The following is a 57671-nucleotide window of genomic DNA, read 5'->3' as shown; positions in this document are numbered from 1 at the left end:
CTTTGTCGGAGCGCTCCAATCATCCGCCGGCCAGCTTACCACGATTGTTCCCACTCAACACAAAATACAAAAACACCGCCCATCCCGACGATTCAGTTAAATTTTTCGTCGCATATTGTATTTCATTATAACAATGAGCAATTATGCGCGCCGCTCGGAAACGTAGCCATATCGAATCGCACAGGGATGATTGCAATGAACGAAAGGACGTTGGGTAGAGGGGCGGGAGCCTCGAACCTTCTGTTCGGGGGGTACACCGTATTGGTTGCCCTGCTTGGAGTGACACTGGCCTATAAAGGCGGCGCCCTGGCGAGCGCTGGCGGATCACCCTATTACGCCATGATGGGCACCGCCCTGTTGTTATCGGCCATCCTCATCGGCCTGAAAAAATCCCTCGGCCTCTACCTGTATGGCGCAGCTGCCCTGGCCACCTACGCCTGGGCGATCTGGGAGTCCGGGTACAACGGCTGGGCCTTCATTCCACGCCTGGCCTGGCTGGCCGTTCTCAGCATTCCGTTCCTGGCGTTCTGGCCCGTGGTGCGGCGTGACTTTGCCAACGTCAGCAGAAGCCGTTACTTCACCATCATGGGCCTGCTGCCGATCCTCATGGGCGGCACGATCCTGGTGCCGCTGTTCTTCCCGAACACTGTTCACCTTGCCGACTCGACGCTCGCCACGACGCCCCCCGGACAATCCTTCAGTCGCAGTACGGTGACCTCACCGGACGGCAATATTGCCGCGTCACACGACGAGACCAACTGGACCGCCTACGCAGGCTCCAACCTGGGCAACCACTATTCCGCCGCATCGCAAATCACCCCCTCGAATGTGTCGGGCCTGGTGAAGGCCTGGGAGTACCACCACGGCGACGTGAAGCAACCCGGCGAAAAGACCAAGTACCTGAACGAGGCCACGCCGATCAAGGTGGGCAACTCGCTCTACACCTGCACCCCGAAGCAAATCATCATTTCCCTGGATGCCACCACCGGGAAGGAGAACTGGCGGTTCGACTCCAAAGTCGACCCGGACTACTTCGCCAATGGCGGTGCCTACTGCCGTGGCGTCTCCTATTTCGAAGTGCCCAATGCCAGCGGCCTGTGCGCCTCGCGCATCATCTGGGGCACCAACGATATTCGCCTGGGCGCGGTAGACGCCTTGACGGGCCAGGCGTGCCCCGACTTCGGCAACGCTGGTTTTGCGGATTTGAAAGACGGCCTGGGTACCTTCAGGAAAGGCTCGACGGGCATCACCTCCGCCCCCATCGTCATTCGCGGAGTGGTGATCACCGGCGGCCGAGTCCTTGACTCGGATGTACGCCCTGCCCCCTCGGGCGTGGTACGCGGCTACGACGCTGTCACCGGCAAACAGAAATGGGCCTGGGACCTGGGTCGCCCGGACACCAATGCTCCCGCTCGCGACGACGAGACCTACACCCTCAGCACACCCAACTCCTGGGCACCGCTTTCCGCCGACGATGAACTCGGGTTGGTGTATATCACCACCGGCAACGCAGCCGGCGACTTCTATGGCGGTACTCGCACCGAACAAGAGGACAAGTTCAGCTCCTCCCTGGTCGCGCTGGATGCGGCCACTGGCAAGGTCAAATGGCATTTCCAGACCGTTCACCACGATCTGTGGGACTACGACCTGAGCCCACAACCCAGTCTGATTGACTTCCCTACCGCCACGGGACCACGCCCGGCCGTCATTCAAGCCACCAAATCCGGCCAGTTGTTCGTGCTTGACCGCGCCACCGGCGAACCGCTGGTGGATGTCGTGCAATCTCCCGTGCCCCAGGGAACCGCGCCCGGAGACTACACCGCGGCCACCCAGCCACTTTCGCCCGATATGCCGAGCACCATGGGGCGCCCATCGAAAACCCCGGAAGTACTGACCGAGACCGATGCCTGGGGGCTGACGCCTTTCGATCAGATGCAATGTCGCCTCGAGTTTCGCCAGGCACGCTACGAAGGGATCTTCACCCCGCCGGTCGTGGGCCAGCAAAGCCTGATTTTCCCCGGCCATCACGGCGGTTTGAACTGGGGAGGCGTGATGGTCGACCTCAAGCGCGGCCTGCTGATCATCAACAACCAGCGGCTCCCTTATATGCAGGGGCTGGTTCCCCGCGAACAACTCGACGCCATCAATGCCAAGTCGTTCCAGGAATCGCCGGGCAACAGCCAAGGCTTCCGCGTCCAGGCCGGGCTGCCTTACGGCGCCATCAAGGATCCATGGATGTCCTCCCTTGACCAGCCGTGCATCGCGCCACCCTGGGGCTTCATTGCCGGTATCGACCTGCGCACGCGCGATGTCGTCTGGAGCCGCCCGTTCGGTACGGGGTATGACAGCGGGCCTTGGGGAATCGCCTCGCGGATGCGCTTCGAAATCGGTACGCCGAGCGACGCGACGGGCGTGACGACAGCCGGAGGCGTGACGTTTATCGGTGCCGCCATCGATCGTTTCATGCGGGCTTATAACAGTGAAAGTGGAGAACTGCTGTGGGAGGAACGCCTCCCCGCAGGCAATCAGGCTTCACCCTTGACCTACATGAGCCAAGGCCGACAGTACGTCGTGGCCGTGGTCGGCGGTCATGACCGGATTCCAACCAAGCTGGGTGACAGCATCATCGCCTGGGCCCTGCCCGAGAAGTGAATCGCGTTTTGCCTGAGATGGCTCGCCATGACAGTGTCGGACAGGGATGTAAAACATATGAATGTTCTACCTCCTGCGCCCGACGAGGACTTTAGTCATAGCATGGAGCCTCTCAGTTTATTAAAGAGCGATAGCCTCTAGCACACACTTGTCGTTTCGCCGACAACATGGCCCCGCCATGTGACTCGGCAGACCGTGTCCGGGTGAAAGAGCTGAATATTGATATAAGGGAGGTTTCACCCGCAAGGGAAGTTGATCAACACAACACACCATCAATTTTATATTGATGACAATCTGACTTTCCGAGATGAACAGAGTGATTGGGCTACGGCCTGTCACACCAACCCCATAGTCACATATCAGCCAGACTTTACGCCCCGTTTGAACAGGGGCGGAAACCTTGTCGCGTTGAAAAAGTATCCGGCTGGCAACAAAGCAACATCCACAGCGCAAAAACTCGCCGTGGCCTGGAACCTGAAACAAACGAACGGACTACGCATTTCCGATCATTTCATTAGCTGCAAATAAGTAATGGCTGAGTTCGCCTTGAAGCGCCTGATTACTCCAGAGCGTTCCTAGGCGCTTGCCTGGGGATAAGTAACTCCGTGAAAAGCCAACGTATCGTGATGCGCGTTTTAACCTTAATAAAACTGGACAGGAACTAATAATGCTCGAACTCTCTGATGGCTTATATCTGCTGGTGGGCGTCAGTTTTATCACTTCATTCATGACGGCAGCCATTGGTGTTGGCGGCGGGATTGGATTGCTTGCGGTAATGCCTCAATTCATCCCCATCTCTGCGGTTGTACCGGTTCACGGTTTGATTCAAATGGTGAGCAATGGCAGCAGATTCGCCTTTGATTACAAGAGTGCAAAAATAGAAATCCTGCCTAGGTATGTTATCGGCTGTCTTATCGGAGCATTCATAGGCTATTTTTTCATCGGGAAATTCCCCGAACAATATCTGTCACTGATCCTCGGTTTTTTTATTCTGGCAATCACCTGGACCAAGATCGTCGCACGCCTGGGATTTGTATTTAAAAACTTTGCGATAGTCGGCTTCTTTCAAACATTTCTTTCACTTTTCGTGGCTGTAACCGGTTTGATATCACAGCCCATCTTGATGAAGATGAATATTAATAAAAACGAAGTGATCGTAACCCACGCCATGCAAATGAGCGTGCTCCACGGGTTGAAGGTCGCGGCCTTTATTATTGCCGGTTTTGCGTTCATGGATTACGCAAACCTCATATTAATCATGATTACCGCATCCACACTCGGCTCATACCTCGGTGGGTTTCTCAGAGACCGTATATCGCAGCGTGTAGGCGCCATGCTGTTGAAAGCGGGGGTGACGTTTTTTGGCTTGAAAATGATCTTCGATCATTTTTTCAATGGCATGTAAAAGTTTTCCATCAAGACAAGGAGTGTGAAATGACTATAAGCAAGAAGTTTGATTTTTTTGACCACAAAGGAATCTCCCTTTTTCTTAAAGAACATGGATATTGCGTTATCAAGCCTCAAGACCACTCTCTGGAAGCCTTTAGAGAGACAGCCGGCAAGTTTGGACTGATTCAGTTCCATACGAAGTCCGATGAACATGGTGTGGTGGGCGGCGGCGAGCCAATAAACAAGGACTGGCAGAGTTTCAAGGATGATTACCATGGTGAACTGTCGAGCGATTTCTTCCCGCATACCGACGGGTCTTTTTTGAATGGGATGGCCTATGTAGATGGCACGGCAAAAAAAATCACGCCGCCCAAGTTTGTCATCCTCCAGTGTGTTTCGAAGCCCGAGTTTGGCGGAGACAACTTTCTGGTTGACGGGCAGAAAATCTACAATGACCTGCTTTTAAATCATGCTGACACATTGAAGATATTGATGACCAGCGGCAGTGTCACCTACTGCCGGGACGACTTGTTGTCCATAGACTGCGCGGTATTCGAAAAAATCAATGACGACACATTAAGAATCCGCTACAGGTATGACAGCACCGCCTTCATTCCTGAATGGGCCGACGCTGCTTTCAACTACATCCAGAACCACTACTCCAGCAACGAGAATTACATCACCCCTATCAGCCTTGAACCTGGGGATATTCTGGTCATGGATAACCTGAGGGTCCTGCACGCTCGTCATAAATTCATCGATGGCAACCAGAAAAGAAAAGTAAGACGGCTCTGGGTTGCTGATGACTCAAGCGCTACATTCAAGAACATATTGGATCAGTCACCGGTACGTAGAGCCATGCTGCCTTTTCAGAAATACAATATTGCCCAGCATGAAAATGCAGAGCATTCATTTATCGAATACACCTGCGGCATTCACTATCAATCGAACAAGCGCTTATCAAAAGCTCACGACGAACTTGATAGGCTTGTCGAGCAATACTGACCACTGACGTTACCTTGACAGTGCCCTGACTGATACTTTCAAGAGAACCTTCATCTTCCTTTTAGCGTGCCAAGCGGGTAGTGGTTTATGGTTTTCAGATAAGTTCTAACTGCCCCATGAACCTCCTATTCAAAGCACCTATCTGATCCCGGATGCTGTGCTCCCGATTCCCTCAGGAGCCAGCATCGCCGTGATGTGACCCACCGCCCAAGCCTTGGGCAGAGGCCCACCTCCTTGCCAGAGTCCTGCCGGTGATGAACCTAGACAGGACCTTCCCGCTGCCCCTTTTCTCGCATCAGGCTTTCGAGCAAGCAGGCGGTGCCCAGTCACCCATGTCGGGGTTGCTGCACACGTCATTGACCATGGTCTGGCCACGGGCAGCGATTTTCTGGCCTTCCTCACGCTTGGCCGTGGCTTGCTGCAAGGTGCGCTCGGTGGTGACGGCTTCTTTGGGCACATTCTTCTTCGTCGTCGGCTTGACGCTGGCCTTCTTGTTGGTCGCCTTCTTATCGGTGGCGGCCGGAGGCTTCACGGCGGCCACCTGGGCGACGTCCTGGCGTTGCACACCGACCGTCTGCAGGTCTTTCTCATAGGCCTGGGTGTAGACATCGATGCTCTCGCCCGCACGCCCGTCCACGGCGGCCATCAGCTCGTTGGTTTCCTTCAGGCCGCTGACGATCTCGGCCAGACGCAGGCGCCCTTCGCTGTCGCTGATCTTCTTCGTCTTGCGCGCATTGAGCAGTGAGGTGAACTCACGCTGGTAGCAGTTCTGCGCGGTACGGGTGTAGCTGATGCTGCGGTCGATTTCGCCGGTACTGTGGTCGATGTCGCTGGCGTAGGAAGCAATGCGCGCACGGTCGTCGCTGATCTGCTTCTGGCGTTCGCTGTAGTAGCCGGTCGCGCCGCCGACCAGGGCCCCGGCGGCGGCGCCTATCAGGGCATTGCGGCCGGCATCGCCGCTATTGCCGACCAGGGCCCCGGTCAGGCCGCCGAGCAGGCCACCGGCAATGGCGCCGGTGGCCACCGACTTGGTCATCGACTTGTCGGAACTGCGCAGCTGGCTGACCGGCTCATAGCATTGCGGGTAGTACTCGACCTTGGTCTGGGCCGCGACCTTCGAGCTTGGAGCCCCGAAGCCCGCGCATCCGCCCAGCAGCAGGGCGCAGCAGACCGCGGTAGGCAACGGCAGGGTACGAGCAAGGATCGAAGCGCAGTTCTTGAGTGAAGTATCCATGGTCATGTCTCTCCTTTTTGTGCGTATCAATTCCGTTTCGGCTTCTGCGCAGCGTGAGCGCTGTCCAACGTGAGCGAAGCCTGCCGACGCTACATCCAGCCTAGCTGGTCTTCGCCGCCACCGGCGACCGTTCCGACACCCTGCTCAGGGTCCAAGCAGCTCCTTCAGGATCGTCTCCGGATCGGCTCGGCGCTGCTGGCGAAACTGGCCCACGTGCCTGACGAAAAGCGTGGCCCGGGCGACCAGGCTTTTTCCCAGCACCGGCTTGTGATTGAGCTCTTCCCGGGTCCGCTGGAACTGCGCCTGGATCACCGCGTCGGTGTAGCGCGTTCCGTTCGCCAGGTTGTCGATGTAGATCGCCAGGGCACCCTCGAGCGCACTGCGTCCATTGGCGATAGCCGTTTCATAGAGCTTGGCGGTGGCTTCGTCCTGGGCGGCCCGCGCCTGATCGCGATCCTTCTTCAGGTTGGTCAGGCGAATGTTGTAGTTGTTGACGGTCTCGGCCACCAGGGCCGCCGACTGGATCAGGTTGCCGGCGGCCTCCTCGCGCTGCCGGGCGATCAGCGACACGTTGCGCTTGAGTTCTTCGTTCACCCGCGCCAGGCGGACCTGCAGGTTCGGGTCGGTGCTGCTGGCGATGAGACTGTCCAGTAATTGGGTCGGGTCTTCGGCAGCCTCGATTTCATCGGTCAGGCCTGCCAGGCGGCCCTCCTGCTGCCACTGCTCGAACAGTTCCTCGTAGCGGGAGCGCGGTGCCGACAACGCCCCCAGCGCCACCCGGAAACCGGTGGTGGCGTTGCGCTGTTCGCTGCCGTCGGCGGCAAACAGCGGATACTCCCGGCGCATGCCGGTGAACAGCGTCAGCTCGCCTTCCAGGTAGTTGCCGCCCTTGACCACGAAGCCGCCGTAACTGCCCTGGCGGCGGCCGGCGTGGACCAGTTGGAAGGACTCCTGGACCATCTCCGCGGCATTGCCGATCACGTCGAACAGTCCCAATGGATTGGGGTTTTTCAGCCCGATCGGCAACAGCCGCGCGCCCTGCCCCGTGCCCCCGGCGACCTGGCTGAACACTGCCCAGTCCCCTAGCGGGCCATCGCTGTCGCTGCCTTGCACCTTGCGCGGAAACAACCGCGCCTCCAACGCCTGGCGACTGACCGCCTGGCCACCGCGGGCGGCGAATTCCCACTCCACTTCGGTCGGCAGGCGGACGAAGCCCATGCCGCCGTCCTCGGCTGCTTTGCCACGGCCGCTGACCGGCAACCGGTCACGGTGGTATTTGAGCAACCAGGCGCTGTACACCGCGGCAAAGCGCTCGGCCTCGAGGCGCGACAGCTTGACCTTGGGCAAACGCGCAGACATGTCGTTCATGGGGGCGCAGGCCGGTGCCTCGCCCTGCCCCGCCAAGGCCGCCTCCTGGGCCATGACCAGGGCGTATTGGCGCTCGGTGACCTCGTATTTGCCGACGAAATAGAACATCGGCTTGAGCAGACTGTCGGCCCCGCTCTTGGGCAGGGCCGGGGCGATCCTGGCTTGCCAGTCGGCCGGCAGGTCGTCGAGGACGAACTGACCGTTGATGTAGTCGCGCCGGTAACCGGAGATGAAGGATTGCCGGTAGCCCGGATCGTCATCGCTGAAGGGGTAGCCGAGATTGACCTCACGGTCGTCCAGGGTGCCCTTGGCGAGGACATAGACGTAGCGGAACACCAGTTCACCGTCGCAGGGCAGCGGCAGGCTGAGGTCATCGGGCAGCGGTTTCGGATTATCCGCAGGGGCGCTCTCCGCCTGTACTGTGCCGGCCAGCGCCAGCATGACCAGAGCCCTCAGCCAGACCAGAACCCTCGGCCAGTTACACATCGCGCAATCCTTCCGATGCTTCGATCCGCGCCGCGCGCCAGCCACCGCAGGCCGCTGCCAGCAGGCAGCAGAGCAGCGTCAGCAGCAGGGCCAGCAGGTAGTGGACCGGCAGCAGCCGGCAGGCGTACTCCCCCGCCGCCGGTGCGAACAGCCGGTTCAGCCCGGTTTCGGCCATGCCGTACAAGCCCCAGGCCAGCAGCAGGCCGAACACCCCGGTGTACAGCGCCTGCAGTACGACGAAGGCGATCAGGGCGCCGGTCGAAAAACCCAGCAGGCGCAACACCGACAAGGCCCTGCGCTTGCGCTCGACGGCGGCCAGGGCGCTGGCGGTCATCGCCGCGAAGGCCCCGGCCAGGGCCAGGCTGGCGATGATCCAGAACACCAGGGTCAGGTTGTGGCTGAGGGAGCGCACCTGGGCGATGATGCCGGCCTGGGTCGCGACCTCAAGCCCGCGCTCGGCGAAATACCGGCGCAGGCGCTCCACGCCGTCCAGGTCCACGGCGTAGAGACGGAACCCCGGATACACCCGCGCCGGGTTCAGCTGTGGCTCATACCCAGGCCAGGCCTGGCCGTCGCGGTAGTCTTCGGCGGCCTCCAGCAGGGCCAGGGGCGCGAACAGCGCATCGCGCGGGAAGGCCGCGAGTGGCAAGACCCCCTGCACCCGCAGGCGGGTGCGCTGGTACTCCTGGCGCCCGGCTACCTGACGGCCGAACGCGGCGCTCAGCACGTCGCCGCCCTGGACCCCGAGTTTCTCCGCCGCCCGCTGGCTGAGCAGTACCTGGTCCGGCGCCTGGAGCAGCAGCGCGGGCGCCACCAGCGGGTCGCCCGCGGCGGTGGGGATCATCTCGACCGTCAAGGCCTGGCCAGCCGAGTCCGGGTAGAGGTCGGCAGTCGCGGCGATCTGTCGGGTACGCGGCACGACGAAGGCGACTTCGGGACGCGCGGCCAGTTCGGCGATGGCCTGGGCGCTGAAGCGCCCGCCGCCCATGGGCACCACTTCGCGCACGGCGGGGTCGCGCTCCAGGCGTTCGGTCAGGGTGGTGACCAGGCCGAACTTGAGGCCGAACAGCACCAGCAAGGGCGCGAGCACGGCGACCAGGGCCAGGACCGCGCAAGCCGACAAGCGCACCTCGGCGCGGTAGTCGTGCCAGGCCAGCAGGGCCATCAGGGCAAGCCGCATCAACCACCTCCCGCCAGCGTCGCGGTGACCCCGCCATCCGCGCCGCGCTGCACCTGCAAGGGATGCAACTGCAGCCCGGCGCGCCGGGCCAGCGCCTCGTCATGGGTGGCGACCAGGATGCACACGCCGCGCTCCTCGGCCTGGGCCACCAGCAGCTGCATGACCCGTTCGGCGTTCAGCGGGTCCAGCGAGGCGGTGGGCTCGTCCGCCAGCACGATGCTCGGTCCATGGGCCAGGGCCCGGGCGATGCTGACCCGCTGGCGCTGGCCCACGGAGAGTGCCGCCGGCAGCTTGTGCAGCTGGTCGGCGATTTCCAGCTGCTCGGCCAGGCGCCAGATCGTGGCATCGGCCGGCAGGCCGAGCAGCGCCCGCGACAACCCGATGTTGCGCTGCACGTCGAGAAACCCCAGCAACCCGCCCGTCTGCAGCACATAGCCCATGACCCGGCTGCGCAACCCGGCCAGCACATCCTGGCGGCCGCTGCGCCAGAGCCCGGCGACATCCAGCGTACGGTCGTCGGCGCGGCATTCGAAGACGCCGCCCGGGTCCGGCGACAGCACCAGGGCCAGCAGGTCCAGCAAGGTGCTCTTGCCGCTGCCGCTGGGGCCTACCAGGGCCAGGCGCTGACCCGGGCGCAGGTCGAGCTGGGGCACCACCAGGCTGTAGCGCTGTGGCCCCTCGCCGCGGGTCTTGCGGACATCCCTGAGCTTGAACATCAGGGCAGCGTCGCCAGGGGCACGCGGTACAGCGCATCGCCCGGTTGGGCCTCGCCGAAGCGGACCCAGTTGGCAATGTCGTTGTGGAAGGTCTCGTACAGGCGGATCTTCGACTCCAGTTCGTCGATGAAGTCCTGCTGCTCGGCCACGCTCAGGGACAGCCAGAGGTCCTGGGTCATGCTCAGCGATTTGCTGCGATACGGCAGGCCGTCCAGGTACTCGCCGAGGATGCCGCCTTCGACCAGGTTGCCGCCCTGCTTCAACCGCGTCGGGTCGCGGCTCATGTGGGCGCTGGCGCTGGCGATTTCCTGGAAGAAATCCTTGGGCGAGGTCTGGGTACGGCGGGCCGCATCGACGATCAGTTTCAGCGACTGCTGCAGGTCGTTGAGCTGCAGCTTGGTCAGCAGCACGCAGACCTGGAAGGCCGGCAGCGAGGGGTTGGTCAGGTCGTGGTCGGAGGTCCAGGCGGTGATCAGCTGCGGCGCACGGACCGCCGACTGGCGGCCGAGAAAGTCCATTTGCATGGCGTAGCCGATGGCCGTGGCCTTGCTCGCGACGCTCGCGGCCCCCTGTAGCGGCGGCAGGCTCGGCAGCTGGTTGTTGCGCGCCTGATGCACCTGTTCGGCGAATACCGAGCCGATCTCGGCGACCGTATCGCCGAAGCGACCGACATCGCCGCCCGCCACCGGAATGTACAGGTCGCCGATCTGCGGGTTGGCGTCGGCCGTCAGGCTGCGGTACTGCTGCTCGGCGAAGCCGTGGTTTTTCCGGCCGGCCTCGGTGCGCAAGTGCAGCGCATAGATCTTGACCTGTTTGCTGAGGGCGGCTTCGCGCACCTCGGCTTCGTTCATCTGGGTGCGCCCCAGCGGATCGTTCTTGCGCAGGGCGCCTGCGTCGGTGACCAGCAGGATCAGCCGCCCGGCATAGGGGCTCCAGTCCGTACCCTCGACCGCCGCCATCACACCGGCGAAGGCATCCTCATTGAAGGCGTGGCTGGACACCTGGGCGGCCTTGACCTGGCCAGCCAGCTCGAGGAAGCGCTGTGGATCGCGACCCTCCTCCAGGCTCACCAGGGTTTGCGCCACATATTCCAGGCCCGGGGTCTTCTCGACATTGCTGCGAAACCCCACCAGGCCGAAGCTGACGCTGTCCAGGTCGCCACGGCTGGCGATCTGCTGGTGCAGTGCCTGCACGACCTTACGCACCCGGTCGATGTAGGGCTGCATCGACACCGAGGTGTCGACCACCAGCACTATCGCCGTGCGGAAGGCATCGCTGCCGGCCCTGGCCGCCCCCTCGGCCTTGCCCTGGGGCGTATTGCCGGGGTCGATGGAGGCCACGTTGAGCAGTTGCACCGGCTGGCCGTTGGCATCGAAGCTCTCTCGGGCCTGGAAAATCGGCAGCAGGTAGAACTGGTCCTGGGGGATGGCACTGGCCACAGGCTCCAGCGCGACGATCTGCGGGTCCACGCTGCCTTCGTTCTGCGCCTTGTGCAGGGCCGCGCGGGCCTGCGCCGTGTCAGCCAGGAACCGTTCGAGGCTGCTCTCCTCGCGCAGGAACATGACCGGCGAACGACCGGAGCGCTCGGTGAATTTCAGCACCAGGCTCTGTTTCCAGTCACTGACCTGCTCGGCCGGCAACCAGCCATCGCGCTGGCCATCGCTGGCGGCGCCGACCTCCAGCCAGCTGCCACCCGCCACCGCCTTGCGCTGATAGACATACAGCACCGAAAACGCCGGCAGCGCGGCACCGTCGGGCGCCGCCCCGGGCTGACCGGACACCTGCGCGCCGGGCTTGCTCAGCACGCGCTGGAACAGGGTTTTCTTGCCCGGCATCAGCAGCGGACGGTCGCCACCATCGGCGTTCGTCGCCAGCGGCGGTTGCGCTGCGCTGGCCGTCTTGGCGGGCGAGTCCTGCGCATCGCCAGCCGGCGTTTTTTTGGCTTCGACCTGGTCGTTTTGCGGTTCCACCGGCGGCGCCGGGCGCAGCCACCAGTAGCCCCCGCCAGCCAGGGCCAGTACCCCGGCCAAGACCACACCGAACAGTGCCCATAACGGTCTACGCGACCCGGCCGGCGGCTCTGCGCCGAGGCTTGCGGCCCGGGTGGCTGTGGCTGTGGCGGCTGGCTGGGGTGCGGGTTCAGGCGCGGGCTTTGGCGCAGCGAGCGGCGGCATGTCGAGGGAAACCGGCGCCAGCCCGCCCAGGTCGGTCGTCGCGGATTGCCCGGCGGCCGTCGCGGTGGCCGGCAACGGCAGTGGGCGCAACTGTGTCGCCTCGGCATCGGCCGGCCCGGCGGGCGGCAGATGGTCCAGCGCGGCGATCAGCGCATCGGCATCGGCAAAGCGCTCGGCCGGGTCCTTGGCCAGCAGCTTGCGCAGAATCCCCTGGTAACGGCCGTGGGCGATGGGCAGTTCGGGCAGCGGCTCGGTCAAGTGGGCCAGGGCCGTGGACAGCGAGTCGCTGCCGATATAGGGCAGCTTGCCGGTGAGTATCTCGTAGAGCACCACCCCCAGGGCGTAGAGGTCGGTGCGCCCGTCGATCTGCTGGCCGCGGGCCTGTTCGGGGCTCATGTAGCTGGGCGTGCCCACGGCGAAACCGGCCTGGGTGAACTGGGTGTGGTCCTCCAGGGACTTGGCGATGCCGAAGTCCGAGAGCACCGCCGAACCGTTGGCGCGAAACAGGATATTGGCCGGCTTGACGTCCCGGTGCACCAGGCCCTGGGCATGGGCATACCCCAGGGCCAGGGCGATCTGGCGCAGGTAGACCAGGCCCTGCTGCGGGCTGAGCCCCTCGGCAATCCGCTCCTTGAGCGTCCCGTTCGGCAGGTACTCCATGGCCATGTAGTAGAAGTGGCCGACATTGCCGATGTCGTAGATGGTCACTGTGTGCGGGTGGGAGAGCCGCGCCAGGGTCTTGCCCTCGCGCAGGAAGCGCTCACAGAAGCTGCGGTCGGCGGCCAGCGCGGCGGCCATGACCTTGAGCGCCACCTTGCGCTCCAGCGAGCGCTGGGTCGCCAGGTAGACCGTGGCCATGGCGCCCTCGCCCAGCTCGCGCTCGATCGCATAGCCGGGAATGTCCATGTCCAGACTCGAGCGTTCTTCAGCTGATGCGTTTTCAGTGGGCATTGACGACTACCGCCGTGATGTTGTCGGGAGCGCCCCGGGTCAGCCCCAGGTGCACCAGGCTGCGGACCACCTCATAGGGGCTCGCATTGCCCAGCACATCGCGCAGTTCATGGTCCTCGACGGTCTTGGTCAGCCCGTCGCTGCACAGCAGGAAGCTGTCGCCGGGACGCACATCCAGGTCCACCGCCGAGAGTTCCAGCCGGTCCTGGGTGCCCACGGCGCGGGTGACGATGTTGGACATGGGGTGCTCGCGCGCCTCGTCCTCGCTGAGCAGCCTGCTGTCCAGCAACTCCTGGACATAACTGTGGTCATGGCTGATGACCTCCAGCTGGCCCTCGCGCAGGCGATACAGGCGGCTGTCGCCGGCCCACAGGCAGGTGGCCTTGTCACCTCGGGCGGCCAGCAGCACCAGGGTGCTGCCCATGATGCCGACGCCGCGCTGGGCGGTTTCCTGGCGAACCGCCGCGTTGGCCTGCTCCAGCCCCGCCCGCAATGCCTGGACATAGGCCGGCAAGGCGGGCTCGGGCGGGATGGCGCGCAGCGTGTCGACGATCAGGCTGCTGACGAAATCGCCCGCCGCATACCCGCCCATGCCGTCGGCCACCGCCCAGAGGCCGGCTTGCACGGCATCCAGACAGGCATCCTCGTTGACCTGACGCACCATGCCGACATGGCTGTGGCTGGCGGATTCGTAACGCGTTACGGCTGACGACATGCCCTGGCTCCCGAAATGTCCCTAATTCCCAAAATCAGCTCTTAAAATCAGCTCCCGAAATCGAACTGCACGGTTTGCGCAAGCGACGCGCAGCCGCCCTCGCCCAGCAGAAAACCGCTGAAATCCTGCGCCGCCGGCAACCCCTGGCAACGCAGCAGCCCAGCGGCGACCCGTCCGGAGCCCTTGCCCCACCAGAGGCTCGCGCCCTCGCAGGCGTGCTGCAGCAGCACCGCCCCGCGCGCCGCCGCAGTCGTGGCGGCGAAGCGCATCTGCCCCTCCAGCGCCGGCATGCACAGCACCTGCACGCTACAGACCGGGCTACCGAGGGCCGGCACCGCGGCCTCGAAGGCCTCGACATCGGCCTCGGGCTCCAGGGTCGAGAGCAACAGGGCCTCGGCGGCCTCGAACCAGTCATCCGGGCCGGCCACCAGCGCGCCCAGGTCGGTCTCGGCCTCCAGCTGCAACGCGATGGTCAGCGGGAAGTAGCGCCCGACCCGGTCGACGCTGGGCATCATCACCCCCACCACCGCCTCATTGCCGAGCAGGCCCGGCGCCACGGCAAAGCGCCACAGCGGGCTGACCAGGTAGGCATCCAGCCAGGCCGCCCCCAGCGCCGCCTGGCTGGTGGCCATGCCGGCGGAGAGCCAGGCATCCCAGCGCTCGATAAAGCTCGGCGACAGGCCGCGGTGGATGAAGTCCCCGCGGCCGGCCAGCTTGCCATAGAAACCGGGGCTGCTCACAAGCGCTCCGGCAGGCTGAAGCCGGACAACAGCCGGCCCTTGAACGGGTTGAACGCGCTGCTGGCGCGCAGCTCGCAGGAGATGCTGGAGCTGTCGACGCGCATGCGCAGGGTGAAGCGGTCCGGGGCGTTGCCCTGGGTCAGGTCGGACTGTTCCAGCAGGCGAAACCAGGCCCAGGGCCCTTCCAGGGTCAGCCCCGAACGACCGGCGCTGGTGGGCGGCGTGACGGACAGGCGCACCACCCCCAGGCTGTTGGGGCTGGGCCATTGCATCGCCATCGGCCGGCTGGGGCCATGGTCGTAGCTGAGCTGCTGGCCGTCCAGGTCGAGCAGGAACTGGCTGATGGAGGCGTCCATGGCCACGGGCTTGAGTTCGAAGCGAACCGTCGGCCGGGTGCCTCCGGCGCGGAAGTAGGCATCGCGAATGGCCGCGGCGCGTTGGAAGGTTTGCAGCACGCCCGGGCCTATGCCGAGCTTTTCCGCTGCGCCCGGCTGCCAGCGCCAGCTGCTGGTCGAGGTGTTGACGTAGGGTTGCAGGTACTTGCGAAAGTAGTTGTCCATCACCCCGCCCACGCCGAAGAAGTTGCCGAAGTCCTCCAGGGTGGCCTCCCGCGAACTGGAGTTGACCATGGGGTAACGGCCAGCCAGGGACTGGCGGTAGACATTCACCACCTCACTGACCCAGGCCGCGTTCAGCTGGGTGCGGATGCCGCCCATCATGCTGCTGGTGGTGGCGTTGACCACCGAGTTGACCAGCTTCTGCACCAGTGGCGGCTGACGCTCGGCGCCGAGCTTGACCCGCGATGCCGTGGCCACCGCCTGGTTCTTCGCCTCGCCCAGCAGGGCCTCGCCGCTGGCGCCGCTCATGGCGCTGACCTGCACATAGAGCTCGTTGAGCTGGGCCAGCAGATCGTCGATCGGCGCGGGCCCCTCCCCGCTGGTGGCCAGCAGGCTATTGAGTTCGGCGAAACGCGCGGTAATAGGATCGACCTGCGAGGCTGCCGACGAATCTTCCTGGGCCGATTGGCCGACCAGCGAGCCGAGCTGCTGCTTGAGTTTGTCCACGGTGCCGTCGGCGGCCTTGAGCTTCTCGGCCAGCAGGCGATCCTCTTGTTGCAGGTTGGTTTCCTTGGCCACTGCGGCGAGCAGTTTCTTCAGTGGCGAGTTTGGCCCGGAGAGCACCCGCAGCACATCGGCAGCCTGGGCGATGCTGTTGACCGAGACGAAGTCGAGATCGCCGAGCAGTGTTTCCCATTGGTTGAGGAAATCCTGGAAGTACAGGGCCCGCACCTCCAGGGCCAGGCTGGCGACATCCTGGTTGTCGTTCAGCGGCCGGCCGAGTACCCATTGCTCCTCGGCCAGGGCGCCGGACTGGCTGAGACTGGCGACCATGAACGCCTGGCGGTAGCCGCGGTAGGTATAGAAACCGGATAACGCATCGCTCAACGGCTTGCCGCTCTTGCGCGTGAACACCAGGGCGGCGTCGCGCCCGGCCGCTTCGCTGAGGCGAAAATCCGCTACGCCCTCGGGCAGCTTCTGGCGTTTCACCCGGCTGTAGACCCGCTGCGCCACGGACATCTGTTGCAACTGCCGACGCAGGTCGGCCAGCAGTTCCTCATCCAGCCTCGCCGGTGGTGGCTTGTGGGCGAACAGCGCATTGAGATGCTCGGCCAGGGCCAGCCGCTGTTCCGGGGCCAGGTCGCGCGGCAGGCTGCGGTCCCAGTCGAGGTTGATCCAGGTCTTGATGGCATCGGCGTCATAGTGCTCGGCGCTGGCCAGCATCAGGTAGACCTTGAGGCCTTCGTAGAGAAACTCGGTGTTGCCGCCGCTGCGCAACTGTTCCTCGATGCGCGTCAGCAGTCGTGGCGCGAGCACCGCGATCAGCAGCTTGCGGTACACGCTGGTGGCTTCGGCGCCGAGCATGTCGCCCTGGAACAGGCCGTAGCCTTCGGCCCAGGACAGCGAATTGTCGGCGACATGGCGAACGGCGTTGAGCAGCGGCAGCACGGCCAATACCTCGCGCTGCGCCGGGCTGAGCGATTCGACCTGCCCCTTGAGCGGCGCCAGGCGCGCGTCCACCTCGGCGATATAGGCCTGATTGGCGCGGTAGCTGGCGACCCAGATGGCCGTCACCGCAAGCAAGACCACGGCACTGGCGGCGAGTACGCCACGATTGATCCAGCGATGCCGGCGCTCGACCTTGGGGTTGCTGCCGACCAGGCCGCGCTCGCCAAAGGCGACATCGCGGAACAAGCGGGTGATGAAGTAACTGCGACCGGTGCCGGTCTGGCGCGCCAGGTGCTGGCGATCCAGGTTCATGCTTTGCGCCATGCTGCCGATCAGACGGTCGATGGGGCTGCCTTCCTGGGTGCCGCTGGTGAAGTAAAGCCCGCGCAACAGCGCACGTTCTTCATAGGGATTGGGCTTGAATACCCCCTCGAGGAAGGACGACAGGTTGTGCCGCAACGCCGCGAACTGCTGGATGAAGCCGTAGATCAGATCGCGTCGGTTGGGGTCGCGCTCCTGTTGCAGGCGTTCCACCAAACGCTCGGTAAGACGCGCCTCGAGGGCGGTGAATTCCTCGTCGAAACGGGCCAGCGGGCCTTGGGGGCTCTTGCCATCGTCCAGGGCAAAGGTGACGCCCCAGACCTGCGCGCGCTCTTCCTTGCTCAGCGCGTCGAAGAACTCCATGAACCCCGGCACCAGGTCGAACTTGGTGAGCATCACGTAGATCGGGAAGCGCACACCGAGCTGGCTATACAACTCCTGCACCCGCGTGCGGATGGCCCGGGCATGGGCGCTGCGCTCGGCCTCGCTGCCCAATAGCAGGTCGGACAGGCTGATGGCGACGAAGACGCCATCGATCGGCCGACGCTTGCGCTGGTTCTTCAACAGGTCGAGAAAGCCCAGCCAGGCCGCCTTGTCCACCGCCGCATGGCTGTCCTGGGTGGTGTAGCGCCCGGCGGTGTCCAGCAGCACCGCTTCGTCGGTGAACCACCAGTCGCAGTTGCGCGTACCGCCGACGCCGCGGATCGCCCCGCTCCCCATCTGTTCGGCCAGCGGAAAGTGCATCCCGGAATTGACCAGCGCGGTGGTCTTGCCCGAGCCCGGCGGGCCGATGATCACGTACCAGGGCAGCTCGTAAAGGTTGCGCCGCTCGTTACCGCCGAGCTTGCTGCGCTTGAGCAATAGCAGCGCTTCGTCCATGCGTTGCTTGAGGGCCGCCAGCTCTTCGGCGGTGGCGACGCTGGCCGCATCCGGCGCTACCGCCGCCAGGCCCTGCATGACCTTGGCGGCGTTGCGCCGGGCCTGGACGATGCGCAATACGCGCACACCGATCCAGGCCAGGAACAACAGGCCGATCAGCGCCCAGCGTACGGCCGCCGGGGCCAAGGGTTCATAGGTGGCGACGATGATCAGCGGACCGAGGAACCAGATCACCAGGCTCAGGGCGAGCAGGCCGAGCAGCGGCACCACCCAGCGCACCAGGAAATTGATAAAGGCCTTCACTGGTTGCCCTCCGCTAGCACGGTAATCTCTACGCGCCTGTTCCTGGCGCGTCCGGCGGCGCTGTCATTGGAAGCAACAGGTTCCGCGTCGCTGCGCCCTTCGGCGGTGAAGCGCTGGGGTTGCCCGCTGCGGGCGGCGAGGATCTCCATCACTTGCTGCGCCCGATCCTGCGACAGCTTCCAGTTCGAGGGGTAGCGCAAGGTGGCGATCGGTCGGTTATCGCTGTGCCCGGTGACCTGCACCGTGCCCTTGACCTGGCGCAGGGCATCGGCGACCCGCAGCAGCAAGGGCTGCAACTGTTCGGAAATGCTCGCGCTGCCCGAGGCGAACAACTCGTCGCCACGAATGGTCACCACCGAGCGATCCAGCGCATCCTCCACGGCGACGCGCTGGGCCTTGATGTCCTCGGCGAGGAAGCGCGCCAGGCGTGGGCGTTCGATCAACCTGGGCTGCTGCGCTGGACGGTCGATGGTTTGCACCGGGATCTCGCCCAGGGCGTGGATATTGCGAAACACCGGCTCGGCGTCGGCCGCCAGCTTCAGGCGCAAGCCGAACAGCAGCAGCAACAGCACGGCCAGGCAAATGGCCACGCCAACCCAGGGCGGCAGGAATTGCGACAAGCGATCGCGCACCACGCTGAGCCCCCGCCAATGCGGCGACAGCTCGCGCTCGAATTCGCCGCGCACGCTGCGAATGGTCGCGCTGGTGCGTTCGCGCAAGGCCTCCAGCTGGCTGCGGCCGTCATTCATGACCCGGTAGCGGCCCTCGAAGCCCAGGCAGATACAGAGGTACAGCAGCTCGAGAATGTGCAGGCGCTGCTGTGGGTTCTGCAGACAGTGCTCGAGCAGCTGGAAGACTTTTTCGCCGCCCCAGGCTTCGTTGTGCAGGGTGATCAGCAGGCTCTGCTTGCCCCAGTCGCTGGTACTGCCCCAGGGCGTACTGAGTACCGCCTCGTCCAGCGCGGTACAGAGCACATAACGGCTGAGCATCACCTCATCCTGGGCGACGCCGGCGGCGCGCGCCTGCTCCTCGAACTGGCGCAGGTAGGCCAGCAACTGGGCGCGCAGGCTGGCCGGTTGCGGGTGAGCGAGGGTGCTGCGCAAGCGGGTCAGCAACGCCAGTATCGGGCCGGCCGCCCGCTCCAGCGGGTTGAGGCCCTGGGCCAGGCTGCTCGCCACCGGCGCGCCCGGCATCGCAATGTGCGAATCGGCGGCGCTGGCGCCATCCTTCCTTGGGGCAGAGGCATCGACGGAGCGCCCGCCGGGCCGCGGCATGATCAGGGTATGGTCGTTGCCGCCCGGCGAGGCGCCGCCTGAAGTGCCGCCTACGCCAGAGCTGCCGAAGGGATCATCGATCGGGTGCATGACGAATTATCCTCGGATGGCCCAGAAGGCCAGGTTCAGGCCCGGGAACTGGCCGGCAATGTGAAAGGCGAATCCCCCTGAGTTGGCCAACTGTTTCCAGTGCTCGCTGCCACGGTCCAGTTCGAAATAGCTCGAGCCGGCGTGATAGGGAATCTGCCGCGGCGCCACGGGCATGGACAGCAAGGCGATGCCCGGCAACTGCAGGTTGACCAGGTCGCGGATGTGCTCCACCGAGCCGATCTTGGCCTGCTGGGGGAAATGCGTGCGCAGGGTTTCGGCCGGTACCTCGGCCCGCACCACCAGGACGAAGCTGGCCATTTCCAGCAAGCTCTTGTCGGCCAGCATCGCCACATGCACGCCGTAGGATTTCTCGACGATGGGAATCGGCGTGGCGCGGGTATCGATGACCATCGACAAGGCTTGCCGCAGATCGTGCATCACCGGGGCGAAACTGCTCGCCAGGTCGTCGTGGGCATAGGCCGGGTAGTCGCTGGGGCGACGCCCGGCGGCGGAAAAGGTGGCGAACTCCCCCGCCAGGCAGACCGCCTCGCGATAGAAGTCCTGCGGGTGCAAGGGGCTCAACCGGGCCAGGTGGCTGAGCAGGGGCTCGGCGCGATTGACCAGTTGCAGCAGCAGAAAGTCGGCGATCTCCGAGGCACCGCCGGCCCCCGAGGCCACCACCCTTCCTGCCAGGGCCTCGCCGCGCTGGTGCAACAGCCCTTGCAGCTCGCTGCGAAAGGCCGCCAGCACGCCGGAGGCGGCCACATCGAGCAGCGGCGCAATATAGTCGTCGTCCAGCTGCACGGCATTGTCCGCGCGTTTTTCCAGGACCCGGATCAAACCGAGGCAGGCATATTCGCCGAGGCCGTCGCGCTCGGTCAGCAGGCGCAGGGCTTTGCCGCCGATCGCCAGCGACGCGCGGCTCTCGAAGGCGGCGTTGTCATCGCGTACTTCCCGCACCTGGCTGATATAGCGCGCACCGCCCGGTGCCTCGCCCTCCCCCACGGTGTCGCGGCTGCCGGCACGCTTGAGCGGCAAGCCCAGGAAGACCTGCGCATCGCGCAGGTTGTCGTTCACGTTCAGTGGCGGCGGCGGCAGATCGTCGCCGGGAATGTCGAAAGGCGTGCCATCGGGTAGCACCCCGCGCGCGCTGACAATCGCCACCTTGCCCTGGCTGAGCAGGGACTCGTCGATGCGCAGCTCGGAGAACCCCCAGCCCCCCGCGCTCAACGGGCGGCAACGGCCATCGATCAGGGCTTCCATGTAGCGATCATGCTGCTGGAGATGCTGCGGCCGCAGAAACATTCCTTCGGACCACACCACACGGTTATTCCAGGACATGGGCTGGCTTCCTCGACAGGACTAATTCGCAGGTTTCGTGGCTGCCGCGCTGATCGCCCTGGCCTTCAGGGAAACCGTCAATGGCGTGGTTTCATTGCTCGGGATACTGACCATCTGGCGCCACACGGCGCTGTCCAGTTCACGGTAGGACACCACCAGGCCGAGCAAACGGCTCTGCTCGTCGAGCGTGCGCTCCAGGGTCAGCCGTTGACCCGGCTGGATGAGCAATTCGTCCTGCGCCACCAGGTCCGCGGACAAGGTCGCGCCGGTGGCATTCACCAGGGAGAAATAGTCGGCGCGACTGAAAGCTCCGCCGCTCTTCAACTCGTACAAACGCACCCGCACCGGCGTCGCCTGGCCGCCCGCCGAAAGATTCAGATCGGCAGCAGCCTGGATATGCATGACAACGACAGTAGGCGTAGGGGGCGGCGGCGGACTCGAAGCACAGGCAGCCAGCAGTACTGCTGTTGCGAACAACAAGAACTTTGGCATGTCGTCGTCCTCACTGACATTTATTATTCCAAATCGAAACTACCGATAGCCAAACAAGATCAACTCACTATTTAATAGCCATTAGCCTTTATCCAACTAACCGATGGCACTCAGCCTTTTCGCAACTTGGTATTTTGTTCTTCATAGGCTCGACTGAATTCACGCCCGAACAAATCCTCGAAATCATCTTCGGCCTCCCTGGAAATGCTCGCATAGAGTTCCGTGAACAACTCCCAGTATTGCGCTTGACGCCTACCGGGCAGCAAAGCGCCAATAGCCGAAGGTTGACTTAAACGCGCTTCTAGTACCGCGGGCTGAAAACGCTGGAGCAGGTGTTTGATCGAGGCTTGTACGCCCGCCATGACGGCCAGTTGATGCGCTTTCAGGTCGTCGAAGCTTTCCTTGATCGCCTGGTCGGCCGGCATGAAGGCCTGGTTGCCGGAACGCAGCAATAACAGCAGCGCCTCATCGACATTGGGGGCGAATTTGAGGGGGTTGTTCTCCACCGGGCGGATCATGGTCTGGGCCATGCGGAACTCACCCTTGAGGCTGGCACGGGCGCGCAGCACCTCGATCAACCCCTCGACCATATGCCGGTAGCTGCGGCCGATGGCCTCCATTTGCGCGCGGGTTTCGCCTCTGTCGATACGCAATTGCTCGAGCCCCGCGCCCCTGAGAAAGGCTTCCAGCACCTGTTCATTGTCGCCCCCGATTGCCGGCGCCGCAGGCGCAACCGCGGCCCGTTGCACGGCCGGTTCGGGTGCGCTGCTGGCAATATTTTCCGATACCGCTGGCAATGGTTGCGGCTGGGCTTGCGCAGGGGGCGGCGCCACCGGCGCCGGGCCCGCACCCAGCTCGGTGAAGGGGTCCCAATCCGCCGGAATCGCCGGTGCCGCGCCGGTTTCGCTGGCCGGGGGGGCGCTGGCGCGTTGTGGCTCGGGCGGGCGGAAATCATGGCGTTCGGGCGGCACGTGGTCGGCCAGGGCCGGAGGGGGGACAGCCGGGGACGCGAGAAAATCGAACAGGTCGGGCTTGGTGTCCAGGGGCGAACCGCCCGCGTGGATCTGCACTCTGCTGGGGGGCGCCGCCGCGGCGGGAATCTCGCCCGGCGCCTGGCGCTTGATCAGCGCATCGAAGCCGGTAAAGGGATCGCTCGTCCCGGGTGCGCCGCTGACGATCTGCGGGGCGCCGTTGATCTGCACCAGGATGTCGTACTCGCCGACGCGCAGCAGTTCGCCGTCGCGCAAGGGTTCGCTGTTGCCGCGGTGCATGCGCACGCCGGCATTCATCAGCTGTACGCCATTGGTACTGGTGTCGGTCAGGTAGTAGGTGCCGTCACGCAGTTGAATGACGCAGTGCTGGCCGGACACCAGGCGCTCCGGGTCTGGAAGTACCCAGTCGTTCTCGGGGTTGCGACCGATTTTCAGCTCACCGCGATCAAGCTCGAACTCCGCCCGTTGGCCGGGAGTCAGCTTGTGATAACTGGTGATTGTCAAACGCAGCGGCATTAGAACTCCTTGTACGGTATTGCTCAATAACAACAGCTCGGGCATGCCAGCGAGTGCAAAGCGAGTATAGCCCCCTAAAAGATTTCCGTGCCCTCAAAGTTCCTGCGCTTATATTCGCTTTTTTCAAATAAGCCCTATAACAAAAGAAACTAAAAGAACCACCACCCACCACCTATCTTCAAACATCACAAGGTTCCCCCCATTGGTCGGAGAGTTTCTTGACAACAATTGAACTGGGCTAAAACTTCAGTTCAATTATTGAATCCAGAAATGACCAAAAAGTGGGTCTGGATAGAACACGCATCTGCAGGAAAGGGATTTTGTCGTGCGCTCGCCCTGACCGGGCGCCGATTGCCGGGCCGATATGGAGATCACGTCCGTGATGGATGTACAGCGTTTGTTGGAAACCATTTCCCCTGACTCCCCCTGTGGCGGCGACCTCGAGTACGACGCCGCCTTTCTCGAGCTTGAACGCGCGGCGCAAGGCCAGCCCGAACGGCAGATGGGCGATGCCGTGCTACCCGCCACACCGCCGGAATGGCGCCAGGTCCGCGACCTCTGCGTCGAGCTGTTCACGCGCAGCAAAGACCTGCGCATCGCCAACTACTTCCTGCAAAGCGCCATTGCCCTGCAAGGCCTGCCCGGCCTGGTGCAAGGGTTACAGCTGATCCAGCAGTTGCTCGCGCAGTATTGGGACGACCTGCATCCCAAGCTGGATGCAGAAGATGGCAATGACCCCACTTTCCGGATCAACGCCCTCGCCGGCCTCAACGCCGAGCCGGTCATTCGCCTGCTCTGGGGCATGCCGCTGATCAGCTCGCGGGCCTTTGGCAACGTCGGCCTGCGGGCCGCGCTGAATGCCGCCGGCTTGCAGCGCTTCGCCAGTGAAAGCCTCAGCCCGGACCAGCTCGGCGCGGCCTTTCAGGACTGCGCGGGCGAACAGCTCGAGGCCTGCCGCGCCGCCCTGAACGATGCCCATGGCACGCTGTTGACCATAGAGCGCGAGGTCAACGAACGGGTCGGCTCCAACCACGGCGCGGACCTGGGCACGATCAAGCAACTGCTTCGGCATGCGGTGCAAATCATCGCCGAGCACGCCCCGCAGCCGGGCGTTTCCAGCGCTGTCGCGCAGGCCGGCGAGCCTGTCGATGCAGCCACGTCCACGGCCCCCAGCGCCGCCGCGCCGCGCATCGCGGGCGAGATCGGCAACCGTGACGATGTGCTGCGCAGCCTCGACCGCATCCTCGGTTACTACGTCAGGCACGAGCCCTCAAGCCCGGTGCCCGTGCTCTTGAGCCGCGCCAAGAGCCTGGTCAGCGCGGATTTCGCCACCATCGTGAGCAACCTGATTCCGGACGGTTTTTCCCAGTTCGAAAAATTGCGCGGGCCTGAAGGTGAACAGTCCGAGTGAAAACGCTTAACCGACGCCCATCCAACACAGCCGCCTAGGCAGCGCAGGAGGAAAAATGGCTAACACCAGCAGCCAGAAATTCATCGCCCGTAACCGTGCTCCCCGGGTGCAGATCGAGTACGACGTAGAGCTTTACGGTGCGGAGAAGAAGGTGCAATTGCCCTTCGTCATGGGGGTGATGGCCGACCTTGTCGGCAAGCCCGCCGAACCGCTGCCGGCAGTGGCCGACCGCAAGTTCCTGGAGATCGATGTCGACAACTTCGACTCGCGGCTCAAGGCGATGAAACCGCGGGTGGCGTTCAACGTGCCCAATGCCCTGACCGGCGAAGGCAACCTGAGCCTGGACATCACGTTCGAGAGCATGGACGACTTCAGCCCGGCCGCGGTGGCGCGCAAGGTCGATGCCCTCAACCAACTGCTCGAAGCCCGCACCCAGCTGGCCAATCTGCTGACCTACATGGACGGCAAGACCGGCGCCGAGGACATGATCATGAAGGCGATCAAGGACCCGGCGCTGTTGCAGGCATTGGCCAGCGCGCCGAAACCGACCGAACCCGAGCCGCAAGCCTGACAGAGGACGCAGACCATGGCCGAATTGATGAAAGACCCGCAGGCCCAGGCAGACGCCGCGATCGAACAACCGAGCGACTTCGCCGCCCTGCTCCTGCAAGAGTTCAAACCCAAGACCGAGCACGCCCGCGAGGCGGTGGAAAGCGCCGTGCGCACCCTGGCCGAACAGGCCCTGAGCAAGACCGAGCTGATCTCCAACGACGCGATCAAATCCATCGAATCGATCATCGCCGCAATCGACGCCAAGCTCACCGCGCAGGTCAACCTGATCATGCATCACGCCGACTTCCAGCAACTGGAAAGCGCCTGGCGCGGCCTGCACTACCTGGTCAACAACACGGAAACCGACGAGCAGCTGAAGATCCGCGTGATGAGCATCGCCAAGGGCGACCTGCACAAGACCCTGAAGAAGTTCAAGGGTACCGCCTGGGACCAGAGCCCGATCTTCAAGAAAATGTACGAAGAGGAATACGGCCAGTTCGGCGGCGAGCCGTTCGGCTGCCTGGTGGGCGATTACTACTTCGACCAGTCGTCGCCGGACGTCGAGCTGCTCGGCGAGCTGGCCAAGGTCTGCGCGGCGATGCATGCGCCGTTCATCAGCGCGGCCTCGCCGACGGTGATGGGCATGGGCTCCTGGCAGGAGCTGTCCAACCCGCGCGACCTGACCAAGATCTTCACCACGCCGGAATACGCGGCCTGGCGCTCGCTGCGCGATTCCGAGGATTCGCGCTACATCGGCCTGACCATGCCGCGTTTCCTCGCCCGCCTGCCCTACGGCGCCAAGACCGACCCGGTGGATGCCTTCGCCTTCGAGGAAGAAACCAACGGCGCCGACAGTTCCAAGTACACCTGGGCCAACTCGGCCTATGCGATGGCGGTGAACATCAACCGCTCGTTCAAGCTCTATGGCTGGTGCTCGCGGATTCGCGGCGTGGAGTCCGGCGGCGAGGTGCCGAACCTGCCGACGCACACCTTCCCGACCGACGACGGTGGCGTGGACATGAAGTGCCCGACCGAAATCGCCATCGCCGACCGGCGCGAGGCGGAGCTGGCGAAGAACGGTTTCATGCCGCTGCTGCACAAGAAGAACACCGACCTCGCCGCCTTCATCGGCGCGCAATCGCTGCAGAAGCCGGCCGAGTATGACGACCCCGACGCCACCGCCAACGCCAACCTGGCGGCACGCCTGCCCTACCTGTTCGCCACCTGCCGCTTCGCCCATTACCTGAAGTGCATCGTTCGCGACAAGATCGGCTCGTTCAAGGAAAAGGACGACATGCAGCGCTGGCTGCAGAACTGGATTCTCAATTACGTGGACGGCGACCCGGCCCACTCCACCGAAACCACCAAGGCCCAGCACCCCTTGGCCGCGGCGGAGGTGGTGGTCGAAGAGGTCGAGGGCAATCCCGGTTACTACAGCTCGAAGTTCTACCTGCGCCCGCATTACCAGCTCGAAGGGCTCACGGTATCGCTGCGGCTGGTATCCAAGCTTCCATCCGCCAAGGCGGTTTGATCCATCCCCGGTGGCACTCGCCGTGGTGGCGGGTGCACTGCAACACAGCGTGGCCAATCGCTGGAGCACAGTGGTGTAGACCACTCAAGGAGGCATGATGGCTGTTGATATGTTTATCAAGATCGGCGACGTCAAGGGCGAGTCCCAGGACAAGAACCACAAGGAGGAGATCGACGTGCTTTCCTGGAGCTGGGCCATGGCCCAGTCCGGCAACATGCATGTGGGCGGTGGCGGCGGTGCCGGCAAGGTCAATATCCACGACCTGACGTTGACCAAGTGGGTGGATAAATCCTCCCCCAACCTGATGATGGCCTGCTCCAGCGGCAAGCATTACGACGAGGCCAAGCTGACGGTGCGCAAGGCCGGCGGCGACGATCCGGTCGAGTACCTGACCATCACCCTCAAGGAGGTCCTGGTGTCCTCGATCGGCACCGGCGGCAGTGGCGGCGCGGATCGCCTGACCGAAAACATCGCGCTGAATTTCGGCCAGGTGCTGGTCGACTACCAACCGCAGAAGCAGGACGGTTCCAAGGACGGCGGCCCGGTCAAGTACGGCTGGAATATCCGCCAAAACGTCAAGGTGTGACGCCAGCCACCCTGCAGCCCTGCCGCAGGGTGCTCGGCTTGTACCAGGGGCCACGGCGCAACAGGAGGTTCGATGATGGCCAGACCCGCGTTCATCAATCTGTGGAACAACTACCCGACTGAAAGCCAGCCTTGCGATGGCGGTTGGGAAAATCAATGCGCGATCCGCATGAGCATTACGCTCAACGCCGAGCGAAGCATCCTCGTGGATGGCCACACCTATTCGGAACCGCGCTGCAGCCACGGCCACGCCCGCGGCGCCGAGTCGCTGGCGAACTGGCTGTGGCGCCAGCATCTGGGCCGGCCGAGCATCTTTACCGATGCGGCCAAGGCCAAGCTGCAGCTCAACGAGAAGAACGGGATCATTTTTTTCAAGGATTGCTTTACCCGCAGTGGCGAGAGTCGCGCGGCCGGCGACCATATCGACCTGTGGAGCCGCGGTTTCACCAAGACCTACGACGACCCGGCCAACCACTCCGCCCAGGTGTGGTTCTGGGAGCTGTCATGAGTCAGCGCCGGTTTCGCCTTATGGTCGCGGGCTTGGCGGGTCTGATTTTGCCCGCCTGCGCGCAGAATCCGGCCGACAGCGCCACCCAGGCGCGCTTCCTGGCCCGGGACCTGCTGCTGGAAGAGCGCAATGGCAACTGTCGCGTGCTGGTCCCGCAGCAACCCGGCATCGACCTGAGCCTGAAATGGCCTTGCCAGTTCCACCGTGACCCCAGCGGCACGCTGCGCACCAAGCAGGTGGGGACACGCCAGGTGATCTTGGTGGAAAGCAGCGAACAACTGCCCTCGCCCAGTCGGGATTGCCGCACCGAGATCCAAGCGCTACGCAGCGGCTCCGATCAGACTCTGGAAGCCTCGTCGGCGGTGAGCCGGGTGACGGCCTGCCCGCCTTTCCAGTGGGATGAGAAAATGTTTATCGGCCTGTTCGACCCCGACGCTTGACCGCACGCCAGGGCTCGGCTCGAAGCCTGCGAACAAGGAGATGGCAATGAACGCCGAACAGCCGATGGGTGCAGGTCAGTTGGGCGGCGCCTTGCGGGCCCTGCGGGATCAACTGCGCAGCCTCGGCTGCGCCGACAGGGATAACTGAAAATGGCCGAGCTGACCCTGCAAGAACGCCTGCAACCCTCGTTGCTCGATCGCCTGACCGACGATGATCCGCACAACCCGAAAGAAGCCGCCGAGCGCCGCGTCATGTCGCTGACCCAGCTCAAAGCGTGTGTGCTGCGCGATCTGGCCTGGCTGTTCAACACCTGCGTGCTGTTCGATCCGGAGCAGGCCGCGCAGATGCCGGCGGGCAACTCGGTGCTGAATTTCGGCCTGCCGCCCCTGGCCGGACATACCGCCTCGAGTGTCGATGTACAGGCCATCGAAGCCTTGTTCAGCGACACCATCGCCACCTTTGAGCCGCGTATCCTCAAAGGCTCGTTGAAGGTTCGCGCGCGACTCGACGGCAATGACATGAGTCACAACGCCCTGAGCTTCGAGATCGAGGGCGATCTGTGGGCCGAGCCGGTGCCCCTGCGCCTGCTGCTCAGCACCGCCCTCGACCTGGAAACCGGGCACGTCAAGGTGACGCCGGCCGAGCCCGCCAGGAGACGCCAATGAACCCGCGCATGCTCGAGTATTACAACCAGGAGCTGCAGCATATCCGCGAGAGCGCCGCCGAGTTCGCCCAGGAGTTCCCCAAGATCGCCAGCCGCCTGACCCTGTCCGGCATCGAATGCGCCGATCCCTATGTCGAGCGTCTGCTGGAGGGCTTCGCCTACCTGAGCGCGCGGGTCCACCTGAAGCTGGACGCCGAATACCCGACCTTCACCCACAATCTGCTGGAAATCGCCTACCCCCATTACCTGGCGCCAACGCCTTCGGTGGTGGTGGTCCAGCTGGTCGCCGACCCCAACGAGGGCTCACTGACCAGCGGCTTCAGGGTCGAACGCCAGGCCGCCCTGCGTGGCCAGCTGGGCCATGGCGAGCAGACCGCCTGCGAATACCGCAGCGCCCATGCGGTGACGCTGTGGCCATTGCAGGTCGGCCATGCCGAATACTTCGGCAACCCGGCGGCGACCCTCGGCCGCCTGGCCGCCAGCGAACCCAGGGCCAAGGCCGGGCTGCGCCTGCGCTTGCGCTGTGGTGCCGGGTTGCCGTTCAACGCCCTGGCGCTGGACAGCCTGCCGCTCTACCTCAATGGCGCCGACGAGCAACCTTTTCGTCTGTACGAGCAGTTGCTCGGCAATGCCTGTGCCGTGTTTATCAAGAGCGTCGACGGCGACTGGGCCGAGCGCTTGCCTGTGGAGAGCCTCAAACCCCGCGGCTTCGACGATCAGGACGCGGTGCTGCCGGTGGTGCCCCGGGCCTTCCAGGGGTATCGCCTGCTGCAGGAATATTTCGCCCTGCCCAACCGCTTCCTGTTCGTCGACTTCACCGGGCTGAGCGCCGGTGTGCAGCGCTGCGGCAGCCAGGAACTGGAGTTGGTGGTGCTGTTCGATCGCCTCGACAGCACCCTGGAAGGCACGGTGTCGGCGGCCCAGTTCGTGCCCTTCTGCACGCCGGCGGTGAACCTGTTTCCACGCCGCGCCGATCGCATTCACCTGAGCGAGCGGGTGCATGAGCACCAGGTGATCGCCGACCGCACCCGGCCACTGGATTTCGAGATCCATTCCCTGACCCAGGTCACCGGCCATGGCAGCGGCCCCGAGCAGCCGTTCCAGCCGTTCTATGCGATCCGCGACCCGCTGCGTTATGGCCGCGAGCAGGCCTACTACATCGTCCGCCGCGAGCCGCGTCGCCTGTCCAGCCAGCAACGGCGCCGCGGGCCCCGCTCGACCTATATCGGCAGCGAAACCTTCGTCTCGCTGGTGGATGTCAACCAGGCGCCCTATCGCCACGACTTGCGCCAGCTCGGCCTCAGCGCCCTGTGCACCAACCGCGACCTGCCGTTGCTGATGCCAGTGGGGACCGGCAAAAGCGATTTCACCCTGGAAGACAGCGCCCCGGTGCTGGCCGTGCGCTGCCTGGCCGGGCCAAGCCGGCCACGGCCGAGCCGCGCGCACGATGCCAGCGCCTGGCGGCTGATCAGCCAGCTATCGCTGAACTACCTGTCGCTGAGCGAACAGGGCCAGGGGGCCGCGGCGCTGCGCGAATTGCTGCGCCTGTACGGCGACCCCGGCGATTCGGCGCTGCAGTTGCAGATCGAAGGCCTGCGCCAGGTGCGCAGCACGCCCTGCACCCGCCGGTTGCCGATGCCGGGGCCGATCGTGTTTGGCCGTGGCCTGGAGATCAGCCTGGAGTTCGACGAAAACGCCTTCCGCGGCACCGGCGTGTACCTGCTGGGCGCGGTGTTCGAGCGTTTCCTGGCCCGTTACGTGTCGATCAACAGCTTCACCGAAACCGTGCTGCGCACCACCGAGCGCGGCGAAATCATGCGATGGCAGGCGCACCCCGGATGTCGACCGAACCTCTGAAACCGCTGCACAGCATCGATCGGATGGCCGACGAGCCCTGGGCCTACGACTTCTTCCAGGCGCTGCGGCGCATCGAGTGCGAGGCCAGCGACCGGCCGCGCATCGGCCATTCCCTGCGCTTGCACGACGACCCGCTGCGCCTGGGGCAGAGACCCGACTGCGGCTTTGCCCCCTCGACCCTGGCCAGTATCGAGGCCGACCCCGAGGGCGCCGCGCCGCGCATCGAGCAGTTCTTTTTCGGCCTGACCGGGCCCAACGGCCCGCTGCCGCTGCACCTGACCGAATACGCCCGCGATCGCCAGCGCAACAGCGGCGACGCCAGCTTCACGCGCTTTCTCGACGTGTTCAATCACCGCTTGCTGTGCCTGTTCTACCGCGCCTGGGCCGAGGCGCGGCCGACCGTCAGCCACGACCGCCCCGACCACGACTATTGGTCGATGCGCCTGGCCGCACTGTCCGGACGGGGCATGACCAGCCTGCTCGGCCAGGGCCCGATCGCCGACTCGGCGCGCTACCACTTCACCGGCCACCTGGCGGCACAGACCCGCTACCCGGACGGCTTGCGTGCGATCCTGGAAGACTATTTCGGCGTGCCGGTGAGCATCGAGGAATACGTCGGCCAGTGGCTGGAGTTGCCGCAGCGCAGCCAGCTGGGCGTGGCGCTGTGCTCGCTCGGCAGCGACCTGAGCCTGGGCACCCACGTCTGGGATCGCCAGCATAAATTCCGCATCCGCCTGGGGCCTTTGAGCCTTGCGCAATACCAACGCCTGCTGCCCGGCCAGGACAGCTTCGGCGAACTGGCCGCCTGGGTCGCCGAGTACCAGGGCGAGGAGCTGGATTGGGAAGTCAATCTGCTGCTACAGCGCGCGCAAGTGCCGCGCATCGATCTCGACGGCCAGACCCGCCTGGGCTTCGACACCTGGCTCGGCAGCCCGCCGACGGATGCCGACGACCTGCTGCTGGTCCGCGAATACGCCAGCCATACCACCCCCTCAAGGAGCCGCGATCATGAGTGAGATCAGCCGCGTCGCGCTGTTCGGCAAGTTGAACAGCCCGGCCTACAAGGCCATCGAAGCCGCCACCGTGTTCTGCAAGCTGCGCGGCAACCCCTATGTGGAACTGGTGCATTGGCTGCACCAGTTCCTGCAATTGCAGGACAGCGACCTGCACCGCCTGGTCCGCCAGTTCAATCTCGACCCGGCGCGCCTGTCCAGGGATATCACCGACGCCCTGGACCGCCTGCCGCGCGGTTCGACCTCGATCACCGACCTGTCCGGGCAGGTCGAGGAAGCTGTGGAGCGCGGCTGGGTCTATGGCAGTCTGCTGTTCGGCGAGAGCCAGGTACGCAGCGCCCACCTGATCGTCGGCATGCTCAAGACACCGAGCCTGCGCCACGCACTCGCGGCCCTCTCCCGCGAGTTCGACAAGATCAAGGTGGAGCACCTGATCGAGCGTTTCGACGAATACCTCGGCGACTCGCCGGAAAACGGCCTGGCCGCCAGCGACGGTTTCAACGCTGGCGCCACGCCGGGCGAAGCGAGCGGCGCCATGGCGCCCAGTGCGCTGGGCAAGCAGGAGGCGCTCAAGCGCTTTACCGTAGACCTCACCGAACAGGCCCGCAGCGGTAAGCTCGACCCCATAGTCGGGCGCGACGAGGAGATTCGCCAACTGGTCGACATCCTCATGCGCCGCCGGCAGAACAACCCCATCCTCACCGGCGAAGCCGGGGTCGGCAAGACCGCGGTGGTCGAGGGCTTCGCCCTGCGTATCGTCGCCGGCGACGTGCCGCCGAGCCTCAGGGACGTCGAACTGCGCAGCCTGGACGTCGGCCTGTTGCAGGCCGGCGCGAGCATGAAGGGCGAGTTCGAGCAACGCCTGCGCCAGGTCATCGAGGATGTGCAGGCCTCGCCCAAGCCGATCATCCTGTTTATCGACGAGGCCCATACCCTGGTCGGCGCCGGCGGCGCGGCCGGTACCGGCGATGCCGCCAACCTGCTCAAGCCGGCCTTGGCCCGTGGCACCCTGCGCACCGTGGCGGCAACCACCTGGGCCGAATACAAAAAGCACATCGAGAAGGACCCGGCCCTGACCCGGCGCTTCCAGGTGGTGCAGGTCGACGAGCCGTCCGAGGCCAAGGCGATCCTGATGATGCGCGGCGTCGCCTCGACCATGGAGCAGCACCACAAGGTGCAGATCCTCGACGAGGCGCTGGAGGCCTCGGTCAAGCTGTCGCACCGTTATATTCCGGCCCGGCAGCTGCCGGACAAGTCGGTGAGCCTGCTCGACACCGCCTGCGCGCGGGTCGCCATCAGCCTGCATGCGGTGCCGGCCGAAGTGGACGACAGCCGCCGACGCATCGAGGCGCTGAGCACCGAGCAGGCGATCATTGGCCGCGAGCAGGCCATCGGCATCGCCATCGGTACTCGCCAGCAGGAGGTCGAGGCGGCCCTCGGCGAGGAACGCCAACGCCTGGCGACCCTGGAGAGTCGCTGGAGCGAAGAGAAAGCCCTGGTCGATGAACTGCTGGCGACCCGCGCCACCCTGCGCGCCGCCGCCGAGCCGCTGGACGACACCAGCGACGAGGCCGGTGCGCCATCGCCGCGCCTGGATGAAGCCGAACGCACGGCATTGCGCGACAAGCTCGGCGAGCTGCAGAGCCGCCTCGCCACCTTGCAGGGCGAAAGCCCGTTGATTCTGCCCACCGTGGATTACCAGGCGGTGGCGGCGGTGGTCGCCGACTGGACCGGCATCCCGGTCGGGCGCATGGCGCGCAACGAAATCGACACCGTGCTCAGGCTCGACGAGCACATGAAAAAACGCATCATCGGCCAGGACCATGCCCTGGCGATGATCGCCAAGCGCATCCAGACCTCGCGCGCCGGGCTGGACAACCCAAGCAAACCGATTGGCGTATTCCTCCTCGCCGGCACCTCGGGCGTGGGCAAGACCGAGACCGCCCTGGCCCTGGCCGAAGCCCTGTACGGCGGCGAGCAGAACATCATCACCATCAACATGAGCGAGTTCCAGGAGGCGCACACCGTCTCCACCCTCAAGGGCGCCCCGCCCGGCTATGTCGGTTACGGCGAAGGCGGCGTGCTGACCGAGGCGGTGCGGCGCAAACCCTACAGCGTGGTGTTGCTGGACGAGGTGGAAAAAGCCCATCCGGACGTGCACGAAATCTTCTTCCAGGTGTTCGACAAGGGAGTGATGGAGGACGGCGAAGGCCGCCTGATCGATTTCAAGAACTGCCTGATCCTGCTCACCACCAACGCCGGCACCGAGATGATCGCCAGCCTGTGCCGCGACCCGCGACGGCTGCCCGATCCCGATGCCATCGCCAAGGCGCTGCGCGAGCCGTTGCTCCAGGTCTTCCCGCCGGCGCTGCTCGGGCGCCTGGTGACCGTCCCCTACTACCCGCTGAGCGACGAGATGCTCAAGGCCATCACCCGCCTGCAACTGGAGCGGATCAAGCAGCGCGTGGAAAGCGGACACAAGGTGCCCTTCGCCTACGACGACAGCGTGGTCGACCTGATCGTCTCGCGCTGCACCGAGATCGAGAGCGGCGGACGGATGATCGACGCCATCCTGACCAATACCCTGTTGCCGGACATGAGCCGGGAATTTCTCACCCGCATGCTCGAGGGCAAGCCGCTGGCGGGCGTGCGCATCAGCCAGCGGGACAATGCGCTGCACTACGCATTCGACCCGCATGACTGACGCCCCAACGCGAGCCAGAGGAAGCCGTTTATGGCAATCACGCAAAGCAATCGCCTGGTGCAGGTCGACAGCCCCCTCGGCGGCGAGGTCCTGCTGTTGCAGAGCATGGAAGGCAGCGAGGAGCTGGGGCGATTGTTCCATTACGAACTGGACCTCACGTCCGAAGACCGGGCGATCAAGTTCGACCAGCTGCTGGGCAAGCCGATGGGCCTGACCCTGGAGCTGCACGGCGGCGGCAAACGCTATTTCCACGGGATTGCCTGCGGCTGCCGGCAACTGACCGGCCACGGCCAGTTCGCCGGTTATCGGGTCAGCCTGCGGCCCTGGTTCTGGCTGCTCACACGCACCTCGGACTGCCGGATTTTCCAGAACAAGACGGTGCCGGACATCATCAAGCAGGTGTTCCGCGACCTCGGTTTCTCCGATTTCGAAGACAACCTGAGCGGCAGTTACCGCGAGTGGGAATACTGCGTGCAATACCGCGAAACCAGCTTCGACTTCATCAGCCGGCTGATGGAGCAGGAAGGCATCTACTACTACTTCCGCCATGAGAAAGCGCGGCATGTCCTGGTGCTGGCCGACGCCTACGGCGCACACTCGACGGTGGCAGACTACGCTTCGGTGCCCTTCTTCCCGCCCGATCAGCAGATGCGCGAGCGCGACCACTTCTACGACTGGCAACTGGCGCGGGAAGTCCAGCCGGGCTCGCTGGCGTTGAACGACTACGACTTCCAGCGCCCCGGCGCCAGCCTCGAAGTGCGCTCCAGCGTCTCGCGCAGCCACAGCAACGGCGACCATCCGCTCTACGACTACCCGGGCGAATACGTACAGAGCAAGGATGGCGAGCATTACGCACGCACCCGCATCCAGGCGATTCACAGCCAGTTCGAGCGCGTGCAGTTGCGCGGTCGGGCGCGTGGCCTGGGCTGCGGGCATCTGTTCAAGCTGACCGGCTACGACCGCGCCGACCAGAATCGCGAATACCTGGTGGTGGTCGCCCGCTATCAGATCCGCCAGGAGCTTTATGAAAGCGGGCAGCTGGACCTGGCCGAGCAGTTCATCAGCGAACTGGACTGCATGGATGCCGGCCAGGCCTTCCGCCCCCTGCCCCTGACGCCCCTGCCGATTGTCCGCGGGCCGCAGACCGCCAGGGTGGTAGGCCCCGCCGGCGAGGAGATCTGGACCGACCAGTATGGCCGGGTCAAGGTGCATTTCTATTGGGATCGCCACGACCAATCCAACGAAAACAGCTCCTGCTGGATGCGCGTGTCGCAGGCCTGGGCCGGCAAGAACTGGGGGTCGGTACAGATCCCGCGGATCGGCCAGGAAGTGATCGTCAGTTTCCTCGAAGGCGACCCGGATCGCCCGATCATCACCGGCCGCGTCTACAACGCCGAGCAGACCGTGCCCTACGAGCTGCCGGCCAATGCCACCCAGAGCGGGGTGAAAAGCCGCTCGAGCAAGGAAGGCTCGCCAGCCAACTTCAATGAAATCCGCATGGAGGACAAAAAGGGCGCGGAGCAGCTGTTCATCCATGCCGAGAAAAACCAGGACATCGAGGTCGAGAACGACGAGACCCACTGGGTCGGCCACGACCGCAGCAAGACCATCGACAACGACGAGACCGTGCACGTCAAACACGACCGCACCGAAACCGTCGACAACAACGAAACCATCACCATCGGCGTGGACCGCAAGGAAAAGGTCGGCAATAACGAGACCATCTCCATCGGTGTGAACCGTACCGAGGATGTCGGCAGCGACGAGAAAATCACCATCGGCGCCAACCGCACCGAGGACGTTGGCAACAACGAGACCATCACCATAGGCGCGGACCGCAGGGAAAAGGTCGGTGCCAACGAAACCATCACCATCGTCAGCAACCGCACCGAGGACGTGGGCGGCAACGAGACCATCGGCATCACCGGCAACCGCAACGAAACGGTCAAGGGCAACGAAGGTATCGAGATCAACGGCAACCAGAGTACCCAGATCGGCCAGAACGAATCCCGCGACGTTAACCAGAACCGCACCACCAACATCCAGCAGAACGACAGCCTGGACGTCGGCAAGAACTTCTCCCTCACCGCCGGCGACTCCATCACCCTGACCACGGGCGCGGCCAGCATCACCATGAAGAAGGACGGCACCATCATGATTCGCGGCAAGGACATCACCATCGACGGCTCCGGCGCCATCAACATCAAGGCCAACAGGAACGTTGTGGTCAAAGGCCAGAAGATCCTGCAGAACTAGGGCCTGTTTTTAACGCAGCATGGCCCGCGTAGCGCCGAAGGCGCCCAGCGCGCAGCCACTTTTCGTACAGAGCCAGCACAGTGGAGGTGTGTATATGACGATTCAGCACCCGCTACCCATACAGGCCCGCATCGACGCAGTGGTCATCGGCACCCTGCTCGAGCTGCCGCACGCCAGCGCGCCCAGGGTCGTTTACCCGGGTTGCCCGGATGCCAGCGGCGTCGTTGCCCGCTGCACCGCTCTGCTGGGGCCTGCGGATATCGGCGGCCAGGTTGCGCTGATGTTCGAAGGCGGCGACCCGGCTTGCCCCTTGGTGATCGGCCGCCTGCTCGGCGCGGACGCCCCGCCCGAGCCAGTCGCCAGCGTGCGGCTGGACGAGCATTGCCTGGAACTGAGCGCCGAACGCGAGATCGTGCTGCGTTGCGGCAAGGCCAGCATCACCCTGACCCGCGCGGGCAAAGTGATCATCCAGGGCGCCTACCTGTCCAGCCGCTCCAGCGGGGTCAACCGCATCAAGGGCGGTTCGGTGCAGATCAACTAGACAGGTATCCGGCCTATGGAACTGCTCAACGCCAGCAAACTGCTTGCGGCCTATACCCAGGGCCTGGCGCCCGATGGCCGCGAATCCCTGGTGGTGGTGGCCAAAGGCACGTTCAACCTGCCGCTGGACGGCCGCGCGGCCACCCTCGCCGAGACCCAGCAACCGCTGCTGATGGCCGACACCTTCCTCGGTGAGCCCGGCCTCAGCGCCCCGCTGCAGGAAATGGACTTCGCCCCGGTCAAGCCATGTTGCGATGTCCTGGTACGTGGCAAGGCCTACGCCCCAGGCGGAAAACCCGTGACGCAGCTGACCGCGGGCATTCGCGTCGGGCGGATGAGCAAGGCTTTTTCCGTCCTCGGTCCACGGCAATGGCAATCGGGGCTGTTGGGCGTTGCTCCCGGCTTGCCGCAGCCGTTTACCGAGCAGGACATCTCTTACGCCCGGGCGTTTGGCGGCAGCCATCCGATCGCCAACGACCCCCAATTGCGTCACTGCTACCTGGACAATCCGATCGGTTGCGGCTGGTACCCGCGCAGCGCCGACAGTGCCGACATCGTCGGTATGCCGATGCCGAGCACCGAGGAGTTGGGCAAACCGATCGACAGCCCCTCTGGCGACTTCCGCCCCATGGCCCTCGGCCCCATCGGCCGTGGCTGGCCACAACGCGCGCGCTTCGCCGGCACCTACGACGAGGCCTGGCTGGCCGACTGCTTTCCCTTTCTGCCGGCGGATTTCGACCAGCGCTACTTTCAGGCGGCCCCCGAGGATCAGCAGACCCCGTACCTGCGCGGTGGCGAGGATGTGCTGTTGCTCAACCTCACACCCCAGGAGCGCGCGGGCTTTCGCATTCCCGAAATGCAGGTGCCGGTGACCTTCTTTCTGAAAAAAGGCGGCCATGAAACCGTGCAGGCGGTGATCGACACCCTGCTGATCGACACCGACACGCAACGCGTCGAGATCACCTGGCGCACCAGCCGCCCGCTCAAGCGCAACCTGTTCGAGATCGCTCAGGTGCTGGTGGGCAGCATGTCCACGGGCTGGTGGCGCGCCCGCGAACTGGGCAAGGATTACTACCCGTCGCTGTCGGCCCTGGTGAAAGCCAAACGCACGCCCGAGGAGACGCCCTGATGGCCGCGCTCTGCATCGTCGGCTCCGGCATGGTCAGCGCCGTAGGCCTTAACGCCCCTGCGAGCTGCGCGGCGATCCGTTGCGCTATCGATAATTTCCAGGAGACCCGTTTCATTGACCAGGCAGGGGAATGGTTGGTCGGCGCGCCCGTGATCCTGCCTGAGCCGTCCTCCGGATATGCACAACTGGTGGGAATGGCCAGCATGGCCATCGCAGAGTGCCTGTCCGGTCTGTCCGACGAGGACGTCCACGACATACCGCTGCTGCTCGGCGTGGCCGAGAGCGACCGGCCAGGACGCCTGGAGCGCCTGGACGAGTCCTTGCTGCGGGCCATCGAGGAACGCCTCGGCCAGCGCTTTCACGAGCGCTCCTGCGTGATCCCGCGGGGCCGGGTGAGCGCTGCGGTGGCATTGATCAACGCACGTAAACTCATCGAGCAGGGATGTTCGAAGGTACTGATCGCAGGTGTCGATTCCTATCTCACCGGGGCGACGCTCGCGGCCTATCAGGAGCGAGACCGGCTACTCAGCAGTCATTGCGACAACGGCTTCATTCCTGGCGAAGGAGCTGCGGCGATACTGGTGACGGCCGTGCGGGCCAGCGAAGAGCCGCAACTGCTATGCCTTGGGCTAGGTTTCGGAAGGGAAAAAGCTACTGTCGAAAGCGAGGGGCTGCCATTTCGCGCGGACGGGCTCACGCAGGCGGTAAAAGCGGCGTTCGATGACTGCGGCTTCGGTTTCGAGCATGTCGACTATCGTCTCGCCGACCTGACGGGTGAGCAGTATTACTTCAAGGAAGCCGCGCTGGCCCTGAGCCGGACCCTGCGGGTACGCAAGGAGCGCGTCGAGCTCTGGAGCCCCGCGGACTGCATCGGCGAGTGCGGGGCAATGAGCGGACCCGCGCTGCTGTGCATTGCCCTGGCTGCCTCGCGCAAAGGCTACGGCCACAGCGCGCAGGTACTCTGTCATTCGAGCAATGATGGGGGCGAGCGGGCGGCGATGGTGCTCGGCTACCAGCGTGTGAGGGCGAACTAGATGGCCAATGAGGTCTACGCCAATGGTCGAGAACTTTCCTGCAAGTCGGCCTCGGGGAAATCGATAGCCTCGTTTCCCGACGTCTGCTTCACCCCGCCACAGGCACCGCCTACCCCCATGGGCGTACCGATCCCCTATCCGAATACCGGCATGTCGAAGGACACGACGCAGGGCAGTCGGACCATCAAGATCACCGGCAAGGAAGTGATGCTCAAGAATAAGAGCCATTTCAAGAAGAGCTATGGCGACGAGGCAGGTCGAGCGCCGAAGAAAGGCATTATCACCAGTACCAACACCGGGAAGGTCTATTTCATCTCCTGGTCGATGGACGTGAAGTTCGAAGGATTGAACGTCGTTCGCCATCTCGACCTGACCACCCACAACCACAATCCGTCTCCTGGCAACACGGCAACCTGGCCGCACACCTCGAAGATGAAGGCGGCCTTCAAGCCGGGCGGCAAGTGCGCCGGCATGGGACACCTGCGCCTGCAGCCCTATAGCAAGGCCTGTCCGAACACAGCGAGCGGAGCGGCGCAAACCGGCCACCATCTGATACCCGGCCGCTGCATGCGCGGCAAGGCCGGTTACAGTCACTCGAAAGCCCCGGTGATCTGCGTGTCGCGCGGCAACCAGCACCAGGGTTCGCACAAGCGCTGCCATGCGAAGTTCGATCCGGTCGAATTGGACCACTTCGACAAAGGCAAGCCGTTCAAATACGAAACCGCACGCAACACTGCGGCCGCCTCGGCAGGAGGCGCGCTGAGCCCCCCGCGCGACCTGACGAAAAAAGAGCAGGAGTGCGTTGCCTTCCAGCTCGACCAGTACTACAAGGCCAAGCCGAAGAAAGGACCTGGCTGCACCAACACTTTGAACCTCCGTGCCTCGGGCGCGGCGGGCAAAGTCATACCACCCGCACGTTCCGCACCAGCCCCCGCAGGACGCCCATAGGATCTGAACCATGGCAAAGAGCGAAACCGCCCTCTACTTCACCAACATTATCGCGATCGGACCGGAGCAGGCGCTGCTCGGCGGGCATCTCTATCTGGAGGGCGCGGAGCCCAGCGTAACCCGGGTGATGATGATCGACCAGGACGACTGGTTCCATGTCTACGACATTCCCGAGGTGGTCTACAGCGCTCTGCAGAGAGCACCGCTGCACGGGCAGCAGAAAGGTAACTACTGTTTCCTCGGGCGGGCCGGGCTACTCCGTGAACACCCCTCCGGGCAGTCCAGCACCGACACCACGCTGGACATCGACAATGTCTACCTGATGGACCTCTGCGAGGTGGATGGCGAACTGTATGCCTGCGGCACACAGAACCAGGTATTGAGGCAAAGCAAGGGCGTCTGGCAGCGCATCGACCAGGGGCTCTATGTTCCGTTGGTGGACGAGGTCACGGCCTGCCTGAACGGCATTGACGGGTTCTCGCGCGACGACGTCTATGCCGTCGGCGATGGCGGCGCCATCTGGCACTGGGACGGCAAAGGCTGGCAGGCATCGGTGGCACCCACCAACCTGCCGCTTTACTGCGTGCACTGCGCCGCCGATGGTGTGGTGTACATCGGCGGGTCCGGCGGGATCCTGCTACGAGGCAGCGCGCAGGCGGGATGGACAGATATCGGTGATCGCGACCTGTGCGCCGAAGTGCTGGAAAACATGGTTGAGTTCGCCGGCAAGCTCTACGTGACCGCAACCGACCAGTTGCTCGAGTACGACGGCATGCAGCTGCGCGAGACCAAGGTGCCGCTGAAGGGCAAAAAGGCCTACTACGCCATCGATGCCAAGCCCGATGTGCTGTGGGTGGCAGGCGACGAATGCGTGCTCAGTTTCGACGGCAGCACGTGGCGGCGCCATGTTTGCCCAGAAAACTGATCGATGACGAGCCTCAGTATCGTCATCGACCAGCATATTGAGGAGGCCACCTTTCTGGCCGGCCTGCGCGACCTTGCCGTGCACGCCCCCCACTACGACCTGGCGCACCTGCTCGATCTCGACAAGCGCATCGAAGCTCATCTGGATGCTTTGCAGATAGGCGGGCTAAAGAGCCTGGACCTGGTGCTCCAGCAGCTCAACCCCAACGCCCAGGGCGAGATATTCGCAGCCACGGTGCTGGCCTTCAAAGCCGCCAATACTTGCGCAATGGCCCAGTTGGCCGAACATCTGCGCGCCCACCCCGACGGTGCCCGTTATATGGGTGCCGCGCTGGGCTGGCTGGACTGGCCCCGAGTCGAACCCTGGGTGGAGAAGCTGCTCGGCTCGCCGGAAGCGTTGTTTCGCTGCATCGGCCTGGCCGCCTGCGGCATGCACCGGCGTGATCCGGGGGCAGTGTTGATTGCGGGGTTGGCGCATGCCGATGCGGCCGTTATCGCCCAGGCCGCGCGCATGGCGGGCGAGCTGCGCCGTCGTGACCTGATGCCGACTATCCGTGCCCACCGCCAGCATCAGGATGCAGCCCCACGCTTCTGGGCCAACTGGGCCACCGCGCAGATGGGCGATGAGGAAGCTTTGGAGCCGCTGCGCCAGTTCGCCGAGCAAGCGGGCGAATTCCAGTACCGCGCGCTCTGCGTATTGCTGGCCTGGCAACAGCGCGAGCGCAGCATCGCCTGGATCCGCCAGCTGATGCAGAACCCCGGGCAGCGGCGCATCGGCATCCAGGCCGTTGGGCTGCTGGGCGATCCGGTCAGCGTGCCCTGGCTGATCCAGCAGATGAGCGACCTGCCGCATGCCCGCGTCGCTGGCGAGGCCTTCAGCCTGATGACTGGCGCCGACCTGGCGCTGCTCGATCTGGAATTGCAGGACCTGCCGGATTTCGATGCCGGCCCGAACGACGACCCTGAGGATGCCAATGTCGCCCTGGACCCCGATGAGAACTTGCCCTGGCCCGACCCGCCGTTGATCGCAGCCTGGTGGCAAGCCCATGCAGGTGATTTCCAGGCGGGCGTGGGTTATGTGCTGGGGCTGCGACAGAGCGAAAGCAGTTATCGGCAAGCGCTTGTCCGGGGCCAGCAACGCCAGCGTATCGCCGCGGCCTGCGGCATCGCGCGCTTGCGGCCGACCGAAGTGCTTTTCCCCACCAGCGCACCCGCCTGGCGGCAAAAGGCATTATTGGGAGAGCCTGCGGGGTTCGGGCGGTGATGACGCGGACGTGCGGTGGTTACTGAAGACCACACCCTACGCGCCCAGTACCGTGCACAGCCAACAACTTCAGTCCCGCCCCAATAACGCGCACATAACAATGCAAGAGCCCGAATAGCAGGCATCGATTAGTTCTATTTTCTTGCAATTTCCTTATTGAGTTGTGCGGTTTGCTCCAGCACACGCATACAAGAACCTGCGCGTTTGTTCTTTTAGGGTTACCCCAAGCTACCTCACGGAGGGTGGTTATCTACTCTTCGCGCGGCGGCGGTGACTGTGCCCGCATGGTCTTGAAGCGGCATTTCTAATAGGAACCCCAAGGACGCACCTCATGAAAAACCACGTTACAGCGAAAGACGGAACACAGATTTTTTTTCGCGACTTCGGACAGGGTCGCCCTATTGTTTTCTCCCATGGCTGGCCTCTCAACAGCGACGCCTGGGACGGACAAATGCAATTTCTCGCGAATGCAGGTTTTCGCGTCATTGCTCATGATCGTCGCGGGCATGGTCGCTCGGATCAACCGGCTGGCGGTAACGACATGGACACTTTCGCAGACGACCTGGCAGTCGTCATTGAGACCCTCGACCTGGAGGATGTGGTCTTGGTCGGGCATTCCATGGGAGGAGGCGAAATAGTTCGATACGTGACCAGGCACGGGACTGATCGTATTGCCAAGCTGGTGCTCCTGGGTGCAATTACTCCGTTAATGGGCGCCACCGGCGGTAACACTGATGGAGTCTCGATCGACGTCGTTGACGGTGTACGCAAGGCAGTCCTCGAGAACCGCTCACAACTCTTCCTCGATTTTTCGAGCGCTTTCTTCGGTCTGGACCCGCAAAGCGCAGCAAAAAACGAAGGTTGGCGCATGGCTTTCTGGCAGCAAGGCATGTCAGGCGCGATACACAGCCAATACGCGTGCATCGAGCAGTTCTGGGCTTCGGATTTTCGCGAAGAAATGAAGTCCATCTTTATTCCGGTGCTTGTCATTCATGGCAGCGGTGACTTTATTGTCCCGCTTGAAACGACCGGAAAGCGCTCTGCCGAGATCCTTCCTAACGCGACTTTAAAAGTCTACGAGGGGGCTGCTCACGGCTTCCCTGTCACCCATCAGGCTCAGCTCAACGCCGACCTGATTGAATTTGCTCGCCACTGAGCGCGGGAATCAACGTGTGGAAGCTAGCGGTCGAGCCGCTAGCTATTCACTGCGTAATACCTCTCCCCCCCCGAATTGACTGACGCATCAACTCGATGTCGTGGCCCCAACCAGGCCCGAGGCATAGAGATAACCTGCATCAGTACAGCCGCTGCGATTGGCGCAGTTTCCTGGAGGCCAATACTCCGCTTGCCAACATGAGTTGCCTGGGTAACCGCCATGATTGGGCGCCACGTTTCATAACTCTTAAGGTTTGCTTAAGGACTTTAAATGTCACTGGCGGACAAACTTTCCTCAACGATCAGGAGAGTCGCCATGAACCCACAATCGATGAATTCAGACATTCCAGGCGCCCTTGCAAGACCGCTGGGAGCCCTGACCGGCTGGCAGGAGCGCCGCGCCAAGGAACTGATGATACGTGACATGGGCAATTGCATACGCATCAGCGAAGTTGCCGAGCATTGCAACCTATCGCGCAGCCATTTTTCCCGGGCATTCAAAAAAATTACCGGCCATTCACCGCAAGGCTGGTTGATGAGGATAAAAATCGAAAAAGCCAAAAGCCTGCTGATCACTGCGATGGCGATCACCGAAGTCGCCCATGAATGCGGTTTCAACGACCACTCGCATTTCACCCGCACCTTCAACCGCCTGGAAGGTGTAACACCCAGGGCCTGGCGAAGCGCCCTTGATCATGCCATCACGAACAACGGTTCCCTGATGCCTGAGATTGATCAGGACATATCCAACAGGATGATCCTCAACCGCGCCCCCCATAACCTGCAAAAGGCCCAGGCCCAGGAACTACACCCATGAACTGATCGAAATCGACAGCCCCACTCCTCCCCTTTGGCCGCTTACGCGGCCTTTTTTTATCCGACGCAGCCCGGCGCAAGCGGCAGACCGATACAGAATCTGGCGCCCTGTTCACTGTCCTGGAGGACTAGCGTCCCGCCGTGTGCAGCGATCACCGATCTACAGATGGCCAGCCCCATTCCCATGCCGTTGCCTTTGGTGGTGTAGAACGCATCAAAAATCCGCTCGCGCTCCTGGGGGCCGATTCCCGGGCCGTTGTCCTGCAGGCAGAGTTGAACCTGGTCGTCCTGGACGCCGGAACTGACGATGATGTGCCCATCCTGCAGCCCTGCTCCGGCGATGGCCTCCATTGCATTAGTGATCAGGTTGTACACCACCTGCTGGATCTGCACCGCATCCACCCACACGATGCATTTCGTATCGAGCCGGGATTCCAGACGTACGTTGCCGCTCGCCAGGTCGGTCGCGGTCAGGCACAAGACGTCACGGATCAAGTCTTCGATCGGCACCGGCAATCGCTGTAACGGTGCCTGTTTGGCAAGAGCGCGAAGCGCCTGGACAATGTTGGCCGCACGGGTGCTGTCTGAGCGAATGTCTTCCAACCCTTGAATCGCCTCTTCGAGATCGGGCTGATCTCGCTTGAGCCAGCTCAGGCTGGCCGAGGCGTTGGACAGGATCCCCAGCAGCGGCTGGCTGATTTCATGGGCAATCGAAGCTGAAAGTTCGCCCATGACCTTAAGGTGCGAGCTACGCGCAAGTTCCGCCCGCGAACTGCGCAAGTCCGCCTCCATCTGCGCGCGCAACTGGTTGTCCTCGACCAGCCTTGCATAGAGGCTGGCGGTCTGCAGTGACACGGCGGCCTGAGAAGCAAGAATCTCCAGCATGGTCAGGCGCTCGGCACTGAACAGCCTGGATACCAGGCTGTTTTCCAGATAAACCAGGCCGATCAACATGCCTTGTTTGAGCAACGGCAGACACAACATGGACCGCGTCTGGCGCTGTTGCAGATCGGCGCTATAGGCCTCGGGACAGTCGGCCCGGGCATCGTCAAGCACCAGGGGGGTGCGCGTGCGCATGGTAGCGTTGAGCACCGAGACAGGCGCGATCTGCTCGAGCGGCTGCCCGGCATCCAGGACAACCCGCACATTGCCAGCCTCGACAGAGGCAGTGGCTGCCAGTTGAAGTTCGGCGTCGTTGACGATCATCAGGACGCCATTATCGGCACCGGCCTGGATCATCAGGTGATTCATCAGGGTTTCAACCAGTCGCTCGAGCAATATCTCTTGCGAAAGCGCGCGGGCCACCTCGACCCCCGCTTCAAGATCGAGCCGAACCTGAGTCACAGGCCGGATCGGCTCAAACGACGGCTGCGTGCCCAGGGACGGATGCATGACCTCCAGCTGGCGCACCTTGCCGTCGGCGCCCCACAGACTGTAGCAATCGCGCGCCACGCGCAGGTGGTGATTGGCGCCAGATACCAGCCCATTGGGAATGCAGATATTGGCCAGTTGTTCATGGGCCAGTGCCTGCTCATGGATGAAACCGGCCGCAGCCGCCGCGATCTGCGACTGGTCGAAGCAGCGGATGGCCACCAGTTCCAGACCGCGCAAGCGGGCAATCACACCCTCGATCAGCAGCAATTTGCTGCGAAAGGTCGTCGGGTTGAGTGCGTCCCATTGCAGGAACCGCTGGCGTTGCCGCTCCAGCTTTTCCAGTTTATCGCTCAATTCACCGGGCGCCTGCTCACTGCCCAGTGCCAGCCCGTGGAACAGGTAGTAATCAGCGAGATTGATATGCGCCGGAATAGACCAGAGCAGCGCGGCAACCTCTTCGAAGCGTCGCAATGCGTAAGGGATATCGCCGAAGTAAAACGCGGACATGCCTGAATACAGCCACGAAAAGAACAGTGTCGGCTGCGACACACTGCTGCGATCGATAAGACCGAAACGGTCATGTTCCGTGCCGTCCAGCTCGGCAAGCGGCCGGTGCGCTCGCCCATTACGCAAATCGCTGGCGAACGATTGTTGCGCCAGCAGGATTCGCTCGATATCGATGTAATGAAACTGGCGCACCCATGCCAAACCATGCTCCAGCTCATTCAACACCCCTTGCAAGGGTTCGCCCATGAACAGCAGGTCGGAGCCGATGTGGTTGCAGGCATAGCAGGACATGCCCAGGTCGCCGCCGGCCTGGCCGCACTCGAATGCGGCCATAGCCCTCTGGCGGGCATAGGCCATCGGCCTGGTCCAGGGACTGACTTGGTCGAGCGCCACCAGGGTGCCGGTTCGACCCGCTTCATAGCCGTACTTGTCGATGAGTTCCAGGGCCACTTCGGCGAAGGCGTGACCATCCACATATTCGCCATAGCACTCGGCAATCATCACGCCGAACCAGGCAATCCCGTAGCTGCTGCTCGGCGTAACGCCATGCAGCAGCGTGAGTTCGACCATTTTTGCAAGATGCAGCAAGCGGATGTCATCGTCGACGAAGAATGAGGAAATCAGCGTACCGAGCAGTTCCATGGTCGCTTCGACAAGCGGGTTATCGGCCTTGGGCAGATGCACCAGGTCGGCGATGCGCCGTGGGCCGATCAGTGTGCGTACCTGAGCAAACGCTTGGGTCAATTGCTCCTGCGAGGGCCGGCGCTGCAGGGAAATGCCCAGCAGTGCCAGACCGGTCAGGGCTTCGGTTATCGCGCCTTCGTAATCGGAGTGCAGCGTGCGCAACGTGGCCCGTAACCGATAGGTTTTCGCACGGTCGAGCGCAGTCCTGGCGTGGACCAGACAATCGTCGAGGCGTCGTTGGGCGCCGGCCAGATCGGCCAGGAGCATGTCGCACTCGGCCGCCAGCCATCGGGTGGCGAACGCCTGGGTATAGAGGGCCGGGCTGCTGGCCTGGGCGAGCAGAGTTTCGGCCGTGTGCAAGTAGCCCGCGGCCTGCTCGACAGCGGCGGTATTCCTGGCTCGCTCAGCGGCTTCGACCAGCAGCTCGACAAACACAGCGCGGCGATGCTCGTCCAATGCATCGGCGTCGATGCGCTGAATCTGGCTGGCGACTTCGAACACCCGCTCAGGGACATGCTCGCCCCACTGATCGAGCATGGCGGCGGCAAAGCGAGCGTGCTCGTCCCCCCTGCCCGCTTGTGCCGGAAGCCGACAGGCTGCCTCGAGCATCCGGTCATGGGGAAATACCAGATGCTCGCGCTCGCGCAGAAGGAAACCCGCACTGACCAGCCCCTGCACATCGCTGGCGATCTGCTGCGGATCACACGGCGACATCAACCGGTGCAACAACGATTCTTCGCAGCGCCTGCCAACGTATCCGACAGTGCGCATCACTTCCCGCTCCAACGGTGACAACCGTTCGAATCGCTGCACCATCAAATCCGCGACATTATCGGCGCAGCGATAACTGTCTACCTCCTCCTGATTCCAGACCCAGCGGCGATCCCGCACGTCGAAGCGCACCAGACGCTCATCGATCAACGCCCTCAATACCTGGCTGATAAAGAGAGGGTTGCCCGCCGTCTTGAAGTGCACGACTCGCGCGAGTGCCTCAATGTCTTTGGCGGTCGTGTCCAGTTCGGCGGCGATCAGCGCGGCAACTGCGGGCTCCGACAAGGGGCCCAGCGTAATCTTTTGGTGCGGCGCACATTGCCCACTGCCCAACACCTCCAGTAATCCCCCCGGTCGCTCGAGGGCCTGCGACTCTGCCGCGCGGTAGGCCAGGATCAGCACCAGATGCCGGGGCGGCCGGGCGATGAAAGCCTGTAAGAACGACAGGGTCGAATCGTCCGCCCACTGCACGTCATCCACGAACACCACCAAGGGACGTCCCGGCTGAGCGAAGACCTCCAGCACATCGAGCAGTGTCCGGTTAGCGTGGTCGAGCGCATATCGGGCCGGCATATTTGGCAGTTCGGGCGCGATACCGATGACCAACTCGGCCTCGGGCGCCAGATCCACCAGGAGCCGGCCCCGTCCCTTGAGTCGTTCGACCAGTTGCTGGCTCGTGGTCTCAAGCTCCAGAGCCGGCTTGCCGAGCAATTGGGTCATCAGCGACCTGAAGATTTCCGCCAATGGCGCATAAGGAGTTTCCTGCTGCAGCAAATCGCTCTTGCCGCTGGCCCAATAGCCAGGAGCCATGGGCCGGACACCCTGATGGACCAGCGTCGACTTACCGGCACCTGGCGCACCCGCGACCAGCAGGACTCGGGCGATGCCATCGCTGCGCACCTGAGCCATCTGCTCGATCAATTGCAGGCGTTCAGCCTCCCTACCGAACAAGGCATCATTGCGGATCACGGGAGGTGTCGTATCGAAGCAGCCCAGGCGGAACGCATCGACACGCCCGTGCTCCAGCCACTGCTGCTGGCACCAGACAAGATCCGCGGCCATCGATTCGGCGCTCTGATAGCGGGCCTCCGGCTCTTTCGCCAGGCTCTTGAGCAGCACTCGGCAGAGTCCTTCCGGCAGGTCGGCGACATGCACCGCCGGTGATTGCGGCTGAACGGCTGCATGCACATGCAGCCATTGAGATGGTTCGCGGGCGGTAAGTGGCAGGTGGCCAGTCAGTGTTTGATAAAGAATCGTGGCCAGCGCATAGATATCGCTGCGCACGTCGAAACGGGGATTGTCGCGCCGGACCTGCTCGGGGGCCAGATATGGCCATTGTTCCAAGCTGGGCAGTTCGGCAGTGGGGGCCTCCCCTGCATGACTGTGAAACCCCAGGAGTCTGACTGAATCGTTAGCGCCCACCATCAGATGGTGGGGCAGCAGGCTGGTATGCCACACGCCCGACTTCTGGGCGCTACCCAGCGCACAGGCCGCCGCTACAGCGATGGTCAGCAAGCGCCTCAACGGCAGCTCTGCTTCACCCATCAAGTCAGTCAGCGGCGTCCCCAACGCGGGATAAACCAGCAAGGGCCCTTCGGCCGAGCGGATGAGCGCAACAGGGGCAATCGCCCAGTCCGGGTCCAGGCGCAGATTAAAGTCGCGCTCCAGCCGCTGGCATGTGGCAGGCCGCTGGATCGGTGCCCGGGCGGCGAGCCAGCGTGTTCCCGATTGTCTGTCCTGAAGCGTGAACCAGGTCAGATCGTTTTCCCGACGCAGCACTTCGAAGGTGCAGCGCTCCAGCCAAGGCTCATCATGTACGACATCAGGACTGCTGGGGTTGGATGATGAGGGAGGACTGCTGGGCATGAACAATCACCGCTAAAAATGCGTTTCAGACTGAGCTCATGAGTATACGCAAGGCTCTGGTGCGGTGAATGTGGGCCGGCCATCCTGTCCGTCCCAGGCACCATGATGGCCGTCGAGCGGCCCTGTTACCGGTGATTTTCACGCACTGAAACCACCGCGTGTTATCCCTCGGGATAATTGCATTATGCAGGGCCGTCCCCTAGCGTGTATGCCAGATGAATCGACGCTTGCGCGTCTCTCTCCCTCACACAGTGCAGAGCAACGCATGATCCGACTCGGTCAAGCCACCATTTCCCTGGAACAGCGCGAAGCCTTTCTTGATGGACGGCCACTGCGCGTTGGAGGACGGGCGTTCGAAATCCTCTCGGTGCTGATGCAGGCCGATGGTCGTATCGTCAGTAAAGATGAATTGATCACACAGGTCTGGCCCGACACCGTCGTCGAGGAAAACAATCTGCAAGTGCAGATTTCCTCGCTGCGCAAGTTGCTAGGAGAAAAAGAACTCATCCAGACGGTCCCACGCCGAGGTTACCGATTATTGAAAGAACGTGAATCACCCCTGCCCCCATTCCATTCCGCTACCTCGTGGGCCCTGACAGGCGAGAAGCAGGAGGCGATCGACCCTGACACCGTGCCGGTGCTCATAGTGGACGATGAAGCTTCCGTGCGCACGGCGCTCAGCCGCCTGCTGCGGGCCGAAGGCATCGTGCACCGGATATTCGGCTCGGCCGAAGAACTGCTCAATGCCGACCTCGACATCGGCCCCGCTTGTCTGTTGCTGGACATCAGTCTGCCCGAGGCGACAGGACTGGAACTGCAATCGGCGCTCGGACAACGCGGACATCCATGGCCGGTCATTTTCATGACCGGTTTCGGCACTATCCCGATGTCGGTGCAGGCCATGAAAGCAGGCGCAGTCGAATTTCTGACCAAACCCTTCAACGACGACCAGTTGCTGGACATCCTGCACACCACTCGCCAGCGGGCAGCAAAAGCATTCGAGCAATGGCAACGCATTCAGAGCACCCGTCAAAAAGCCGCCCTGTTGACCCCCCGTGAACGAGAAGTGCTGCCGCTGATCGTCGCCGGCCTGTCCAACAAACACATTGCCAACCGGCTGGGCACCAGCGAAGTCACTGCCAAGGTCCATCGCAAACACATCATGGAAAAGATGCAGACGCGCTCACTGGTCCGCCTCGTCAAGCTGTATGGCCTGATTAGCTCGGACCCGGCGTTCGGCATGCAGGATTCTTCATGACCCAAAAAACTGGCTGTCCTCTTCCAGAGTCATCCGCCCCCCCCATGACGATCGTCTGCATTGTGGACGACGATGTGTCCGTGCGAAAAAGCTTGGCCAATCTGCTCCGCTCGGCTGGATATCAATCTCGGGTATTCGCCTCGGGTGAAGAATTCCTGTCCCTCGATAACTTCGACGACGTCGCCTGCCTGCTGTTGGATTTGAGAATGAACGGCCTGTCGGGAATCGAGGTCATGCAAGCACTTGCGCTCATGGACAGAAAATTTCCGGTAATTTGCATGTCAGCCCATTGGGATGATGCGACATTGGCCGAATCAAGCCGCTATGACGCCACCGAGTGCCTGCGTAAACCCTTCAGCAGCGATGCGTTATTGAGCGCTGTCGAGCTGGCGCTTCACGTTAAAGGCTAAACAGCGAGTGGCCAAAATTACCCGTGTCCAGGAGCGGCGAAATTAATCGTCGATATAGACGATTTTGTAAGGCGTGTGCGTTAGCCCTCGGCAAGGATCCTGTTCACAAAGTCGTCGTTTCAGTTCGCTGAGCAATGTCGGCATCGGTCCATGCCTTATCGCCGACAAACATGCGATGGACAGCAAAACCGCTGTGGCCGTGCCGAAGGTGCCGGGATTTTTCGCCACGCTGCCCCATTGCCGAATAAAGCTGCTTCATGCCAACGAACAGTGATTCAGCTTCTGGAACAGTTCTGGCACGGTTGCGATGCACGAACTCATGGAATCAATCCGGTTCTGCACTTCTAGGGGGGATTCATGATGGGAGGTGCCGGCGGAGTCGAGGCGCAGCGACCTTTCAGCCCTACTCCTGACAGGCTTGCACCGACTCTACAACCCGGCGCAACGCCTCAAGGGAAGGCGTCGCGGGTTACAAGGAAAACAAGGCATTGGTGTTCTAGACCTGCGCAGAGGGGCATTCATGCCAGGCCGGACGCCCCCCTTGCGCACGATCCCCGACTACAGCATCAGGCGAAGGCCGGTGCCAGAAGCAGTGTTGTTACCACATGAACTTGAGCTCCACGCCGAGGTAGTTACTATCGTCACCTCCGGCATCCCGTAACGTATCACCCACTGCATAGTGAACGGCCTCAACAGCACCGGACAGATTACGGGTGAACGCATAGTCCATGCGCAATTGATCGTAGTAACCCGTCCAGCGTCCACCTTGCCCCGCCGTTCCTGTTACCGGCAGATTCGGTTGGGTATAAACCGCGTCCTCGGTGGTTTGTCGCCAGAGCATTCCCACGGCTGCCTGAATGGACAGGCCGGAGATCGGCTGTATCGTCACAGAAGGCTTGACATGGATAAGGTTGCTGTAGCCGGTGTAACCCGCCAGTGAGAAGTAGTATCCATTCGGGAACAGAGGATTGAATGTCCCTAATGTGCCATCGCCGGCATGGTGATCACCGGAAGCCGCATCGAACTGCAGGCCAAAGCGTGGCGTCCAAGGCACAGCTTTCAGCGTGTACCCCAAACGGCTGCCGCCTGCCCAGGCGCGGATATCCTTGGAACCTACCGTACCGGTCTGAACCATCGCTTCCACATCCCAATCGTATGCCCCTTCGGCTCCCGCGGTGCGCGCATCGAAGATGTGTCGGGTTTCATCACCCTCTGCGTCGAGATAACTCGCGCCACGTTCTTCGTACAAGCCGTAGTAGGCCGACAGCTCGTCTTTATTGTTAAGCTGGCGCTCGACCCTGAGCATATGGAACGCGACGTCGGAATTGGACTTGTCGTCGAAGTGACGGCCATCCAGGTACTGGACAGGATGACTGGCGATGCCAATGAGTCGCCAATTGCTCGTCTCCCAGTCCGCCCAAACGGCATCGAAGGACTGCCGGACGTTCGGTCCATCCCGCGAAGAAATAAAGCGCTGCAAGTCGAAGGCGAAATCCTGACGCCCCACGCGCGTCTTGAAAGTGTGATCGGCGGTCTGGTCGACGTACTCGACAAAAGCCAGTCGCATATCCAGGTGGTTCTGGTCTGCGCCGCCTATGGTTGTCTTATCGAAGGCGCGGGCATCTTCCAGTTCGGTGAATACGCGCCAGTGTTCGTTCAAATGCAAATCGGCATGCACTTGCAGTCGCTGAATCAGCCACGCGTCGCGTGACCGGTTGCCTATGCCAAATCCACTGGCATCGTTGGATTCAAACCGCTCACGAAGCGTCGTGCCGAACGATACATAACGTTGCGGGTCATCATCCGACAGCGATATGTATTTGAGCCTATCCAGAGGCTCGGTTCTCAACGAAGAGTTTTGAAGGACTGACCAGTCCTCCTGCCAACGGTTGGTTTTAAGCACAGGGCGTTCAGCCTGATCGGCGGCGAAACCGCTGGAAACTCCCAGCGGCCACAGCACGGCCAGAGCCCAAGCACACGCGTTATGCGAAGGACGTCGGCTCTTCATATAGGCCCCTCAGATTACTTCGTCACGACTGCTTGGTGTATTTCGGCGACATATCCACCAGGGAACGCCACCAAAGCGGATTGGCGACCAGGTTCTGCTTTAAGGTCTACCAACAGTTGGGCGCCGGAATTCTTGGCTTTGGAGAGGGTGGCTGCCAGGTCGCCGACTTCGTAGCCGGTCGTTTCACGGCCGTAGGGGTAAGGCAGGTGCCCGTCAGTCACGAACACCACCATCTTGCCGAAATCGGATTCCAGTTTTACGCGGCGGATGGTCTTTCCAGGCTCTCCAACCACAGCGCCGTCGAGGTGTTTCTCATCGGCCACGACTTTGCCGTGGGAGAAACCCGTGAAACCTTTGATGAAGGCATCGGCACGTTGCTCAGAGACATACACCCGGTTTTCAGGGATTGTCTGAAACGGTGCGTAATTCGGCGCCTTGTCGTGCCAGTAGAGCTGCATATTCACGCCGCCTGGCCATTGCACCACCACATCGCGACCGATCGGATCGGGGAAGTCATGCACGATCACATCAGCGCCATGCTTCTTGGCTTCGGCGATCGCGACATCCATATCCTTCACAAGATAGCCATTACGCTCGGCGCCAAAGGGGTAAGGGACAGGCGTGGTGAAGCCGAAAAGCGACACGCTACCGACTGGCGTCTGTACCAGTTGCGAAGTAGTGCTACTGGGAACGGGCAACACATTGACCACGACCTGCGGAGTGCTCTTGCCGCCAAAGGTGGCCACGAAGCTTTTAACAAAACTATCAACATCGCTTGGGGCAACGTAGACATGACTGGTGTCGTACTGGGCTGCGACAGCCACGGCTGGGTTGGTTGCCGCCTGCGCAGAGAGAGAAGCGGCCATTCCAAGAATGACAGCCAGAGGAAACCGCTTGAATGAATGTTTCATAAGAAGCCCTTGATGAGTGGAGAGACGCGACACCGTCCAATAGCAACGCTGCCGTTCAGTAAGCGTATGAAGCGGGGATAGATGGTCGATAGGATCTATGTGCGCAGAAACATGAAACTAAATTCATTTGACCATGGCGATATTCCAATCCAGCTCTCGGCCATCACTTCCCTGCTGAACCGCCAGGGAACTTTTGACGCCCACTTGGAAGTGACTATTGAAAGAATGGGGCTATTGTCTCGCCGAACGTCAATTCGCAAGCCGGCATGCACGGCGGGAACAATCAAATAAGTAAGCAGACCGGCAGCACAGCGCGCAACGGTCAAGTTACTGGTTGCCTGGTTGTAGATGTTCGTTGAAAGCAGGACTCCACAAAATATCTGTTTGTATTTGGGAGCTATTTAGAAAAACAGGAGTCGGCACTGTCTTCCCAGGCCGAAGCCCACACTTGATCCATGAGGCGGACTTGCCAATTTGCAGACGTACTTCGCTCAAAAAAAACCGCCGAAGTCCTTTCCAGCGGAAACAATCGATCAGTGCAGGCCCTAATGCAATCAGCGAGCGAGAGCAAATGCCTTGCGGCGCGCAAGAAAAACGTCGAGGCTCAACATCCCTCCACCAAAGGCCGCAACTTGCAGTAGACCGCCAGCGATCGAGATGTTTTTGAAGAAGTTGACGAACTGCGCCTGGTCAGCCAGTGAGTTGTGGAAAGCAACAGCGGTAACCACGGTGAACACTGCCATGGCTGCTGCGACTAAACGGGTACGCACACCCAGGACCAACAATGATGCCAAGCCCAGCTCTACGCCCAGTGCTCCCAGGTAGGCCAGTTTTGGAAACGGCATCCCACTAGACTCGATGTAGGCAATAGTGGCTGCCGGGCCTGTCAACTTCGAAAAGCCGCTCAACAGGAACAGGGCCGCCAGCAGAAGGCGGCCAACAGCTGCGGTGATATCTTTGCTTGTGATATTCATTTGGAAATCTCTACGTCAGTTTCGGGTGGCCCCGCTTGGGGTATTGGCGAAGCTCCAGGTGGAACTTAAATTAAGATCATTCAGCACAATCGGACTTTTGCTTCGTATTGCTCAACAGTGATACGCACCGGTCTAAAGCAGGACCTCCTCCATGCCAATATTCAGCGGTGCCAGCGCAGCGAAGAGGTAAGTGCAACAATCAAAATTGATGGGCGTAGAATAAGGAATACGACTCAACGCCGGCATTAGGCTGCGCGAGGCCCGCATTGGAATAATGAATGACGCGAACACCGACCCTTTGAGCCTCTCCTATTTTCAAACCTGCACCAAGACGATCCTCAAAGTTGAACACGGAGCCCATCTTCTGGTCACCTACGCCAGTACCGGAAAACAGCGATGCACCGATACCCGCTTCGATAAAGGGTCTGTAGAAGCCATCTCCAATAACGTATTCGAATACCGGAGCAGCGGAAATAGAGTGTCTACCGCTGGCTTGATCACCGCCCTCCCAATACGTATACCCAACGTCCCAATATCCACCAAAGTGTCCGATTGAGGACTCACACCAGCGCTTGTTCCACTCCCAACCCAAACCTGCACGGTATGTCATGTCGCCTTGGCTGGTAACGCCGACCGCTCCGGAAATCTCCGCAGCCTGACTTGTAATCGATGCGCTTGCTAACAACCCCAAAAGAATGGAAGGAAGAATTCTAGCCATTAAATATCCCTTAATCAGGTCGGTGAAGAGCACGTCGTTGCAAACGCGCACTATCAGTCGAGAGATATTTTCTTTTCGGCGGGTGACGGTGACTATGCTTCTTGTGCTGACTTAACCAGCCAGATACATGGAGCTTTACGGTCTTGATTGAACGCGTGCAATGCATCAGTTCTACGGGTATGCCGATCGAAGGTCAGACAGCCGGCATTGGCCGATCTGAAGCTCGGTTTATACGATGCGCCGTCCAATACACTGAGTGGCAGAAGCAGCCTCTAACGCTGCCCGGACTGAGGGCTGCGAGGTCCTACAGGTATTGCCCGTGAATGCCACCGGCCATGATCGCTTGGCTGTGGTCGTTGAAGACATACCACTGACCGCGGCAGGAAGCGCCGGGAGTCCATTTGGAGAAGTCGCAGGCTCTGGCGTAGATCGCCGGATCGGAGCCGGCGGCGATGCGCGCGACCGTCTCAGCCGATAACAGTTGCAGTCCGTCCTGGCGACCATCGTTGCCCAGCAGGCGACCGAAACGCGCCATGTCACGCAAGGTGACGCTAAAGCCGGCACCAATTGGCGGCAAGGAGTCCATGGTGGGCGGCCTGGTGGGTAACCTGGCCAGCGGGCGGGTTGACACGTCCCATGCCAAAGGCAGCGTCAGTGGTGGGCAACGCAGTCGTGTCGGCGGCCTGGTCGGGATGAACACCAGTTCTGTTCTGCTATCGTCAGCCAGCGGCAAGGTCAATTTCTCTCCGGCCTACGGGCAGCTTTACGGAGGGTTGATCGGGGTGAACTTTGGTCAGCAGTACCTCAACAGCGTTTCCGGAGCAGCACTCGACGTACCGATGATCGGTCGTAACTTGCGCTTCTAACAACCACCGCATGTCCACCTAGGGACAGATGGCCGGCCATACGAAAGTTTGGCCGGCCATATCGACGTAATGACTCCAAACAACGCCAGCGCATTCTCCCTACGCCTCATCGTGCTCCCGACGCCACGCCGCGATTCAGCTGTTCACGCAGGAACTCGATAAACACCTGCACCGGTCGCGACCCCTGGCGGTGCTGGGGGTAGACCGCCGACAAGGCCAGGGGCGCGGGTTCGAAGTCGTCCAGCAGCGACACCAATCGCCCGTCCTTGAGCGCCGCCTCGACGATGAAGGTCGGCAGGTAAGTGATGCCCATGCCGGCGATGGCCGCGTCCTTGAGCAATTCGCCGTTGTTGACCCGCATCCTGCCGGTGACGTTGACCAGCAAGGGCTTGTTGCCCTGCCCTTCGAAACGCCACTGCACCTGGCGGCCGTGGCCGTAAGGCAGGCAGTCGTGGCCTTGCAGCTCCTCGGGCCTGCGCGGCGTGCCGCGCTCGGCGAGGTACGCCGGGCTGGCGCAATACACCCGCTGGATCGAGGCGATGCAGCGGGCGATCAGCGTCGAGTCTTCCAGCACGCCGATGCGCAAGGCCAGGTCATAGCCCTCGCCGAGCAGGTCCACCGGGCGGTCACTGAGATCGACCTCGACCGCGACATCGCGATAGCGCTGCAGGAACAGCGGCAACAGTTCCCCCAGGTGGGCCATGGCGAACGACAGCGGCGCGCTCAGGCGAATGGTGCCCCGGGGGTCGACGGTCTGGCCGGCGATGCCCTGCTCCACCTGCTCGACTTCGCTGAGCAGGCGCAGCGCCGACTCGTAGTAGCTCTGCCCCAGGGGCGTCACGTCCAGGCGCCGGGTCGAGCGATTGAGCAGGCGCACGCCCAGGCGTTCTTCCAGTTGCATCAGGCGCCGGCTGACGAACTGCTTGGACAGGCCCAACTGATCCGCCGCCGCGGTGAAGCTGCCGGAGTCCATGACCTGGCAAAAAATACGCATGTCTTCGAACGGGTTCATTGTCACTCTCTGGTTGACAGCTGAACGCTTTATAGCCGCTTTTTCGCGTTCCGGCACCTCATTCCACCTGGAAAACCACATCGCCTGGTTTTACGCCGGCTGCGCCGCCGATCGCAGGCTACGCCAGCGGCTACAGGGACCGCGATGCCTGTGTAG

Annotated in this window: 44 protein-coding genes and 1 pseudogene; 25 read left to right on the top strand and 20 right to left on the bottom strand. The window is 62.7% G+C overall.

Going from position 1 to position 57671, the window contains the following annotated elements:
- Positions 1–195 precede the first annotated feature (195 nt).
- The 3 genes from PVZ80_RS20080 (at position 196) to PVZ80_RS20070 (ending at position 5046) form a co-directional block, all read left to right on the top strand.
- Positions 196–2652 carry a membrane-bound PQQ-dependent dehydrogenase, glucose/quinate/shikimate family gene (locus tag PVZ80_RS20080; protein ID WP_289960233.1) on the top strand — a complete coding sequence of 819 codons (2457 nt, stop codon included), beginning with the start codon at positions 196–198 and terminating at the stop codon, positions 2650–2652.
- Positions 2653–3319: 667 nt separating this feature from the next.
- Complete coding sequence (locus PVZ80_RS20075; RefSeq protein WP_273864462.1) at positions 3320–4057, top strand: TSUP family transporter; 738 nt, start codon at positions 3320–3322, stop codon at positions 4055–4057.
- 29 nt (positions 4058–4086) lie between these two features.
- Positions 4087–5046, top strand: coding sequence for a TauD/TfdA family dioxygenase (locus PVZ80_RS20070; RefSeq protein ID WP_273864461.1), 960 nt, complete (start codon positions 4087–4089; stop codon positions 5044–5046).
- A 295-nt stretch (positions 5047–5341) separates the two neighbouring features.
- Here PVZ80_RS20070 and tagQ read toward each other — a convergent pair whose 3' ends face one another.
- The 12 genes from tagQ to tagH form a co-directional block, all read right to left on the bottom strand.
- Positions 5342–6280 carry a type VI secretion system-associated lipoprotein TagQ gene (gene tagQ, locus PVZ80_RS20065; protein WP_009049553.1) on the bottom strand — a complete coding sequence of 313 codons (939 nt, stop codon included), beginning with the start codon at positions 6278–6280 and terminating at the stop codon, positions 5342–5344.
- Between the two features lie 144 nt (positions 6281–6424).
- A complete protein-coding gene (locus PVZ80_RS20060; RefSeq protein ID WP_273864469.1) occupies positions 6425–8089 on the bottom strand; it encodes a formylglycine-generating enzyme family protein in 1665 nt (554 codons plus the stop codon).
- A 37-nt stretch (positions 8090–8126) separates the two neighbouring features.
- On the bottom strand, positions 8127–9314 hold the full coding sequence (locus PVZ80_RS20055; protein WP_009049555.1) for an ABC transporter permease: 1188 nt from the start codon (positions 9312–9314) through the stop codon (positions 8127–8129).
- Positions 9314–10030 carry an ABC transporter ATP-binding protein gene (locus PVZ80_RS20050; protein WP_009049556.1) on the bottom strand — a complete coding sequence of 239 codons (717 nt, stop codon included), beginning with the start codon at positions 10028–10030 and terminating at the stop codon, positions 9314–9316. Before PVZ80_RS20050 ends, PVZ80_RS20055 begins: the two co-directional genes overlap by 1 nt.
- A complete protein-coding gene (locus PVZ80_RS20045) occupies positions 10030–13110 on the bottom strand; it encodes a serine/threonine-protein kinase (protein WP_273864468.1) in 3081 nt (1026 codons plus the stop codon). Before PVZ80_RS20045 ends, PVZ80_RS20050 begins: the two co-directional genes overlap by 1 nt.
- Before the next feature lie 34 nt (positions 13111–13144).
- The gene (locus PVZ80_RS20040; RefSeq protein WP_016703051.1) at positions 13145–13870 is read right to left on the bottom strand and encodes a PP2C family protein-serine/threonine phosphatase; all 726 of its coding nucleotides are present in this window, start codon (positions 13868–13870) and stop codon (positions 13145–13147) included.
- A gap of 47 nt (positions 13871–13917) precedes the next feature.
- Positions 13918–14610, bottom strand: a complete 693-nt coding sequence (gene tagF / locus PVZ80_RS20035; protein WP_016703052.1) for a type VI secretion system-associated protein TagF — start codon at positions 14608–14610, stop codon at positions 13918–13920.
- Entirely contained in the window at positions 14607–18119 is a 3513-nt protein-coding gene (gene tssM / locus PVZ80_RS20030) for a type VI secretion system membrane subunit TssM (RefSeq protein ID WP_273864460.1), read from the bottom strand. Before tssM ends, tagF begins: the two co-directional genes overlap by 4 nt.
- Positions 18116–19483: a DotU family type VI secretion system protein gene (locus PVZ80_RS20025; protein ID WP_273864459.1), complete on the bottom strand. Its 1368-nt coding sequence runs from the start codon at positions 19481–19483 to the stop codon at positions 18116–18118. Before PVZ80_RS20025 ends, tssM begins: the two co-directional genes overlap by 4 nt.
- Positions 19484–19489: 6 nt before the next feature.
- Positions 19490–20824 (bottom strand): type VI secretion system baseplate subunit TssK, encoded by a 1335-nt coding sequence (tssK, locus tag PVZ80_RS20020; protein ID WP_009049562.1) that lies wholly within the window; start codon positions 20822–20824, stop codon positions 19490–19492.
- Between the two features lie 21 nt (positions 20825–20845).
- Entirely contained in the window at positions 20846–21316 is a 471-nt protein-coding gene (gene tssJ / locus PVZ80_RS20015; protein ID WP_273864458.1) for a type VI secretion system lipoprotein TssJ, read from the bottom strand.
- A gap of 110 nt (positions 21317–21426) precedes the next feature.
- Positions 21427–22824 (bottom strand): type VI secretion system-associated FHA domain protein TagH, encoded by a 1398-nt coding sequence (gene tagH / locus PVZ80_RS20010; RefSeq protein ID WP_135007112.1) that lies wholly within the window; start codon positions 22822–22824, stop codon positions 21427–21429.
- A gap of 382 nt (positions 22825–23206) precedes the next feature.
- Here tagH and tssA point away from each other — a divergent pair, with 382 nt between their 5' ends.
- From tssA to PVZ80_RS19915, 19 genes are all read left to right on the top strand, one after another.
- Positions 23207–24235, top strand: a complete 1029-nt coding sequence (gene tssA / locus PVZ80_RS20005) for a type VI secretion system protein TssA (RefSeq protein ID WP_037005791.1) — start codon at positions 23207–23209, stop codon at positions 24233–24235.
- Positions 24236–24290: 55 nt separating this feature from the next.
- Positions 24291–24806: a type VI secretion system contractile sheath small subunit gene (gene tssB, locus PVZ80_RS20000; RefSeq protein WP_009049566.1), complete on the top strand. Its 516-nt coding sequence runs from the start codon at positions 24291–24293 to the stop codon at positions 24804–24806.
- Positions 24807–24821: 15 nt separating this feature from the next.
- Entirely contained in the window at positions 24822–26318 is a 1497-nt protein-coding gene (gene tssC / locus PVZ80_RS19995) for a type VI secretion system contractile sheath large subunit (RefSeq protein ID WP_009049567.1), read from the top strand.
- A 97-nt stretch (positions 26319–26415) separates the two neighbouring features.
- Positions 26416–26904, top strand: coding sequence for an Hcp family type VI secretion system effector (locus tag PVZ80_RS19990; protein ID WP_009044340.1), 489 nt, complete (start codon positions 26416–26418; stop codon positions 26902–26904).
- Positions 26905–26979: 75 nt separating this feature from the next.
- Positions 26980–27411: a type VI secretion system amidase effector protein Tae4 gene (locus tag PVZ80_RS19985; protein ID WP_028682143.1), complete on the top strand. Its 432-nt coding sequence runs from the start codon at positions 26980–26982 to the stop codon at positions 27409–27411.
- On the top strand, positions 27408–27851 hold the full coding sequence (locus PVZ80_RS19980; RefSeq protein WP_053269330.1) for a hypothetical protein: 444 nt from the start codon (positions 27408–27410) through the stop codon (positions 27849–27851). The genes PVZ80_RS19985 and PVZ80_RS19980 overlap by 4 nt, the downstream gene beginning before the upstream one ends.
- 150 nt (positions 27852–28001) lie before the next feature.
- Positions 28002–28517, top strand: coding sequence for a type VI secretion system baseplate subunit TssE (gene tssE / locus PVZ80_RS19975; RefSeq protein ID WP_009044342.1), 516 nt, complete (start codon positions 28002–28004; stop codon positions 28515–28517).
- Entirely contained in the window at positions 28514–30373 is a 1860-nt protein-coding gene (tssF, locus tag PVZ80_RS19970; RefSeq protein WP_009049570.1) for a type VI secretion system baseplate subunit TssF, read from the top strand. Before tssE ends, tssF begins: the two co-directional genes overlap by 4 nt.
- Positions 30355–31389 (top strand): type VI secretion system baseplate subunit TssG, encoded by a 1035-nt coding sequence (gene tssG / locus PVZ80_RS19965; protein ID WP_009049571.1) that lies wholly within the window; start codon positions 30355–30357, stop codon positions 31387–31389. Before tssF ends, tssG begins: the two co-directional genes overlap by 19 nt.
- Complete coding sequence (tssH, locus tag PVZ80_RS19960) at positions 31382–34090, top strand: type VI secretion system ATPase TssH (protein WP_273864457.1); 2709 nt, start codon at positions 31382–31384, stop codon at positions 34088–34090. The genes tssG and tssH overlap by 8 nt, the downstream gene beginning before the upstream one ends.
- 30 nt (positions 34091–34120) lie before the next feature.
- On the top strand, positions 34121–36346 hold the full coding sequence (locus PVZ80_RS19955) for a type VI secretion system Vgr family protein (RefSeq protein WP_016703062.1): 2226 nt from the start codon (positions 34121–34123) through the stop codon (positions 36344–36346).
- Positions 36347–36440: 94 nt separating this feature from the next.
- Complete coding sequence (locus PVZ80_RS19950; RefSeq protein WP_016703063.1) at positions 36441–36887, top strand: DUF6484 domain-containing protein; 447 nt, start codon at positions 36441–36443, stop codon at positions 36885–36887.
- Between the two features lie 15 nt (positions 36888–36902).
- Complete coding sequence (locus tag PVZ80_RS19945; RefSeq protein ID WP_273864456.1) at positions 36903–38015, top strand: DUF2169 family type VI secretion system accessory protein; 1113 nt, start codon at positions 36903–36905, stop codon at positions 38013–38015.
- Positions 38015–39049, top strand: coding sequence for a hypothetical protein (locus tag PVZ80_RS19940; protein ID WP_273864455.1), 1035 nt, complete (start codon positions 38015–38017; stop codon positions 39047–39049). Before PVZ80_RS19945 ends, PVZ80_RS19940 begins: the two co-directional genes overlap by 1 nt.
- Positions 39050–39997: a DUF4150 domain-containing protein gene (locus PVZ80_RS19935; RefSeq protein ID WP_009049577.1), complete on the top strand. Its 948-nt coding sequence runs from the start codon at positions 39050–39052 to the stop codon at positions 39995–39997.
- A 10-nt stretch (positions 39998–40007) separates the two neighbouring features.
- Positions 40008–40922, top strand: a complete 915-nt coding sequence (locus PVZ80_RS19930; RefSeq protein WP_009049578.1) for a hypothetical protein — start codon at positions 40008–40010, stop codon at positions 40920–40922.
- Between the two features lie 3 nt (positions 40923–40925).
- Positions 40926–42185 carry a TIGR02270 family protein gene (locus tag PVZ80_RS19925; RefSeq protein ID WP_273864454.1) on the top strand — a complete coding sequence of 420 codons (1260 nt, stop codon included), beginning with the start codon at positions 40926–40928 and terminating at the stop codon, positions 42183–42185.
- 331 nt (positions 42186–42516) lie between these two features.
- The gene (locus PVZ80_RS19920) at positions 42517–43341 is read left to right on the top strand and encodes an alpha/beta fold hydrolase (RefSeq protein ID WP_081360670.1); all 825 of its coding nucleotides are present in this window, start codon (positions 42517–42519) and stop codon (positions 43339–43341) included.
- Positions 43342–43656: 315 nt separating this feature from the next.
- Positions 43657–44157: a helix-turn-helix transcriptional regulator gene (locus PVZ80_RS19915; RefSeq protein ID WP_124335094.1), complete on the top strand. Its 501-nt coding sequence runs from the start codon at positions 43657–43659 to the stop codon at positions 44155–44157.
- A gap of 56 nt (positions 44158–44213) precedes the next feature.
- Here the strand turns inward: PVZ80_RS19915 and PVZ80_RS19910 are convergent, their stop codons facing one another.
- Positions 44214–49271 carry a trifunctional serine/threonine-protein kinase/ATP-binding protein/sensor histidine kinase gene (locus PVZ80_RS19910; RefSeq protein WP_435307292.1) on the bottom strand — a complete coding sequence of 1686 codons (5058 nt, stop codon included), beginning with the start codon at positions 49269–49271 and terminating at the stop codon, positions 44214–44216.
- Between the two features lie 352 nt (positions 49272–49623).
- Between PVZ80_RS19910 and PVZ80_RS19905 the strand changes: the two genes are divergently transcribed.
- A complete protein-coding gene (locus PVZ80_RS19905; RefSeq protein ID WP_081360667.1) occupies positions 49624–50616 on the top strand; it encodes a response regulator in 993 nt (330 codons plus the stop codon).
- Positions 50617–50660: 44 nt separating this feature from the next.
- Complete coding sequence (locus PVZ80_RS19900; protein WP_081363179.1) at positions 50661–51026, top strand: response regulator transcription factor; 366 nt, start codon at positions 50661–50663, stop codon at positions 51024–51026.
- 103 nt (positions 51027–51129) lie between these two features.
- On the opposite strand, the gene PVZ80_RS19895 is transcribed toward PVZ80_RS19900, so the two are convergent.
- The 6 genes and pseudogenes from PVZ80_RS19895 to PVZ80_RS19870 all read right to left on the bottom strand — a co-directional run.
- Entirely contained in the window at positions 51130–51339 is a 210-nt protein-coding gene (locus tag PVZ80_RS19895; protein ID WP_273864452.1) for a hypothetical protein, read from the bottom strand.
- A 285-nt stretch (positions 51340–51624) separates the two neighbouring features.
- Positions 51625–53034, bottom strand: a complete 1410-nt coding sequence (locus tag PVZ80_RS19890; RefSeq protein ID WP_124335095.1) for an alginate export family protein — start codon at positions 53032–53034, stop codon at positions 51625–51627.
- A gap of 14 nt (positions 53035–53048) precedes the next feature.
- Complete coding sequence (locus PVZ80_RS19885) at positions 53049–53900, bottom strand: glyoxalase (RefSeq protein WP_414860644.1); 852 nt, start codon at positions 53898–53900, stop codon at positions 53049–53051.
- A gap of 599 nt (positions 53901–54499) precedes the next feature.
- Positions 54500–54919, bottom strand: a complete 420-nt coding sequence (locus PVZ80_RS19880) for a DoxX family protein (RefSeq protein ID WP_124336880.1) — start codon at positions 54917–54919, stop codon at positions 54500–54502.
- Positions 54920–55118: 199 nt separating this feature from the next.
- Complete coding sequence (locus PVZ80_RS19875) at positions 55119–55637, bottom strand: acyloxyacyl hydrolase (protein ID WP_273864451.1); 519 nt, start codon at positions 55635–55637, stop codon at positions 55119–55121.
- Between the two features lie 307 nt (positions 55638–55944).
- Positions 55945–56202 (bottom strand): annotated as a pseudogene (locus PVZ80_RS19870) (hydrolase); the annotation flags it as partial.
- On the opposite strand from PVZ80_RS19870, the gene PVZ80_RS19865 reads away from it, so the two are divergent.
- The gene (locus tag PVZ80_RS19865) at positions 56090–56503 is read left to right on the top strand and encodes a GLUG motif-containing protein (RefSeq protein WP_337960730.1); all 414 of its coding nucleotides are present in this window, start codon (positions 56090–56092) and stop codon (positions 56501–56503) included. The pseudogene PVZ80_RS19870 and the gene PVZ80_RS19865 sit on opposite strands and share 113 nt — an antisense overlap.
- A gap of 106 nt (positions 56504–56609) precedes the next feature.
- Here PVZ80_RS19865 and PVZ80_RS19860 read toward each other — a convergent pair whose 3' ends face one another.
- Entirely contained in the window at positions 56610–57515 is a 906-nt protein-coding gene (locus PVZ80_RS19860) for a LysR family transcriptional regulator (protein WP_273864449.1), read from the bottom strand.
- Positions 57516–57671: the final 156 nt, after the last annotated feature.

It is taken from the genome of Pseudomonas sp. B3G-3 (genome assembly GCF_028640915.1).
GTDB classification, from domain to species: Bacteria; Pseudomonadota; Gammaproteobacteria; order Pseudomonadales; family Pseudomonadaceae; genus Aquipseudomonas; species Aquipseudomonas chlororaphis_I.
The sequence above is the reverse complement of the archived record's forward strand: the minus strand, read 5'-3'. Positions and strand labels throughout refer to the sequence as shown.

What these genes read in the sequence shown, in the direction of transcription:
- PVZ80_RS20080 (WP_289960233.1), top strand. Translation starts at nt 196, where the DNA reads ATGAACGAAAGGACGTTGGGTAGAGGGGCGGGAGCCTCGAACCTTCTG.
- PVZ80_RS20075 (WP_273864462.1), top strand. Translation starts at nt 3,320, where the DNA reads ATGCTCGAACTCTCTGATGGCTTATATCTGCTGGTGGGCGTCAGTTTT.
- PVZ80_RS20070 (WP_273864461.1), top strand. Translation starts at nt 4,087, where the DNA reads ATGACTATAAGCAAGAAGTTTGATTTTTTTGACCACAAAGGAATCTCC.
- tagQ (WP_009049553.1), bottom strand. Translation starts at nt 6,280, where the DNA reads ATGGATACTTCACTCAAGAACTGCGCTTCGATCCTTGCTCGTACCCTG.
- PVZ80_RS20060 (WP_273864469.1), bottom strand. Translation starts at nt 8,089, where the DNA reads ATGCTGGCGCTGGCCGGCACAGTACAGGCGGAGAGCGCCCCTGCGGAT.
- PVZ80_RS20055 (WP_009049555.1), bottom strand. Translation starts at nt 9,314, where the DNA reads ATGCGGCTTGCCCTGATGGCCCTGCTGGCCTGGCACGACTACCGCGCC.
- PVZ80_RS20050 (WP_009049556.1), bottom strand. Translation starts at nt 10,030, where the DNA reads ATGTTCAAGCTCAGGGATGTCCGCAAGACCCGCGGCGAGGGGCCACAG.
- PVZ80_RS20045 (WP_273864468.1), bottom strand. Translation starts at nt 13,110, where the DNA reads ATGGACATTCCCGGCTATGCGATCGAGCGCGAGCTGGGCGAGGGCGCC.
- PVZ80_RS20040 (WP_016703051.1), bottom strand. Translation starts at nt 13,870, where the DNA reads ATGTCGTCAGCCGTAACGCGTTACGAATCCGCCAGCCACAGCCATGTC.
- PVZ80_RS20025 (WP_273864459.1), bottom strand. Translation starts at nt 19,483, where the DNA reads ATGCACCCGATCGATGATCCCTTCGGCAGCTCTGGCGTAGGCGGCACT.
- tssK (WP_009049562.1), bottom strand. Translation starts at nt 20,824, where the DNA reads ATGTCCTGGAATAACCGTGTGGTGTGGTCCGAAGGAATGTTTCTGCGG.
- tssJ (WP_273864458.1), bottom strand. Translation starts at nt 21,316, where the DNA reads ATGCCAAAGTTCTTGTTGTTCGCAACAGCAGTACTGCTGGCTGCCTGT.
- tagH (WP_135007112.1), bottom strand. Translation starts at nt 22,824, where the DNA reads ATGCCGCTGCGTTTGACAATCACCAGTTATCACAAGCTGACTCCCGGC.
- tssA (WP_037005791.1), top strand. Translation starts at nt 23,207, where the DNA reads ATGGATGTACAGCGTTTGTTGGAAACCATTTCCCCTGACTCCCCCTGT.
- tssB (WP_009049566.1), top strand. Translation starts at nt 24,291, where the DNA reads ATGGCTAACACCAGCAGCCAGAAATTCATCGCCCGTAACCGTGCTCCC.
- tssC (WP_009049567.1), top strand. Translation starts at nt 24,822, where the DNA reads ATGGCCGAATTGATGAAAGACCCGCAGGCCCAGGCAGACGCCGCGATC.
- PVZ80_RS19990 (WP_009044340.1), top strand. Translation starts at nt 26,416, where the DNA reads ATGGCTGTTGATATGTTTATCAAGATCGGCGACGTCAAGGGCGAGTCC.
- PVZ80_RS19985 (WP_028682143.1), top strand. Translation starts at nt 26,980, where the DNA reads ATGGCCAGACCCGCGTTCATCAATCTGTGGAACAACTACCCGACTGAA.
- PVZ80_RS19980 (WP_053269330.1), top strand. Translation starts at nt 27,408, where the DNA reads ATGAGTCAGCGCCGGTTTCGCCTTATGGTCGCGGGCTTGGCGGGTCTG.
- tssE (WP_009044342.1), top strand. Translation starts at nt 28,002, where the DNA reads ATGGCCGAGCTGACCCTGCAAGAACGCCTGCAACCCTCGTTGCTCGAT.
- tssF (WP_009049570.1), top strand. Translation starts at nt 28,514, where the DNA reads ATGAACCCGCGCATGCTCGAGTATTACAACCAGGAGCTGCAGCATATC.
- tssG (WP_009049571.1), top strand. Translation starts at nt 30,355, where the DNA reads ATGTCGACCGAACCTCTGAAACCGCTGCACAGCATCGATCGGATGGCC.
- tssH (WP_273864457.1), top strand. Translation starts at nt 31,382, where the DNA reads ATGAGTGAGATCAGCCGCGTCGCGCTGTTCGGCAAGTTGAACAGCCCG.
- PVZ80_RS19955 (WP_016703062.1), top strand. Translation starts at nt 34,121, where the DNA reads ATGGCAATCACGCAAAGCAATCGCCTGGTGCAGGTCGACAGCCCCCTC.
- PVZ80_RS19950 (WP_016703063.1), top strand. Translation starts at nt 36,441, where the DNA reads ATGACGATTCAGCACCCGCTACCCATACAGGCCCGCATCGACGCAGTG.
- PVZ80_RS19945 (WP_273864456.1), top strand. Translation starts at nt 36,903, where the DNA reads ATGGAACTGCTCAACGCCAGCAAACTGCTTGCGGCCTATACCCAGGGC.
- PVZ80_RS19940 (WP_273864455.1), top strand. Translation starts at nt 38,015, where the DNA reads ATGGCCGCGCTCTGCATCGTCGGCTCCGGCATGGTCAGCGCCGTAGGC.
- PVZ80_RS19935 (WP_009049577.1), top strand. Translation starts at nt 39,050, where the DNA reads ATGGCCAATGAGGTCTACGCCAATGGTCGAGAACTTTCCTGCAAGTCG.
- PVZ80_RS19930 (WP_009049578.1), top strand. Translation starts at nt 40,008, where the DNA reads ATGGCAAAGAGCGAAACCGCCCTCTACTTCACCAACATTATCGCGATC.
- PVZ80_RS19925 (WP_273864454.1), top strand. Translation starts at nt 40,926, where the DNA reads ATGACGAGCCTCAGTATCGTCATCGACCAGCATATTGAGGAGGCCACC.
- PVZ80_RS19920 (WP_081360670.1), top strand. Translation starts at nt 42,517, where the DNA reads ATGAAAAACCACGTTACAGCGAAAGACGGAACACAGATTTTTTTTCGC.
- PVZ80_RS19915 (WP_124335094.1), top strand. Translation starts at nt 43,657, where the DNA reads ATGAACCCACAATCGATGAATTCAGACATTCCAGGCGCCCTTGCAAGA.
- PVZ80_RS19905 (WP_081360667.1), top strand. Translation starts at nt 49,624, where the DNA reads ATGATCCGACTCGGTCAAGCCACCATTTCCCTGGAACAGCGCGAAGCC.
- PVZ80_RS19900 (WP_081363179.1), top strand. Translation starts at nt 50,661, where the DNA reads ATGACGATCGTCTGCATTGTGGACGACGATGTGTCCGTGCGAAAAAGC.
- PVZ80_RS19890 (WP_124335095.1), bottom strand. Translation starts at nt 53,034, where the DNA reads ATGAAGAGCCGACGTCCTTCGCATAACGCGTGTGCTTGGGCTCTGGCC.
- PVZ80_RS19885 (WP_414860644.1), bottom strand. Translation starts at nt 53,900, where the DNA reads ATGGCCGCTTCTCTCTCTGCGCAGGCGGCAACCAACCCAGCCGTGGCT.
- PVZ80_RS19880 (WP_124336880.1), bottom strand. Translation starts at nt 54,919, where the DNA reads ATGAATATCACAAGCAAAGATATCACCGCAGCTGTTGGCCGCCTTCTG.
- PVZ80_RS19875 (WP_273864451.1), bottom strand. Translation starts at nt 55,637, where the DNA reads ATGGCTAGAATTCTTCCTTCCATTCTTTTGGGGTTGTTAGCAAGCGCA.
- PVZ80_RS19865 (WP_337960730.1), top strand. Translation starts at nt 56,090, where the DNA reads ATGCGCGCGACCGTCTCAGCCGATAACAGTTGCAGTCCGTCCTGGCGA.
- PVZ80_RS19860 (WP_273864449.1), bottom strand. Translation starts at nt 57,515, where the DNA reads ATGAACCCGTTCGAAGACATGCGTATTTTTTGCCAGGTCATGGACTCC.